The organism is Mariniflexile sp. TRM1-10, from assembly GCF_003425985.1.
In the GTDB taxonomy this organism is placed as follows: Bacteria; Bacteroidota; Bacteroidia; order Flavobacteriales; family Flavobacteriaceae; genus Mariniflexile.
The window spans coordinates 2,344,357-2,402,027 of record NZ_CP022985.1 but is presented as its reverse complement, the minus strand read 5'-3'; the positions used below and the strand labels follow the sequence as shown (position 1 = coordinate 2,402,027).

The following is a 57,671-nucleotide window of genomic DNA, read 5'->3' as shown; positions in this document are numbered from 1 at the left end:
ATTTATCAGCTATTCTTAAGATAAAGATAAGATCCATACAGAACTAGTTATATTTGGTGAACTAGTAATTGAAACACCAGCATTAATAACCCTAGTGATTGGACTGTTGGTCAATCTATATGGTTTAATAGGCAGAATTGATTTTGGTTCGTTGTGTTATTTTTTTTCTATTCTAGAAGTTACTGTTACTTCTTTAAAAGTAGCAACCCTTTGATTATGGGAACTTTGTATATTACAAAAACCCGATTTTTTTTAAATCTTATTTTTTTTGTAAAATGTTTTTTATAGCACAACCGATTGCGGAATTAAAAATTTATTCATATGTTTGTATTACTTCAGTAAAAATTTTGGAGTAAAATTGGTAAATTAATAAAATTACAATCAAAAAGTATTATATCCTTATTTAAGGATCAAGTAGGTCTAGCCTTATGTTTTTTGACTTTTTCATTAAGATGGAAATTTTAGCTGTTATGATTTGAAGAATATATCCTAAGTACCTAGAGTTATTTTGTTTTTTCTTTAAAATACATAAATCAATAATTTTTTTAAAGCAACTTATTTGCTTTACTATTAGATAAATTAAGCAAATAAAATACGTATTAAAGAAATGTTAAAACATTTTACGCAATCGGTTGTGTTATCTGGAATATTTTTTTACATTTGGTTAATATCTAACACTTATGAGTTAATATAAAAAACACATTTTTAATAATCAACAACAACTATATATTCATTAATAACCATTTACATTTAACTAAACTCAATTTTTATGACAAAGTTTTTATTATTTAAAAGCGAACACATTAAACAGATAGGATTTTTAATTCTGTTGTTTTTGTTTTGCACTGGGATGCATGCCCAAATAACGGTTTCTGGAAATGTCTCAGACGTTGATGGTCCTATTCCTGGAGCAAATTTAATTTTAAAAGGAACCAACAATGGTGCTGCTACAGATTTTGATGGGAACTTCATTATTAGTAACGTTCCATCAGATGGTGTATTAGTTTTTAGCTTTATTGGCTATAAAACCAAAGAAGTATTAATTAACAATCGGAAACAAATCAACGTCACCTTAGAACCTGACGCAGCCGCTTTAGATGAAGTTGTAATAATAGGTTATGGTACTTCGAAAAAAGGAAGTGTAACGGGAGCTATTACAACAGTAGATGCTCAAGAATTAGAGCGTATTACGGTTCCTAACGTAGCTGAATCTCTAAGAGGTCAGGCAGCTGGGGTTCAAATTACTAAAGGCAGTGGACAACCTGGATCCGGAGTTTCAATCAAAATTAGAGGTACACGCTCACTTGGCGCTGCAGGAACTGGTGTTGATGCCGCAAACCAAGCTACTATCGTAGTCGATGGTGTGCCACTACTTGGAGGTAATTTATCTGAAATAAACCCAGACGATATTGAATCTGTGACTGTTTTAAAAGATGCTGCCTCTGCTTCAATATATGGAGCAAGTGGGTCTAATGGTGTTTTATTAATTACAACTAAAAAAGGTAAGGTAGGCAAACCAGTATTTACGATTTCTACTTCTACAGGTTTTAATAACTTAGCAAATAGAATAGATTTCGCAAATGGTGATCAATATATTCAATATTTAAAAGATGTTGAAGTAGGTTCCGATATCGCAAATGGTGTCCCTGTCTCTGTACCTTCTTTAAATACATTATTATCCCCAGATCAATTAGCTAACTATATAGCCGGTAAAGATGTTGATTGGCAGGATGTCTTGCTAAGACAAGGTACAACTAATAGAGTAAGTCTCACTGCTTCAGGTGGTTCTGAAAATTTTCATTTCTATTTAAATGGAGATATGTATGATGAAAAAGGTATTGCTCTTAAATCCGACTATAAAAGGTATTCATACCGTTTAAATACTGACTATGCTCCTAATGATTGGTTAAAAATTGGGTCTAGAATTCAATATACAAGAAGTGAAGCGGATGAAACCAGTAATGTGATTGATGAATTTAATCAAAATGGAGGTTTTGCTCCTTTTATTCCTATTTCAAACAACACGCCTTTAGGTACCGTTTATAATCCTGATGGTAGTTTAACACAATTTATAACAGGCGATCAGTTTCAAATCAACCCTTTATACAGATATAATGAATCTATTATAGATAGAATAACTACCAGATCTATTGTAAACCCATATATTGAAATAAGTTTAGGAGGTGGATTTAAATATACCATTAACGCAAGTGCAGAAGATAGAAATGAATTTTACGGAAGTTTTTTATCTTCAAGGTATAAGGAAGGTGAGCCAAATGAAGCAAGAATTCAAAAAACAAACAATACAAGTTATTTGTTAGACAATATTATAAATTATACTGGAGTATTCGGAAAACATGATGTAACTGGAACTTTTGTTTATGGATTTCAACAGTTTGAATTTGATAGATTAAATGCTATAGCATTAAGATTACCAACCGATTTATTAGGTTATAACGGTATTGATGATAGTTTAGATGAAGATGATCGCTTTAGCTGGGATAAAAATAAATCTGGTAAAGTTTATTTAATTGGTCGTGTAACTTATGGGTTTGACGACAGGTATATTCTAAATTTATCGGTGAGACGTGATGGGTCTTCAAGATTTGGTGCAAATAATAAATATGGTGTTTTTCCTTCTGGTTCATTTGCATGGAATGCTCACAATGAAAGTTTCTTGAGAGACGTTGACGTTGTTAGCAATTTAAAACTAAGAGGTAGTTATGGTATAACTGGTAATGATAACTATTCAGATTTTCGCTACTTGGCATTAGCTAATAATATTCAATTACCTATTGGAGTTGATGCAGACGGTGAGCCTATTTTATTTAATGGTTATGGCCCTGGAACTACAGCTGGAAATCCAAATTTAAAGTGGGAAGAAAGCAAACAGTTTAACGTAGGATTAGATTTTGGTTTATTAAGTAATCGTATTACCGGTAGTTTCGAATATTATCAAACTAACAACATAGACTTACTATTACCAGAAACCATCATTGGAGTCGCTAATAATGGAGCAACAAGCTATGATTCAAATATTGGTGAAACTGAAACCAAAGGTTTAGAGTTAAGTTTAGCTGCTCGTATCATAGATACTGATGATTTTACCTGGAGTGTTAATATGAATTATACTCAGGACAGAAATAAATTAGTTAGATTGAGTAGAAATGATGAAGATGAGAATGGCAATCCTGTTGACAATCCTGCTAATGGTTGGTTTATTGGGCAAGATTTTAGAGAGATATATGATTATAAATATTTAGGTGTTTATCAAACAGCTGAGGTTGAAAACCTTAACACAACTGGCACCAATTTCCTAAATGTATTACCTGGTGACCCTAAAATTGCTGACTTAAGTGGTCCAGATGGTATTCCAGATGGCGTCATTGATGATGATGACCGTACTTTTTTAGGCAACCCTACACCAGATTGGTTTGGAGGTATCACGAATACATTTACATACAAAGGCTTTGAATTATCAGTGTTAGTAGAATCAGTTCAAGGCGTAACACGAGTTAATAGCTTTTATGGTGGTTACAATTCTAATAGATCGAATATTATTAATATAAATTATTGGACACCTGATAATCCATCAAATGAATTTCCTAGAATTGGAAATGGCGGCGGGCTTTCTAGTCGTTTTGCAAATTCTATAAGAATTCGGGATGCTTCATTTGTAGCATTAAGAAATGTGTCATTAACATACAATCTTCCTAAAAAGTTTCTAGATAAAACTTTTGTTAATGGTTTATCGCTATATGTAAGAGGTAATAACCTTAAGTATTTTACCGATTATAAAGATGCTTTTTCTCCTGAATCAGGGCCTGGGTCTTACCCTATAACAAAAACATGGGTTTTTGGGACTAAAATAACTTTCTAATAAATAAAAAAAAGTTTTATGAAAATATTTAAATCATTATTAAAAACGATGTCATTGCTCTTAATTATTACGAGTTGTGATAATCAAATAATTGATCTTCAGCCTCAAGATAGATTAACTGCAGATCAAGCATTAAATACAATTGATGGACTTGAGGCTACCATGTTTCAAGTTTTTGAAACCTTACGTAATTTACATGAGGGAACTGATACGTCTGTCTATAAACAAGCGGGCACAGATTTATCACTTGCAGGGACTAATATTAACGATGAACCATCGGCTGGTTTACCAGCAATGAATGCTTATAATGTAAATCTTTCTCCAAATAGTGGACCAGTAGCTCAAATTTGGGATAATCATTACAGAGCCATAGCAAATTGTAATAGTGTTATTGAAAATGCTATTGTGCCAGTAACTCCTCAAGAAGAAGCAACTGTTGCTAGACTTGAAGGGCAAGCAAGAACCATGAGGGCTTACTGCTATTTAGAATTGGTAAGACGTTTTGATAACATTCCCATTGCAAAAGTATTGCCCCCAGGATCAGAGCCTTCTTCTGAGGCGCCTTTAGAGGACAAATCTGTTATTTACGATTTGATTTTAAACGATCTTACAACTGCTATTCCAAATTTACCAAACAGAACAGGTACATCTGGTGTTGGAACACCTTCAAGTGGCTTGGCTAATTTCCTTTTATCTGAAGCGTATCTAGATTTAGGTATGTGGAAAGAAGCTGGTGATGCTGCTGCTGAGTGTATTAGTACAGGAGGGTTTTCATTGCAACCCCTAGATGGTATTTTTGGTCTTGAAGGTGGTAAACAAGGTACAGAAAACAATCTTGAAATTATGCTTTCTTGGGTTTTTGATCCAGCTATTTTAAACAGACGTAACCGTATGGTTATGATGTTGGTACCTTTATACGATAGGGTTAATGGTGTTGCGAGAACATTTGAACAGGGAGGAAGACCTTATGGACGTATGACACCCTCTACATATTATTTTTCTCTTTTTGATAATGAAGATGGTAGATTAAATGCATGGCATAAAACAACTTGGCAATTTGATGTGGATATTACAGGTGATAAAATTGTAGAAGGTTCTGGTTTTTCAATTGGTGATACGGTTACTCCCGAATATGTATTATCTCCAGGAGGATCTGTCTTTGCTAATGCGGCTATCATTAATCCAGCATGTACAAAAACATGGGAAGATGGTACGTATGGAAGATTGGTAGATGGTGCAGATGGTTACAGAAATGTAATTGTATATAGACTTTCTAATGCGTATTTAAATGCTGCAGAAGCTTATTGGAGAAATGGTGAAGAAGGTAAAGCTTTACCTTTTATAAACGCCATTAGAGAAAGGGCTTACGGCAACTCTAGCCACAATTTCACTTCCTTAACAGAGGAAGATATTATAGAAGAACATGCTAGAGAATTAGGTTTTGAAGGTGTAAGATGGAGTTTCTTAAAGAGAACTGGTAAATTAATAGAACGCGTTAAATTACATAATGCACTCGCTGCGCCTAACATTCAAGATAAACATCTTAGATGGCCTATTCCACAAACCTTTGTTGACTTAGCAAGAGTTGACCAAAATACAGGTTATTAACAATAAAAAAATAAATTATGAAATCGCCACGATTTGGAAACACAAACACCAATGAAAATAAAGCGATACCATATGACCATTAAAAAACAATAAATATTTACATATGAAAAACAATATGAAAAAACTATGCGGTTTGTTAACCCTGGTAACGTCTTTGTTCCTTGTAGGTTGTGACAGCAACGACGATACAGGTTCTGTTTCGGTTATGTCTGTGAGTCCTGCTGAGCAATATGTTCAAGATATCGCTACAATTGAAGGAACTGGTCTAGACCAAGTTCAATACGTTTTTGTTGGACAGATAGAAGCAACTTTTACTGTAGATGGTAATACGTTATCTTTTGAAGTTCCAACCGCAGCAAAACTAGGAGAGAATGTAGTCACCTTAGCAATGAAAAACAACTATCGTGTAACTACAGAAATAGGTGTTTTAAAAAAACCAATCCCTGCGATTTACACTGTTTCTACAAGTGCTGCTGGCCCAGGAAATAATGTAACTATTACTGGTGAATTTTTAGAATACAGCCCACAAGTTACTGTAGGTGGTGTTAATGCAACTGTAGTATCTTCTTCAACTTCTGAACTTGTATTTACTGTCCCTACCGTTCCTAATAAAACGCTTCCTGTTGATATAGAAATTACAACAACTTTTGGCACCATTACATCCACAACTATTTTTTATGCATCAGAAAACCTAATACAAAATGGTAATTTTGAACTAGGAACCGGTGATAATTTTGACAGTTGGGGTAAATGGAATGGAGGTGCTGGAATAACTTTAGCTTCAGCATCAGATTCTTATGCAGGTAGAACTGCAAAAATTGTAGGAGCCAACAACAATCCATGGAGTACACAATTTGTAAGTAATGCGGCAGCTACTACTCCTGGTGTCAAGTATCTTGTTGTAATGTCCTATAGAGCAGAGTCTACTAATGCTTTAATGCGTTTCTCTACTAATGCATCTGGAGGAGCTTCTTATGGACCCGATTTTAACTTTGGTCTTCAATGGCAACAAATCACTTGGGAATTCACAGCAAATTCCGATGCAACTAGAGTTGCTTTAGATATGGGTAAAACTGGAGAGACCATGTTTATAGACAACATTGCTTTAGTAGCTCAATAACATTATTTGTTTAGTTTAGTTAGTTTTTAAAAACAACCTCAAGTTTATTTAATTTGAGGTTGTTTTATTTACAAAAAAAAGAGAGACCATATTTTAGCCTCTCTTTTTTTAATTATTATAATTAAATTACATTGTCATTTATTAACAAGATTTCTTGTCATAAGGATTAAGTGCTATAATAGTACCATCATCGTTATATTTAATTTCGCTAACCTTAATAGACCTTAAATGCGTCACACCTTGAGATAAGCTAGAATCATGGTAAAATAAATACCACTTACCTTCTACCTCGCAAATTGAGTGATGGGACGTCCAACCTATTACAGGGTTTAAAATACGTCCTTTATACGTAAATGGTCCGTAAGGGCTATCGCCTATGGCATAACAGATAAAATGCGTATCTCCTGTCGAATATGAAAAATAATATTTACCCTTATATTTATGCACCCAAGACGCTTCAAAAAAACGTTTTTCGTTGTCTCCTTCCAGTAACAGTTCACCATACGCATCTAAAATCCGTACTTCCTTCGGTACTTCGGAAAATTGTAACATATCCTCTGTAAGTTTTGCTACAATAGGTAATAAAGCAGGCTCATTTGGCTTAGGAAGCTCATTATCTTCACGGTATATATTGTTCCGGTACTTTTGAAGTTGTCCGCCCCAAATTCCCCCAAAATATATGTAATAACTACCATCTTCATCTTCAAAAACGGCTGGATCTATACTATAACTGCCCACTATAGGATTTGGTTCTGCTTTAAATGGTCCCGTAGGGAAATCACTTATTGCAACGCCTATTTGAAAAATCCCTTCTTTATTCTTAGCAGGGAAAAACAAATAGTATTTCCCGTTTTTATGAGCGGCATCAGGTGCCCACATTTGTCTTTCTGCCCAAGGCACATCATCTACGTGTAGTGCAACACCATTATCAACTGCTTTGGCATTTATGTTGTCCATGGATATCACATGATAATCTTCCATTCCAAAATGGTCTCCATTATCATTAAAAGGAACACCTGCATCTATATCATGAGAAGGATATATATATATCTTATTATTAAAAACATGAGCAGATGGATCGGCAGTATATATATGGGATACCAAAGGCTGAGAGATGGCATTTTTACTTAAGCTTTCAAAATCAATATGTTCTGTACTTTTATCTGGCATTATAATATTTTTATATTTGTTATTTAACGACACTTAATCTTCTTTCCTTTAAATCACATTCTAATTCAACCTCCATTTTTTTATTAATTTCATAGAAAAACAATAACCCAACACCAATCAAAAATGGGATAGAAGGAAAAACACTAACCAGTAATTTAATGCCGTTAATGGCGGAATCAGGCTGTTCTAGTGCATTGGGCACATAATTAAAAAATCCTAAAAACCATGTAGTTAAAGCGCCCCCAATACTTAGACCCGCTTTTAAACCTACCATCATGGCAGAAAATATGATGGCTGTTGCTCGACGGTTATTTTTCCATTCCGAATAATCGGCTACATCAGCAATCATAGCCCAAAGAATTGGGATAGTGATTCCGTAGAAAAACCCATGAAGTATTTGAGATACGAATATGAGTATTATTGATGTTGATGGAAAGAAATAAAAGGCAAGAATAAACAAAGTTGAAATAAAAAGAAATGTTGCAAACACGTCTCTTTTACCATATGTATCAGCGAGTTTTTTAGACAACATAATGCCTACTATCATAAAAATGATACCACCAGCATTAAATAATCCAAATCCCGCAGAAATTGGGTCATCTCCAAAATGATCCATCCCTATTGATAATAGGAAATCTAAAATGGGATGAATAACCACAGCTAATTGTTCTCTGTCTACATAGTTTTCAAAATAATACACATAAGCACCCCCTTTCATGGCAAGTGTAACAAACACAAGCGTAGTAAGTGATAGCATAATTAGCCACGGTTTATTTTTGACTAAATCACCTAAATCTTCTTTAATACTTGATTTTTGTTCAGGTTTTGGAACGACACGTTCTTTTGTTGTTAAAAAGGTTATAATTAGCATAATAGTACCTACAATGGCCAATACAGTCATTACTTTTTCTATTCCTATGGCTTTATCACCACCTCCTGCACTTTTTATAATCCCAAGCATAAATACTTGCACAAAAAATTGAGCAAACATAACAGCTACAAATCTATAGGATGACAAACTGTTTCTTTCTGCCATGTTACCTGTAATAACACCACTAAGTGCCGAATAAGGGAGATTGTTTGCAGCATACAATATCAATAATAGTGTATAAGTTACTACGGCATATATGACTTTACCTTTATATGAAAAATCAGGTGTAGAAAATGCCAAAATAGCAATAATGCCAAGTGGCACTGCTGTCCACAAAATCCAAGGACGAAATTTCCCCCATCTTGTATTTGTTCTATCGGCAATGGCTCCAACGATTGGATTAAAAATGAAGGCCGCAACCAATCCAACGACTAACATAATTATGGATGAGTGTGTTGGAGATAATCCATATATGTCTGTATAAAAATAAGCCAGATAGGTTATCAACGTTTGAAACACCAAGTTTGCAGCAAGGTCACCTAAACTATATCCTATCTTTTCCTTGATGGATAATTTTTGCGAAGTGGAATTCATTAGTTATTCTTTGTGTTTTAGTTGGATTTGTATTTTAATTTTAAAGCAATAATACTATCATAAGCAGCCTTAGGCTTCAATTCCCTATCGAAAAGTAAAGGGTAATTGGTTCGTCCTTTTATAGGCCAATCGTTGAGCCAAGATTGACCATCGTTTACACCCCAAAAGGTAACCCTACTAATTTTATCTTGATGCTTTAAGAATAGTTTAAAAATATCTTGATATCGATTTGCGAATTTTGTTTGAATGGAATCTGGTAAATTTTTAGGATAAGGGTTCATTTTTTTGCTGCCTTCAAAATTTTGGTTCACATCGGCACCAACCAAATCCCATGGACTTGGCAACACATTTATATCCAGTTCTGTAATGGCCACTTTTACACCTAAAGACGCATAGTCCAAAATGCTTTTTTCAATATCTTCAATACTTGGTTTTTCTAAACCCCAGTGACCTTGCATACCTATGCCATCTACTTTTATTCCTTTTTCTTGTATACGCTTTATCATTCTAATGGCACCTTTTCTTTTTTCTTCATTAGTCATATTATAATCGTTATAATACAACTTTGTATTCGCATCTGCTTCAAACGCCCATTTGAATGCCAATGGTAAATAGTCTTCACCTAAAACATCCAAAAAAACGGTTTTTCTTAATGTGCCATCTTCATTTAAAGCTTCATTTACAACATCCCAAGAATTTATTTTCCCTTTGTATCTGCCAACAATAGTTTTTATATGATGTTCCATAGCATTGGCCATTTCTGTGCTATCTTTTATTTCTGTAAACCAAGGGGATAATTGGCTATGCCAGATTAAGGTATGGCCGTGAATGAACATGTTATTTTTTTCTCCTAAAGCAACAAACTTATCGGTTAATTTAAAATCAAAGCTGTCTTTTACTGGGTGGATGAACATTGATTTCATGATGTTTTCAGCAGTAATGCTATTAAACTCATTTTCTATTCGTGTAGCTTCTAATGAATCATTTTCTAATATTTGGTTTTCATTGACGGCTACACCTATATAAAAATTTTCTTTATAAACATCTTTTAGATTAATGGCTTTAGAAGCCCCAGACGTATTTACTTCTTTACAACTAAAAGTTGTAATTAATATCGTTGTTATAAATGCAATTTGTCTTAATGTATTCATTATTTTTATTTGTTATTTATTTAACCCTTCAAGAAAACCAGTAAAAGCTGGTTTGTATTTATAATTTGAATCAAATAATAATGGCCATTCATTTTGGTTGTTGTTAAAACTTAATAACCAACTATCATTATCTCTCATTCCCCAAAAAGTAATTCCATATTGTTGTGCAGCAGGAATGGTTTTGTATAATATCGCTATATCTTTATATCTATCTTTTTGAGCATTAGACCGCTCAGTTGTTAAAGAGGTTAATGCTTTGTTTTTATTTACAGTCATATCTACTTCAGAAAAGTGAATTAATAATCCTGTAGCTTTGAGCATGTTTAAATTATCTGTTAAGGTTGCCAAAGTTGGATTTTGATAATCTATATGCATTTGCATGCCAATACCATCTATGGGCGTTGCGGTCGTTTTAAATGTATTTACCATACTTACAACTTGAGAAGCTTTAGAGCCTTGACTACCTAAGCTATAATCATTATAGAATAATTTTACATTAGGATCGGCTTCACGAGCCCAGATAAAGCATTTCGACACATAATCACTTCCTATTCTGGTATTAAAAACAGCTGCAGCTGCATCACTTGTAAAATGCTCATTTACTACATCCCAACTTTCTACAATAGATTTTCCTTCCGAATTTTTAAAAGTTGCAAAGTGCGCCACTGTGGCTTTTATATAATCTTTAACTTGGGCTTCAAAATCGGCATCGGTTCCAGCATAGTTTTTTAACCAGTTCGGTATGGATGCATGCCAAACTAAGGCATGCCCATGAACTCTAAATCCATTTGCTTTTGCATATGCAACTATGGCGTCTCCTTTACTAAAATCATAAGTATTTGGACCCGTAAACATAGAAGCCATTTTCATGTCATTCTCTGCTGTAATACTATTAAACTCTTTATTTAATAATATTTTAAAATTATTGTCATTAGAAAGTCTACTCGCTGAAACTATATTCCCTATTGGAAAATTAGCTGCTTCCTTTAATGTAGTCGCTTTTGGCGTTGGCGTTGGAGACGTTACTTGAGGGCCATCTTCAGATGAGCTGCAACTCATGATTAGTGAAATAAAAATTAGCAATATAAATTTAATTGGTTTCATACTTCTTTAGTTTAATCTTAAACGTCGTGGTGTATTTAATCTTTTTTTTAGCTTTCAATAGGTCCGAGATATACTTCTCTTAATTTACTGTTTTCTGTTTCTATAATGATTTTTTGAAGTACCAAACCTTCATCAATTCTATAATAATTCAGAGTATGATTCCCTGCTTTATTTATATTAAATTCTGTGGTGATGATTTTAATATTATCTGCAACATTTCTATCCCAATTTTCAGGAACTTTACCATTATAATTAAAAATATAAGGATCTGAATCGTAATCTATTTGAATAGGTTTTTCTTTATCGAACGATAAACCAAAATACATACCTTCCCTTGTTGAATAATTAATAGTCGGAGAAAAATGCATGTGAACTTTTACTTTTCCTTTGTTTTGAAAATTTAAACTATAAGATAACTTCGGTGATTTTTTTGAAAGTTCTACCCTGCCCTTCTTTATTGGTAATGAAATGACAGCATCGCCTGTTTTACCTAAATTTTCCACTACTTTCCACTGAAAAGGTTTAGGTTCATATTTATTAGAATAATGCGCTGCTTCTATTGCCATAAAACCATTGTTTTCAACAAATCCTTTTATAGAACTCTTTTTTATATTGTTTACTTTTATATAAACTGGTATTTGTTTTCCTGCACCAATAATAGTTATATCTGAATTTTGAATGCCTTCAGGAACATTATCCCAATCAATACTTACTTTTATGCTTTTTTGGTTTTCAATAGTGTCGTTAGGTTCTGAAATTTTCACCCAAGCATCATGCGCTTTTATTTCATAATTAAAGCTTTTTTTACCTCTGTTAAAAATATCAATACTATATTTTTGATTATTAAAAGAATCAAAAACGGGAAGTATGGCATCATCATTAGTTCCAGACCACCATTCTTTAGAACCTTCAATAGAAACGCCCATTTCTGCACCATCAGCTTCATCTATTTTAAAGGTTTCTGGTATCTTGTTAAACTTAGGTTCCTGCCAAATTTCATAACCAATGTGGGTTTGGGACATCATATGGTTCCACTTCCCATTAGCCACCTCTTTATGGTAATAGTTTGTTAATTCTATGTCTTTATTAAATAACTCTTTTACTTTATCGGCATAAAAATTTGTTGATGCCCTACCTTGTTTTGCATACAGATTGTTTTTTGCGGCGCTTATATAAAGTTCATTAAGGTTGGCACTTGCTAATACTGGAAAAAGCACCAATTGATAATAGGCATCTTTATACATTTCAGGAAGTTCGTCGCTTATTGCTTGCGCCCTTTTCGCTAGTGCATTATATTGGTCAACAACCCTATTAGCTTCATTATAATGATGTAAACTGTAGGTTGAGGCATCTATTAACTCATGTTTTCTTCTGGCATTATACTTGGTATATTTTTTCATGACATCTGCAATAGCAGCTGTTTGAATGCCTCCAAAAACATCTTTTGCCCATAAAATGTAATAATCCTGTAAATTATCGGCATGCCATTTTTCAGGATTCCAAGCATAGTCAAAGAAAAATTGAATAGGAAATTCCATAGGTTTAATATCACCTACATTTACAATCCATAAGTTGTTCACACCATGTTCGTAAGCCAAATGCATTTGCTCCCAAACACGCTCTATTTGATTCGTATTTAACCATTTATAGTTTCTAGGACCTCCTACATAATCAAAATGATAGTAAATACCATAACCTCCTTTACGTGGTTTTGCATCGAGACTTGGTAACTTTCTTAGATTACCCCAATTGTCGTCGCAAAGCAACAATGTAACATCATCTGGTACTTGCATGCCTTTATCATAATAATCTTGAACCTCTTTATAAAGTGCCCATATTTGTGGTGTTTCTTCAGCAGATTTGCCCGTTACCTCTGCAATAATTTTACGTTGCTCTTTTACAATTATTTCAAGTAAACCTGTGGCAGTTTCTTCACTCATGGCTTCATCGCCATCACCACGCATTCCAATGGTTATCAGGTTTTCTTTAGTTCCCATTCGCTCCAAGCCACCTTTCCAAAAGGCTTTTAAACCATCTGCATTGGTATTAAAATCCCAGGCTCCGCTAACAGATTTATTCCATTCGGCATGAGCACGTGTTAGAGGTTCATGATGTGAGGTTCCCATGACGATGCCATATTCATCTGCAAGAATAGCATTTTGAGGATCATCTACATTAAACTTTCTTGGCGGCCACATGGCGGGCCATAAATAATTCCCTTTCATTCTAAGTATAAGTTCAAAAACTTTGTCATAGAACTGAGCGTTAAAATCGCCATACTTTTCATAAACCCAACCTGTTAAAGCAGGAGCTTCATCATTTATAAAAAATCCTCTGTACTTAACTTTAGGCTCTCCCAAAGTATGAATACCAGAAAGCACGTGTAATTCGGATTGTTTTTTTATAGGAACATCTGCCCAAAAATACCAAGGCGACACACCAATTTGACTTGAAAGATCATACATTCCGTAAATCGTGCCTCGCTTGTCTGAACCTGCAATAACCAAGGCTTTTTTTATTCCATGAAAAGGGTTTTCAATAATTTGAGTGGTGAATTTCTCCCATTTACCTTTCAATTGATTGGCATCAATTTTTCCTTCTTTAATTAATTTATCTATAATTTTACTTTTTCCTAAAGTGCCAATAATTACAAGAAAATCTTCGTTTTCAGGCAGGCTATTAAAAATATTTGGCGCAAAACCTGTAACATTTTGAATGTCATTTTGGAGATGCCCTACAACCCGTTTAACACCCGGAAAATCATTTTCACTTATTAAAAACGAAGCTACAAGCGAGTTACTTGCTAAGGGAAAGCTCCCATTTGAAGTTACAGATGAAACATATTTTTCAGGTTGTACCGCTTGAATACTATTTGATGTAAAAAATAGTAGGCTTAAAAATACTGCTTTGGTGATTAATTTTGGTATCGTTATAAACATCATTTTTTAATTAGTTTCCTGGTGCAAAGGGGAATTTTAATGATTGAAAATAGTCTAAAGTTTTCGTTGGTTTTTCAACACCTTGTGGTAATTCCTTACCCGAAAACTGCTGGAAATACAACAAACAAGCATCTCGCCACCATTTCGCTTCTTTATATTGAATATGTAACAGCATTTTAACTTCATTAAATCGTTCTTCATCAACATAGGGTTCCATATCTTCCCAAGTGTTTATCATGGCTGCTACTTCATTAACACCTTCTTGATATTTTAATGCCATACCATCCCAAAGTGTTTCTCCATTTTTTAATTTATAATCCCATGGCACATGATGGAACCATAGTAAATATTCTTCCGGACAGGTTTCAATATTATTGAATCTTGAAGCCACTTCAGGTGCATATTGTGCGGTTGCATGACTTCCTGTAGGTGTGCGATCAAAACCAATTCCTAAAGAATCCGCTTTATGATAATATACAGGATTCCATTCGGGGCGCGAAAGATTTGATACCCAAGGCCCAGGACCGTAATGATGTCCTGTATCCATAATATGGTGCAAGCCCAAAGGCGTCATGTAATTCACTACGGCTTCTCTAGAATTTAGCATCATATTTTTAACGGGCTTTACAAAATTATCGTTGTTAGAAAATGTTAATCGCAACCATTCCTCGGCTATCTCTTCTGAAGTTAAATAAGGATTCCAGGCAAGTCTTCCAAAGCCATACCAATTGGCCTGAAGCATGGTATTCCCTGTCCAATTAATAGCATTACCAATATTGCTAACCCCAGCAATGCCGGTTAGTTTTTTGTTATGAAGCGATCCATCAATATCCTTGGCAACTGTAGATCCTTTGCCTTCTCTATAGGTATCTGCTTTTAAAACTTCTTCAAATAATTTTGGTAGAAATATAGAATGGGTACTAAAGCCTAAATATTCTTGGGTAATCTGAAACTCCATCATTAATGGTGTTTTAGGCATGGCTCCAAACATAGGATGAAATGGTTCGCGAGGTTGAAAATCTATCGCGCCGTTTTTAACTTGAATAAGCACATTATCTTTAAATTGTCCATCATAAGGCACAAATTCAGAAAAAGCCTGTTTAGCCCTGTCTGTAGTATCATGTTCAGAATACACAAAGGCACGCCACATGACAATACCTCCAAATGGTTCCAACGCACCTGCTAGCATATTGGCACCATCAACATGGTTTCTATCGTAATTTTGTGGCCCTGGTTGCCCTTCGGAATTTGCTTTAACCAAAAAACCTCCAAAATCAGGAATTCGATTGTAAATTTCCTTGGTTTTATCGCTCCACCATTTAATGACTTCTGGGTCATAAGGATCGGCTGTTTCTAATCCACCAATTTCAATAGGTGCCGAAAAACGTGCTGTTAGATATACTTTTATTCCGTAAGGTCTAAAAACAGTCGCTAATGCTTCTACTTTTTCTAAATATTTTGGCGCTAAAATAAGGGCATTGGCGTTAACATTGTTTAAAACAGTCCCATTAATCCCTATGGATGCATTGGCTCGGGCATAATCTATATAACGTTGGTCTATATAATCCGGTAAACGATGCCAATCCCAAATGGAGGAACCTGCATAACCTCTTTCTACAGTTCTGTCCAAGTTATCCCAATGGTTTAGTACACGAATTTTTAGTTTTGGCGAATCGATAATGTTTAACTTTTCTATGGATTTATTGGTTTGCAGCAATTGTAAAAAATTATAAACACCATACAGTACACCAACATCCGTTTTTCCGGTAATAACAATATGGTTTTTACCTTTAATTAAAATGGTTTTAATTATGAAACCTTCATTATTTATTTCGTTAAAAGCATTTCCCAATTGGCGTATAATATCTTCATTTAAAGATGTTCTAGATCCAAACATCAAGGAATTAGCTACCATATTTTCTGTATCTGCTAAAAATCCAGAACCAAGCATGCCATTCAGTCCCAACTCAAGTTCTTTTAGCCCTACATTTATTGTTTCAGAATCTCCTAAAGGAATTATTCTTTTAATAGTTGATTGATAATTTGATCGTATTTGTTCATTTTCAATATAACTGTATTGCAACCATAACCTATATCCATTGTTCGAATAAGATTTAAAACAAACCAGAAATTGCAACACCAATATTAAACCATACTTCTTTAACATGGACTTTATTATGAAGCAAAAATTATTCATTCTAAACATATCATTGGTTTTAATTAACATAGAATTCGTTTAAACGAATTCATAATATTCACACTAATTTAGTGTAAAGATAAATTTTTTTTTTAATTTGCAATCGGTTGCGTAAATTAAATAAATAATCTTTTGAAAAATAATTTTAAGTATTTTTATTAGAAGTTCACAACTTAAACTTAATTAAATAGCCAACTATCATGATAAAGACAGCTTTCATTTTTATTAATAAGTCCGTTTTCATTTTACTAATTTTAGTATCATGTAAAAATGACAATTCTGAGACAATAAGCACTGTTGACAATAAAATTCCACCAACCAATTTTGAGTTTCCTTTTTATAACCCATCGCTTTCTATTGATGAACGTGTACAAGATTTAATATCTAGATTAACATTAGAAGAAAAGGCAAACCAAATGATGAATTCCACTTCTGGAATTGATCGCCTAAAAATCTCTCCTTATGATTATTGGAACGAAGCACTGCATGGGGTTGGCCGCTCTTGTGTTGCTACCGTTTTTCCTCAAGCAATAGGAATGGGTGCGACTTTTGATGATAATTTAATATACAGAGTGTCTTCGGCTATTTCAGATGAAGCAAGGGCGTTGTACAATGCCGCAAGCGAAAAAGGATATTATAAAAAATATGGCGGCTTAACATTTTGGACGCCTAACATTAACATTTTTAGAGACCCTCGTTGGGGACGCGGACAGGAAACTTATGGCGAAGACCCTTATTTAACAAGCATTATTGGAGTGTCTTTTGTTAAAGGTTTGCAAGGTGACCATCCAAATTATTTAAAAACGGCTGCTTGTGCCAAACACTATGCTGTCCATAGCGGCCCTGAAAAACTAAGACACGAATTTAATGCCGAGTCTAATCAAAAAGATTTATGGGAAACCTATTTACCCGCATTTGAGGCGTTAGTTGACGCCAAAGTTGAGTCTATTATGTGTGCCTACAATAGTACAAATGGCGAACCTTGTTGTGCTAACACATATTTAATTTCGGAAGTACTGCTAGATAAATGGCAGTTTAAAGGCCATGTTTTAACTGATTGTGGTGCCTTGGAAGACTTTTACAAACAGCCCAGCGAAGGCGGTCACGGTATTGTAAAAACTCCAGCCGAGGCCGCAGCCTTGGCGGTTAAAAGTGGCATAAGTTTAAATTGCGGAAGCATTTACAGCTACTTACCCGAAGCCGTTAAAACAGGTTTAATTACTGAAAAAGAGATAGACTCGCAACTAGCTAAATTATTACGCACACGCTTTAAATTAGGCCTTTTTGACCCCAAGGGCAGTAATCCTTATGATGGTATTTCAATAGATGTTGTAAATAGTGAAACCCATAGAGCCTTAGCAAAGGAAGTTGCTGTTAAAAGCATGGTTTTACTAAAAAATAATGGTGTTTTGCCTCTTAAAAACGACCTGTCAAAGTATTTCGTTACAGGTCCAAATGCAGCAAATATTGATATTCTTTTAGGAAATTATTATGGTGTTAATCCTAAACTTGTTACTATTTTAGAAGGCATTGCAAACGCCATAAATCCTGCCAGCCAAATACAATATAGATTGGGTTGTATGCTAAGCGAAATGCCTAAAAACCCTATAGATTGGGCTAGCGGAAACGCAGGTAATAGCGATGTTACACTGGCCGTGTTAGGAATTTCCAGTTTATTGGAAGGCGAAGAAGGCGAATCTCTGGCATCAGCAACTGCAGGTGATAGACTGGATTACAATTTACCCGAAAGTCAATTGGATTATTTAAGAAAATTACGAAAAGCCGCAGATAAAAATCCCGAAGACAAAAAACCAATTGTAGCTATTATTACGGGTGGGAGCCCTATGAATCTAGCTGAAGTACATGAACTTGCTGATGCTGTTTTACTTGTTTGGTACCCTGGCGAAGAAGGTGGTACAGCCGTCGCTGATATTCTTTTTGGCAATGTGTCACCTTCAGGTCGTTTGCCAATTACGTTCCCAAAATCGTTAGACCAATTACCCGATTACCATGATTATTCTATGAAAGGAAGAACCTATAAATACATGAATCTAGATCCTATGTACCCCTTTGGTTTTGGTTTAAGTTACACCACTTTCTCATATGGGAAAATTCAAACCACAACACCAACTATGTCAAAAAAAGACAACTTAAAACTAAAAGTTACCATTACCAATTCGGGAAAAACAACTTCAGATGAAGTGGTTCAAATGTATATTTCAGATTTAGAAGCATCTGTTACAGCACCTAATTTTCAGCTTATTAAAACAGAACGAATCAACTTAAAACCCAATGAATCTAGAACTTTGGAATTTGAATTAGCGCCCAAAGATTTCGAAATTGTAAAAAACGATGGCACAAGAACAATTGAAGCTGGTGAATTTAAAATTTACGTTGGTGGTTCTAGCCCCATGAAACGAAGCTTTGAACTGGGAGCACAAAAAATGTCTGAAACTATAATTACAGTTAAATAAAAATGAACAAACTAAAAATTTTAATTAACGTTTTCCTTATTATTCAATCCACAAATTTAATTGGGCAAATAAAGCTTCCTAAATTAATAAGTGATGGTGTTATTCTACAGAGAGACGAAAAAGTAAAGGTTTGGGGTTGGGCTGCTCCAAATGAAAAAATCAAGTTGGTTTTCAAAACCAAAACCTATAATACAGAAGCAGATAACAGCGGCAACTGGCAGATAATGCTCCCTGCCCAAAAAGCTGGCGGACCATTTGAAATGGTTTTTAAAGCAAGCAACGAAATAACAATTCAAGATATTTTATTTGGCGATGTTTGGGTGTGTTCCGGACAATCAAATATGGAGCTGCCCATGGAACGCTTAAAAGAAAAATATGGCGCTATAATAAAAAATGCTACCAATACCCATATTCGTCAATTTTTAGTTCCGGACACTTATAATTTTAAAGAACCTCAAAAAGATTTTAAAGACGGTAGCTGGATTGCAGCAACACCTAGTACAGTCCTTGAATTTTCTGGTGTTGCCTATTTTTTTGCTAAGGAAATTTATGAAAAGCACCAAATTCCTATTGGAATAATCAATGCTGCTTTAGGTGGTTCTCCAATTGAATCTTGGTTGAGCGATGATGCGCTTAAGGATTTCCCAGAGCCTTATGAAGAAGTACAAAAATATAAAAATGACACCTTAATAGAACGCATTGAAAATAGTGATAAAAAAAGAAGTGATGATTGGTATGCGCTTTTAAATTCAAAAGATAAAGGGATTTACAATCACTGGGATTTACCTTCAGGCATCGATTTTAGTGATTGGGATGACATGGAAATACCTGGTTATTGGGCAGATTCCGCTCTTGGAAACATAAATGGTGTTGTTTGGTTTAGCAAAGATATCATTGTACCAAAATCAATGCTTGGAAAACCTGCAAAACTATTTTTGGGTCGTATTGTTGACCAAGATTCTGTTTATATAAATGGTGAATTTGTAGGAACCACAGGCTACCAATATCCACCACGTAGATATGAGGTAAAATCAACTATTTTAAAAGAAGGGAAAAACACTATTTCAATTCGAGTTATTAACAACATTGGAAAGGGTGGATTTGTTTTGGACAAACCTTATTATTTAGCTGTAGATAATGATACCATCGATTTAAAAGGCACATGGAAATATAAATTAGGAACCACCATGCAACCATTAAAAGGGCCGACATTTATTCGTTGGAAACCAGAAGGTTTATACAACGCCATGATAGCGCCTCTAATTAACTTAAAAATAAAAGGAGTCCTATGGTATCAAGGCGAGTCAAATACCCATAATCCAAAACACTATGCAAAAACGCTCCCGGCACTTATAAACGATTGGAGAAATAAATGGCATCAAGGAAAATTCCCTTTTCTTTTTGTGCAACTAACAAACTTTATGGAAACTAGCCCAGAACCAACAGAAAGTAATTGGGCACAATTAAGACAATCGCAACTAGAATCATTGAAAGTTCCAAATACAGGTATGGCCGTCACGATAGACTTAGGCGAATGGAACGATATCCATCCTTTAAATAAAGAAGATGTTGGTAAGCGTTTAGCACTATTGGCACGAAAAATGGCTTATGGCGAAAAAACCATTCAGGCATCAAGTCCGTTACCATGTAAAGCGACATTTAATGGACACAAGGTGATTATTTCTTTTAAAAACAAAGGAAGTGACTTAATAATTAAAGGTGAGGATGATTTAAAGGGCTTTTCAATTTCAGATGATGGTGTCAACTTTGTTTGGGCAAAAGCTATTATTAAAAACAATAAGGTTGAAGTTTGGAACGAAAACATTAAAAACCCAACGGTTGTTAGATATGCTTGGGCGAACAATCCTGATAATGCAAATTTATATTCAAATGCAGGCTTGCCATCTACACCTTTTGAAATAAAAAAGACAACTAAGTAATCTAATTTCTTTTTGAAGATTCCCGAACCAACACTTCGGTATTTAAAAAGGTAATTTCTTTAACTTCGTCCCTTTTAGAAGACTTTAAATTTTTCAAAATAATTTCGGCAGATGCTTGCCCCATTTTTTCAGCAGGATGTGTAATGGTTGATAGATTAGGATCAATAATATGTGAAATAGGGTCGTTGTTAAAACCTATTACCGCCAATTCTTCGGGTACTTTAACACCTCTTTTTTTAGCACATTGAATAGCGCTTACTCCTAAAATATCACCTGGTGCAAAAATACCATCGGGCGGATTCTTTAAATCAAGAAGTTTATTGGTTGCTTTTTCTGCTTCTTCGTATGTTACTGCTTTAAGTTTAATAATAAGATCGTCTTCAATAGGAAGGTTGGCTTCCTTTAAAGCATCTAAATAGCCCTTTTTTCTTTCGTAATAAATACTAAATTCCGAACCAGCAGTAAGATGGGCTATCCGTTTACATCCCTGCGAAATAAGATGCTGTGTTGCTTTATAGCCTGCTGCATAATTATCAATAACCACACGAAACGTATTAAAGGTTTTTGGCACCCTATCCACAAAAACCAATGGCGTATTGCTATCCATAAATAACTGAAAATGCGAGGTGTCTTGGGTTTCCATAGCCAACGAGCAAATAATACCACTTACTCTGTTATTGTATAAAGATTGGGTCATGCTTACTTCTTGCTCGTAAGAATCGTGAGATTGCATAATAACCACATTGTAACCTGCTTTTTGAGCTGCTATTTCTATGCCACTAATTAAGGAAGACAAGAAGGGTTGCGTAATAGTTGGTAATAAAACACCTATGGTTTTTGTTTTTTTACTGCGTAAGCTAGCCGCTAAATTATTGGGACGATACCCCATTTCCTTTGCCGTTTTCTTAACCTTTTCAATCGTTTTTTTACTAATACTATGATGGTCTTTTAACGCTCTGGAAATAGTTGAAGTTGCTAAATTTAACTTGTCTGCTATATCGTAAATAGTAACTTCGGTATGCTCTTTCATCCTTTTATCAAAATAATTAAACCAAATATACATTTTTTAAACAAATTATATTTTATATTTAATGCATCAATTTAAACCGAAAAAGATGACTAAATTTTTTAATGCATTATTTTTATTATCATTAGTTCTTTTATCCTTTTCATGTAAAAAAATTTCCAATAAAAAGCAACCGATTGCGCAAAGTGAATACGCAGTGTTTGATTGGTTTAATTACGAAGGAAAGGATGAAGCTTTCAAAGAAGTATCAAAAACAGACAGTACTTATTTAAACCCAATTCTAGCTGGCTTTTATCCAGACCCCAGTATATGTTCAGCAAACGGGAAATTTTACTTAATCACATCTACATTTACCTACTTCCCTGGAATACCTATATTTGAAAGTACAGATCTAATAAGCTGGAAACAAATTGGGCATGTTATAACACGAAAAGAACAAGGAGATTTTTCTGGTCAGGGTGTTTCTAAAGGCATGTTTGCACCAACTATTCGATATCACAATGGTACATTCTATGTTATTTGTACCAATGTAAGTGGTATTGGAAATTTTATTGTTACAACTAAAGATCCTTCTGGACCATGGTCAGATCCTATAACCATTCCTGGTGTTGATGGGATAGATCCAGATATTTTCTTTGATGAGGATGGCAAAGTTTACATCACTCACAACGGACCACCACCAAATAATATTTCTGTTCACGACGGACATAGAGCTATTTATATATTTGAATACGATTTAGAAAATAAAAAAATAGCTAGTGAATCTAAACTTCTAATAAATGGTGGTACTGATATGGCAAAAAAAACCGTTTGGATTGAAGCACCTCACATATTTAAAAAAGATGGTTATTACTACTTAATTTGTGCTGAAGGTGGTACTCGCTACAATCATTCCGAAGTCGTTTTTAGAAGCAAAAATGTTGACGGACCTTACGATAGCTATAAAAACAACCCGATACTAACACAACGCCATTTAAATACGCCAAGACCCAATGAAATTTCAACAACTGGTCATGCCGATTTTGTAGAACTCTCTAATGGTGATTGGTGGGCTGTGTTTCTAGGCTGCAGACCATATGGCGACGATTTATACAACACCGGTAGGGAAACTTTTTTAATGCCTGTTGCATGGAAAGATGGTTGGCCAACCATTGTTGGAGGCAACAACCCAATACCAATAATTAATAAAAAACCAAACCTAATAGCTTCAAAAGAAAAAATAGCGCCAACAACTGGCAATTTTATATCACATGATGCCTTTAAAAATAGTGAACTAGATTTTAAATGGAATTTTATAAGAACACCTTTAGAGAAATGGCATGAATTAGATGGCAAATATTTATATATAAAACCTAGAAAAGAATCTATCCATACCGAAACAAACTTTTCGTTTATTGGTAGAAGACAACAGCATTTACAGTTTGACGCTTCAACCAAAGTAACATATAATTTAACAGACACATTACAAACTGTAGGTTTGGTAGCTTTTCAAAATGAAAACCATTACTTATTTATTGGAAAACGATTAAATAAAGATGGAAAAGAAGAGGTTTTTATTGAAAAAAATGCCACATCTCTAAACGAAAGTCAGCCGACTATTATAGCTAAACAGGTTATAAGTACAAAAGATTCTGATTTGTTTTTAAGAATAGAAGGCGACAAAGGTTTATATAATTTTTATTATAAAACTTCAGAAAAATCGGAGTGGATTCTTTTAGCAGACAAAGTTGATGCTTCTATTTTAAGCACCAAAGAAGCTAAAGGTTTTGTTGGTACTTATTTGGGCATGTATGCCTCACTAAATCATTTTTAAGTGAATTAGGTTTTATAAAAAATAGCCCTAGCAGGGTTTAAAACCCTGCTAGGGCTAATATGTTCTATGTGAAGTATGTTAGCACGCCAACAACTATAAGAACCAGTAGTATAGACAAAACAACATCAATAGTATCATAACTACCTTTATTAGCTGCTTTTTGTTCTTCAGAAAGCGTTCCAAATGCTAATCCTTTTATAGTTTCATAATTAGGTGCTTGCGACATCATACTAACTGAAATACAAATAAATACCGAAAAAATAAACATAAATATAGCCATGTGCGCAAAATTAATGGTTGCAAATGCATAGGCAATACCTTCTACCGATTCACCTGCTACAATTTGAGGTTGATAGTATATTTCACTTCCTAACCTTAAAATTAAAAGCACCAACCCTGTTAACAAAGTTGTAATTGCCGCTGTTGAATTAACGCGTTTCCAAATAATACCCAATAGAAAAACCGCCGTTACTGGGGGCGCAATGTACGATTGTACATTTTGAAGGTACTGGTACATAACACCACCACCAATTTTTTCCATAATTGGTATCCAAATAATACCTAAGACTACAATAAAACCAGTTGCTATTTTACCTGTTCTTACCAATACGTTTTCGGTTTTTTCTGGATACAGTTTTTTATAAATATCAATAGTAAAAATAGTTGAACAAGAGTTGAAAACCGAAGCCAAAGAGCTCATTAAAGCTGCCATTAATCCACCAGCTACCAAACCTTTTAAACCAACAGGCAATAGCGTTTTAACTAACATGGGGAAAGCCCTATCGGCTTTCTCTACCGAAAACACCTCTGGATTTTGTATAGTTAAAGCAAATGCAATAATACCGGGTACCAAGAAAATTAATATAGGAAGTAATTTTAAATAAGCGCCAAAAATCGCTCCACGCCTGCCTATTTTAATATTATTGGCTGCCAATGTACGCTGTACAATATATTGGTCGGTACACCAATACCAAATCCCTACAATCGTTCCGCCTATGAGCAAGCCTGTCCATGGAAATTGCGGATCGTTCATAGGACGCCACATATTAAAATGTTCCGGACTTACCGCAGTAACAGTTTCTCTTAATTGCGCCCAACCCCCTACTTCTTGCAATCCTAAGTAGGTGATAACGACCGAACCAAAAATTAAAATAATGGTTTGAAGTGTTTCGGTATAAATTACGGCTTTCATCCCTCCCACAACGGTATAAATACCCGTGAAAATTACTATCCCAATAGCACCATACCAAAATGGAATGCCTAAAAGCTCTGAAACCACAATACCACCTGCATAGATAGTTACCGATACTTTAGTAAGTACATAAGCCACTAATGAGAACAATGATAAGAACCATCGAGACCGACTATCAAATCGTTTTTCTAAAAACTCGGGCATGGTAAAAGCGCCACTTCTAATATAAAATGGCAAAAACAGCCATCCTAAAAGCAAAACTATCCAAGCGTGTAATTCGTAATGAGCCATGGGTGTACCCGATTCGAAACCAGTTCCAGCAAGTCCTACGACGTGTTCGGACCCGATATTGGAAGCGAAAATTGACGCTCCAATTACAAACCATCCTACATTTCTACCTGCCAAAAAATAATCTTCGGTGTCTTTGTTTTTTTGAAGAACAACCCAAACGGCCACCGCAATAAGCGCAAGGAAATAAATTCCTAAAACAACCCAATCCAGGTTTTCCAAAACCGATTGTTGCATAGCTAAAAAGTAATGTTTCATAAATATTCAGTTTAATTGGTAATAATCAAATATCGAAAAAATGTTGTGCATTTTGGTTTATGTGTGATCACGCAAATTCAAAATGCACAACAGGTTATTAAATATATTGGTTAATTATATTTTCAAATAACTCTTGTTTCCCACTTGTTAATGGTAACTCGCCATTTTCTTGCGCTATTTTATATAAATCCTGTAAGTTTAACTTACCATTTTCAAAGTCTTTTCCTTTACCAGAATCGAATGATGCATAACGTGCAGTTCTTAATTTTTCGTAAGGTGAAGATGTGATGATTTTATCTGCAATTAACAACGCTCTAGCAAATGTATCTGCACCGCCAATATGTGCTAAAAACACATCTTCTAAATCGGTAGAATTTCTTCTGATTTTAGCATCAAAATTAACACCGCCACCTTGCAAACCACCTGCTTTAAGAAACACCAACATCGCTTCGGTAGTTTCTTGAATGTTGTTAGGAAACTGGTCGGTATCCCATCCGTTTTGGTAATCGCCACGGTTGGCATCCAAACTTCCTAACATACCTGCTTTTGCTGCAGTTTCAATTTCATGCTGAAAAGTGTGTTGTGCTAATGTAGCGTGATTTACTTCAATATTTATTTTAAAATCTTTATCCAAACCATATTCTTTTAAGAAACCGATCGCTGTAGCTGTATCAAAATCATATTGGTGTTTTGATGGTTCCATGGGTTTTGGCTCGATAAAAAAGTTTCCTTTAAAACCATTTGCACGTGCATAATCTCTACACATAGCCAAAAACTGCCCCATATGGTCTAACTCACGACCCATATCGGTATTTAAAAGTGTCATATAACCTTCACGACCACCCCAGAACACATAGTTCTCTCCGTTTAATGCCATCGTAGCATCTAAGGCTAATTTTATTTGCCCTCCTGCTCTTGCAACCACATTAAAATCTGGATTGGTTGAAGCACCATTCATATAGCGTGGGTTTGAAAAACAATTTGCTGTTCCCCAAAGTAATTTTACGCCCGAGTCTGCTTGTTTTTGCTTTAAATAGTCTGTAATGGTTGCTAATCTAGATTCTGATTCAGCAAATGTGGTGCCTTCTCTTATCAAATCGAAATCGTGGAAGCAGTAGTATCCAAATCCCATTTTTGTAATGAATTCAAAAGCGGCATCGGCTTTGTCTTTTGCTGCTTGAACTGCGTCTGAAGATTTATCCCATTCAAAACTTTGAGTTCCTGGCCCAAATGGGTCGCTTCCTTGTCCGCAGAACGTATGCCAATACGCTACCGAAAACTTAAACCATTCGCTCATGGTTTTGCCTGCCACCACTTGGTCTGGGTTGTAGTATTTAAATGCTAATGGGTTGTCTGATTCTTTGCCTTCAAACTTGATCTCCCCAATACCTTTGTAGTATTCTTTGTTTCCTATTAATGCCATTGTTTTTATTTTTTGTTAATCTGTTTATTTGTTTATTTGGTGTTACTTTTTGCGTTAGGGATTACTCATTATCTATTGTCTATTGCCTATTGCCTATTAAATAGAATGATTTCTAATTCGGTTTTCCAGTTGTTATAGGCTTCTTGATACGCTGTTTTATCTTTAAAAGGCATAAAAGTCATCACATGATCGTTATCAATAATTGCCTTTCCAAAGCTTTCGAAATCGCCTTTGTGCAAATTGGCGGCACGTGCGGCACCAATAGCACCTGTGGTGTTGTAAATTTCAATTTCTTGTTCTATAAGGGTTGCCACGGTATTGGCGAATATTTCTGAACGGAACAAATTGTCGTTTCCTGCACGAATAACGGTAGGTTTGATGCCATCGGATTTTAAAATTTCCATACCATACACAAACGAAAAGGCAATACCCTCTAAAGCAGCTCGACACATGTGCCCTTTGTGGTGGTTGTTTAGGTTTAAGTTAACTATTCTAGTGCCAATTTCTTTGTTGTTAAGCATGCGTTCGGCGCCATTTCCAAATGGAATCAAACAAACACCATCTGATCCAATAGGAATTTCTGAAGCCAATGCATTCATTTCTTCATAAGAACTAACCGCTAAATTATTGAGCAACCAACGGTATTGGATACCTGCGCCGTTGATACATAACAGTTTTCCTATTCTTGCATCGGCTCCTTTGGTATAATTTACATGGGCAAAATTGTTTACACGCGCACTTTCTTTAGCCGATAAGCTATTGGTTACAGCATAAAACACGCCTGATGTACCACCTGTTGCGGCTACTTCACCTGGGTTAAACACGTTTAACGATAACGCATTGTTTGGCTGGTCACCTGCTCTATAATAAATAGGCGTTCCTGCTGCTACGCCACTTTCTTCTTCACCTTTTGCATCGACTACCGATTGTACGCCGAATGTATCTACAATATCGGGCACTAAGGCTTTATCGATACCGTAATGTTCTAAAAGGAAATCTGCAATGTTATCTTTTTTAAAATCCCAAAAAATGCCTTCTGACAGTCCTGAAATGGTAGTGTTTATTTTGTTTGAAAATTTATAAGCAATATAATCGCCGGGGAGCATGAACTTATAAATATTTTTATAAACCTCAGGTTCGTTATCTTTTACCCATTTTAATTTTGAAGCCGTGAAATTGGCGGGAGAATTTAATAGGTTTGAAGCACATGTGTCTTCTCCTATTTCTTGAAAAGCCTTATTTCCTGTCTCTACGGCTCTACTATCGCACCAAATAATACTTTTACGAAGTGGATTTCCATCTTTATCAACAATAACCAAACCATGCATTTGGTACGAAATACCTATGCCTTTTATTTGAGTTCTTGATATGTTATGCTGTTTTTTCAATTTGGCGATGGCTTTACAGGCATGTTGCCACCAATCGTTTGGCTTTTGTTCTGCCCATCCATTTTTTTGGGCGAACATGCTCATTTCTTGTTCGGGTTCTTGCACAACTCCCAAGCTTTTGCCTGATGCCACCTCAACAAGTGCTGCTTTTATAGAAGAACTTCCTATGTCTAATCCTAAATAGTACATGATTTATAATGATTCTCTTAATATTAATTTAGTTGGTATATATGTTTGTATTGACGTTTCTTGATTAATAAACTCTGCAGCTTTACCACCCAGTGCTTTAAAATCGGTTGAAACTACCGAAATGCCTTTATAAATGAATTTTTTCATCGGGGTTTCATTATAAGACAAGAAGCCTACATCGGTACCTGGTTCAAAATTGTTGGCTCTGCATTGTTCTAAAAAAGTTCCGAGTATTCTATCACTCACACTTATGTAGGCTTCTCCTTTTACAACGTTAAAATCAGCAGGATCTGTGACGATTTTATATTTAAACTTTTTGGTTTCACAAAATTGTTTAAAGTAAGCAACCGATTCTGTTGGATGCTTGGTGAATGTTGGATATACAAAAACCAGTTTTTTATATTTTTTAAAAGGTTCAATAGCTTCTTTTAAGGCGTCGTAAAATGCGCTTCCAAAATCTTGAAACACATAGTTGTTTGATGCTTTTGAATAGACGTTCCAATCGATTAACAACAGTTTGTCATTATCAAAATCAGACAAGACGCTTGGCACCTCTTTATGGTCGAAAGTCATCACGACATATTTAAAATACTTCCCTTTACTGTTATTTAAAATGGTTTTGAAATTGTTGATGTTATAATGATGGAATTGCACATCTACAATAACTTTTTTGGGTAAATTATTAACAAATGCATGGTATAAAACCTCTTTATAGGCTTTAAAGGTATCTAAAACCAAAAGCACCTTTCTGGTATCATTAGCCACAAAATATCCTTTATTAGGTACAGATTCCACAACCCCATTTTCTTTTAAAATAGAATAGGCTTTAAAAACGGTATCTCTAGATAATTTATAGTCGCTGCAAATAGCATTGACCGAAGGTAATGCATCACCACTAGACAGCGTATTATTAGCAAGTGCGTCATTAATGGCATTCACTAATTGCTGATACTTAGGTATCTCGCTATTGAAATTTAAATCAAAAAACATCAACTGTTCTGTTCTGTTCTGGTTTGCAAATATAATAATTCTTTTTAACTGCAAGAAGTTAGTCTTGTTTTTTTTATAAACATTTGTTTATTAAACTTATAGCATAAAAAGATGAACAGGAAGAAAAATGGTAGACTACCGAAATAAAAACTAAAGTTGCTTTACTTTTTAAAATATGTTATTCCACCTCATTGATTAACAGCACGACACTTGTTCGTTTAGTATCTATCTCAGTATTTATACCGACCGTCATTAAAAAATCACCTGAATAAACAGCCTATGCATAGATAGTTGATTTTGTGCCCCTACAATAAGGAAATTAAAAAAAACAAGGGCACAATCAGTAATCCCTTTAAAAAACCATTATCACTGTGTTTGCAGAGAATTGTAAAAGTTTTATCGGACAACCATGATAACTCATTCAAAAAAAACCTTTATTACTAATATGGGTTCATAAAAGCGTCTATTTCAGATGGTGTTATTTTTGGATTTGCACCTTCTCTCTGGGCAACCAAAGCACCTACAGCACATGCAAAATCAATAGCTTCCTGAGGTTCAACTTTATTGAGTAATTGACTAATTAAAGACCCCAAGAAAGAATCTCCAGCGCCTACGGTGTCTATCACTTTTATAAGAAAACCACTATTATAAAATAGTTCGCCATTATATAATAAAACGGCGCCATGTTCCCCTTTGGTGACACATATCTGTTTTGCCTTTGTTTTTTCTGCAACAAACATGAGGTTTTGCTCCAACGAATGGTATTTAGAGCCCATATATTTACTTACTTCATAAAGCTCATCATCATTAAATTTTATAAAATCTGCTTTATCCATTAAATAAAATAAAACGTCTTTAGTATAGTAAGGCGGTCTTAAATTGAGATCAAAAATCTTGTATTTGGCACGTTCAATGAGTTCGTACAAGGTCTTTCTAGAACTGTCATCTCTTGCCGCCAAACTCCCAAAAACAAAAGCATCTGAGCTTTCAACAGCCTTTTTATTTATTTCCGTCAACCTTATTTTGTCCCAAGCTCTAGGATATTTAATGTCGTAAGATGCAGATCCTTTGTCATTCAGCATGACTTTAACCTTTCCGGTTTTATACTCATTATGTACTTGAATACAACTTGTATCTATACCACAGTCTTTAAGATATTGCATAATTTTAGACCCACTTTCTCCTTGCCCAATAGCACTCACCATCGTTACATCATGGTTAAATGATTGCAACCTACTAGCAACATTTAAAGGGGCTCCACCAATTTTCTTATGGGTAGGAAACACATCCCATAAGACTTCTCCAAAACATGTTATTTTAGACATATTATTCGATTTAAAAGTTTAAAAGGGTGTTTAATTAAACATAAACACCCTCTTAATTTAAAAAAACCAACTCAAAAAACTAAACAATTTTATAATTAAAATTAATATCCAGGGTTTTGTTTATATAAACCTCCTGTAAAATCAATCTCTCTTTGTGGTATTGGATAATACTCATCGCGTCCTGCAGTAAACTGAGCATTAGCAAGAAAATCTTTTCTTGTTTTTTCAACCGCCAAATACGCATTAAGTACAGGTTCTGCCATGCCCCATCTTACCAAATCAAAGAATCTTGGTCCTTCCATACCAAACTCTAATCTTCTTTCAAACATTAACGCTTTAAACGCATCTGCCTTAGACATTCCCATGGGGTACATGCCAACATTATAAACATCTGAAGCTCCAGCGTCAATTTGTCTTTGAGTACTTGCTGCTGCACGTGTTCTAATTTGATTAATAATTGCGACACCTTCATCAACTTGATTTAATTGAATTAACGCTTCAGCTTTAAACAATAACACATCGGCATAACGTATAAAATCAACATTTTTAGAAGTACCTACAAAGGGTCCTTCTTTTACGTAACATGAACAATCTGGCGCTTGTTGCTCTTTCATGTTTCCAAAATAGCCATACACTCCTGGATCTCTTGCCCAACTAAAATTGTAAATCATGTCACCATCAGTTTTAACTGTATTGCGGTATTTAAACGGACGACCGGGAATACCAACCGTATGGTCAATTCTCGGATCTAAAGTAATGCCTGATGCCAATGGCGTTTCCCCATTGCCATCAACAACATTAAAAATATTACTATTATTAAACGTATCTAACAAAGGGAGTCCAGTAACCACATCGGTTTTAAATGCATTGACCATATTATGACTCGCTAAGTGGAAACCACAGCAGCCATAAAGCCCTGTTCCGTGAGGCGAATTTAATCCTGTAACAAAACTTACCCTACTCACTACAGTTCCGTCGTTTATTGAAAATTGAGCTGCCCAAATAGATTCTGAACCGTTATCAAATCCGTCTAAAAAGTTGTTTCCATAGTCTGCTTCCAAAGCTCCTGTAACATCATCGGCATAATCAATCACTTCTTGTAATCTTGTTGCATTGATATTGGTTACCTGATGCGTATCGTTTTGCTCATAAGCTTGATACAAACGCAACTTAGCTAAATAAGCTGCTGCCGCATTTTTATCGGCTCTACCAACTTGTTCTTGAGCTTGTGGTAAATTGTTATATGCAAATAAGAAATCATCAGCAATGGTATTCCATAAAGCATCATTATCAACATCATTCGAAATTTGTAAAAGTTCTTCTTGTGACAAACCTTCAGTGATATAAGGTATTTTTTTGAACAATAATTTAAGCATAAAATGAGAATGTGCTCTTAAAAAACGTAATTCAGCTTGTCTTAAAGTTTTGTTTGCATATTCTGCGTCAGGAATATCATTGATTACTGATAATGCAAAATTAGCTCTAGATATGGCTTTGTAATAATTTGTCCAAGTTCTTGGTCCCATCCAGTCTGATGGGTCGTCCGCAATAGTTAAGTTGTATTGTTCGTAGCGATCAATAATATCAACGTCTCCACGGCCACCACCGCCTTTATAAGCATCATCAGATCTCACACTACCATATACCCACATATGAGTTAGCGGCCCTACCATTTCGTCGTTAGCTATGCCAGCATACGCAGCGACTACTAAAGCTTCAGCATTTTCTGAAGTTGCTACGTTTTCATTAGATAATACCCCTTCTGGTTCGTATTCTAAAAAATCTTTGGAACAACTTACAACAACAAACGCCGCCATAATTCCAAATAAAAATGTTTTTATGTTTTTCATGTTATTCAATTTTTAAAAGTTTATGTTTAGCCCAAGTGAAAGTGTTGTTGGAACCGGAATGTTATCTACATTTGTTCGTTCTGGGTCTGCACCTATATAATCTTTTGGTGTAAACCAGAATAAGTTTTCACCTTGAAAATAAAGCCTCAATCCTGTCATTCCAGCCCATTTGCTTATCATTTCTTCTGGGAACGAATAACCTAATTGTAAGTTTCTAATTTTGAAATAAGAATTTTTTCTGAATAAATAGTCGGAAGTTCTTAAATCATTAAACGCTAACGACAAAGATGGAATTGAAGACCCAGTGTTATTAGGGGTCCATGCATCTAATACTCCAAGACCCGCATTTTCTCTACCTTGCACAAAATTATTCCAGAATATGTATGGATCTTGCCCTATTCTTCCAGCTACACCTGACCCAAATATAGAAAGATCAAAGTTCTTGTAGTTTAAATCGATACGAATACCATACTCTAAGTCTGGTAAAGTTGTACCTAAAAAATCTCTGTCTTCTGCACCAATACTTCCATTGCCATCTAAATCTTGGAATTTTAACCCTCCTGGTCTAGCAGCAAGTTGTGTCGGACTTGCATCGATATCTGCTTGACTTTGAAATAACCCAGCTGTTTTATAACCAAAAATAGAGAATTGGGAATGACCAATAATAGAATTATCTACAGTACCAGGGTAAGATGATACTACCTCCTCTGGCAATTGAGTAATTTTGTCTTTAAAAGCACCGAAATTAGTAGATACCGTCATGGAAAGACCATTATTAAACGTTTTGGAATACCCTAAAGATAATTCCCATCCATTAGTTTCCGTTGTAGCTCCATTTAATACTCTTTGTTGTCCTTCTCCAACTACGGATGCAATTGGTGGTGTTGTTAAGATATCGCTTGTTTCCCTTGTAAAATAATCAAAAGATCCTACCACATTATTGTTGAATAAAGTAAAATCAACACCAAGATTCAATTCTTTTGTGGTTTCCCATTTTAATGCTGGATTTGCTGCCTGTATAGAGACAAAACCAGAAGGTAAGTTACCTGTATTGATCCCAGACAAGTCATAAGCAGTTCCTACATTATAATAGATATTAAAAAAGTCTGGCACAAATTGATTTTGGTTAGGCCCATATCTAGATTCAAATAAACCAAAACGCGCTACATCACCAATTGATTGGTTACCTACTTCTCCATAACCTGCTCTTAATTTCAATGAGTTTACAATATCATTATCTTTCCAAAACTCTTCATTACTAAGTCTCCAACCAACTGTAGCCGCTGGGAAAATACCATATCTGTTATCCGCTCCAAATCTTGAAGATCCATCCCTGCGCAGTGTAAAAGATGCTAAATACCTGTCTTGAAATGCATAGTTTATTTTACCAAACTGTGATAACAATCTACTTCCGGTGGATGACCCACTATTTGTACGTGCCCCTGTTGCAGCATTTAATTGGAAAAAAGATTCTGTTTCAACTGCAAAAGTATTTGCCGAAGCATTAACACTTGCAAAATCATCTTTTATTGATTCTGCACCTAATAACACGCCTATTTTATGGTTTTCACCAAGTTCTAATTGATAATTCAATGTATTAGTAAATACAACACTTGTAAATTTATTAGTGTTCTCTATAAGTCTATTATCCCCTCGTGTAATAAACCCATTGCTAACTCTACGCTCAATATCTCTTTTTTTGTAATCGCCGAAATCAAGACCTAAACTTGTTCTAAACGTTAAGTTTTTCAGTATGTCAAATTCTGCATAAATATTGCCAAAGATGTTTGTTCTATCCGTATTATCCCACTTATTTAAATCCTGCATCAAAACTGGATTATTTCTATCAGAATAACCAGCTCCTAATGGCCCTGCATAATCTCCATTGGCATCATACACTGGTATAGTAGGTGCCAAAGTAATGCCTAGTCCTGGGGTAGGCGCACTACCAACATCTCGAGATGCTAACGTTTCATCGGAAGTTGAAAATTGTGTATTAATACCTATACGCAATTTATTATCGAACAAATTAAAATTAGAATTTAACTTTGCTGTAACCCTTTCATATCCTGTGAATTTTAAAATACCTGTATTTCTTAAATGCCCGATATTTAATAAGTGAAATGAATTATCTGTACCACCAGAAACTGAGATTTCATTATTATAAACATACCCCGTTTCATAAAGTTCATCTTGCCAATCGGTGTCTCCTGCTGGCACATTGGTATCGCCACCAACAAAAGGCTGAACAGTTACACTATTCAAAACTGGGTTATTAAAATCCCCATTCCAATCAAAATTATAAATCTCTCCATAACCTGCATTAGGATCCGCTCCATCGTTAACTGAAGCTTGCCATAATGCTTCACCTCTTTGTTGAGCATTTAGCATGTCATAGCGTTGTTTTTTTTCAGAAAGCACTGAAATATTAGAGTTTATGCTGACATTAAGCTTTTCACCACCAGCAGCCTTCGCACTATTTTTTGTTGTAACAATAATAACACCATTACCCGCACGTGCTCCATAAAGCGAAGAAGCAGAAGCATCTTTTAGTACTTGAACAGATTCTATGGTACTAGGGTTCATACTTGCGAGGATCTCTTGTCTAACCGTTGGCACACCATCTATAACATATAAAGGAGCATTATTACCTAAAGTAGTTGCCCCACGAATTAAAACGTTATTAGTTGTTCCTGTTGGGTCACCATTTTTCTCTATAAATAGCCCTGGTACACGCCCTTGTAATCCTTGAACCGCACTACCAGAGCTTAAACTAGTCCCTTCTGTAGGCCCTAATTCTACAACCGTAATCGCTCCAGTTACGTCCACTTTTCTTTCTCTGGAATATCCAGTAACTACAATCTCATCAAGTGCAGCGGCATCTACTACCAGAACGACATCTAATACTGAACGTCCATTAATTTGTGTTTGTTGGGTTTTGAAACCTATGTAGCTAAAAACCAATGTGGCGTTTTTATCAACATTTTCCAGTACATAGTTACCGTCAAAATCTGTTGCGGTACCCTGGGTTGTGCCCGATACAATTACAGATACACCGGGTAAAGGCATCCCATCTTCCTGGGAGGTAACCGTACCTCTTACCTGTGCTTGTGCCCAAACGCTTATAAAAGCAAATACGGGCAGAAATAAAAGTTGTTTTAATTTCATAATAAATTAATTTAGTTAAAATTTAGTTTGTGGATTTCAATGTTGCCAAGAACAAGTTCTTGGTCTTTAGGTTCAATACTTAGTTTATCGAATGGTGCATTCGGAAAAAATATTTCTGTCATAACGGTTTCGCCATTATCAAAAAACAGTTCTATGGATGTTTTATCGAGAATAATGGTACCTGTCAAATCTGGATTTAGCGATGTTCTTTTAGCCTTGGAAACATGACTGGCAAACTTTTCTGAAAAGGCTGTTTTACCGGATTTCCTTCTGTCTACAAAAAAGTTTTTATCGCTGCTATTATACCCAAAGGCCAAAGTGTCGCCTTGTTTATTGGTAAGTTTAAAAGTGAAGCCTTTATCTTTTAAATCTGAAATATTAAAGTTTACTTCAGCGCTAGCTAAATCAATAGCATCAGAATCTATAATTTTTGTATCTTCCTTAATTGCTATATTTTCCTTTTTATATTTTGTACTTCTATAACCAGTAAGTTCCTTTACGGGATTAATTAATAATCGATACCCATTTTCGTTTTTTTGTAGCTGTACTTTTCTAGCGATAGTCATTGAACTTCTCCAAGCTTCGGTTGGAACTTTTTGGGCATAGTCCCAATTGGACATCCATCCTAACATAAGGACACTTCCATCTTTTGTTCTAGCATTGTACCATGACACACCAGCATAATTATCTCTGCCAAAATCAATCCAGTAATTGTGCTCTTTATTGAGTGCTAATGAAAAGTCTTTATCCATTTTAAATGTCGTACCATCAAAATCCCCTATAAAATATTGGGTAGCACTTCCTCCATTTGGACCGCCTGGGTTGATACTTACAAAAAGCACCCACTTGGATTCGTCAGTCCCTAAAACGGGTAATTGAAATAAATCCGGACACTCCCAAACGCCACCATGACCACCAATACCTTGCCCGAAATCTGAAAGTAGATTCCATTTTTTCAAGTCTTTGGAATCATAGAACATGATTCTATCGCCTGCAGCAAGTACCATGACCCACTTATTTCTTTTTTCATCCCATGTTACTTTTGGGTCTCTAAAATCTTTTAGTTTATCATTATCTATAACTGGATTGTTCTCGTATTTAGTAAAGGTTTTCCCTTCGTCATTGCTATAAGCAATACTTTGTGTTTGCTTCCAGTTATCGCCACCTTCCAATTTTTTTGAATTGGTATATATGGCTACAATAGGCACCGCATTACTAACTTCACCAAAACCAGAACTATTAGTAATATCAACGACTGCGCTTCCAGAAAATATAGTACCTAATTCATCTGGGTAAATGGCTATGGGCTGCTCCTTCCAAGTAATCATGTCCGTGCTTATAGCATGCCCCCAATGCATGGGTCCCCAAACATTACTTTCTGGATGGTACTGAAAATATAAGTGGTAGTACCCATTGTAGTAAAACATACCGTTAGGATCGTTCATCCATGCCTTCTTAGGGGTAAAATGAAAGTTTGGACGGTACAGTTCTTCTTCCGTATAAGAATAAGATACGTTTACAGTGCTGTCTGTATTTTGATTGTTTTGGACTTTATCCTTACATCCGGTAAGTAAGAACAAAACCATAAGCATTAGAATGGGATTGGTTTTTCTTAAGGTTTTCATGTGTTTATATTTATTGTTTTTCAATGGTCACATGTAACATCCATAATAATTATTCCGCTGTGTGACGAAATTTTAACCACAGATGTTTCATTTATTTATCTTATTTAACTAGTTTTTTGCTTAATTCTTCTAGGGATATGCCCTTGGTTTCCGGCATCATAAAAATCACGAACAGCAATTGGAACGCCATCATTATGGTAAAGAACAGAAATACCATACCTGCCCCAATAGTTGAGAACAGGACAGGGACCAAAGAAGGGACGACGGCCGCCAGGACCCAGTGCACCGAGCTACCGAATGATTGCCCATAGCCCCGTAAGTGGTTTGGGAAGATCTCCGAAATGAATACCCATATAACGGTGCCCTGCCCAATGGCATGTGCGGCTATGAACATGAACAGGAATATGGGCATAAAGCTTCCTTCCCAATTGAAAAAGAACGCTGCCGAAACCAATGATAGGGATATGATGTAACCAAAGGAACAGATGTACATCAGTTGTTTTCTTCCCAACCTGTCGATCAGGAAAATGCCCAAAAGCGTAAAGAGCATGTTGGTCACCCCAACGCCTATACTGCTCAATAGTGCTGAGCTTTCCGCCAGGCCCGCTTCCGTTAAAATCCTGGGCGCGTAATAAAGCAGCGCGTTGATTCCCGACAATTGATTGAAAAATGCCATTAGGAATGCCAAGATCAGTGGGAATCTATACTTCTTCAGGAATATGTTTTCGTTGGGCACCATGTTGTCCATCTCATCCTTGATCTCCAGCATGAGCTTTTCAGGATCTTCATTTGGGTTTATAATTTGGAGCACCCCTTTGGCCTCACTGTTTCTAAATTTGGTGAGCAGCCATCTCGGGCTTTTTGGAATGGTCAATGCGAATACGGTGTAGGCAGCGGCAGGAAAGGCCTCCACGCCCACCATCCAGCGCCATGCATTCTCTCCGATGTCATTTAACAGGTAGTTTGATAAAAAGGCTATAAGGATTCCAAATACGATGTTGAACTGGTAAAGGCCAACTAGCTTACCTCTGTCTTTTGCGGGAGCGATTTCTGAAATATATGCAGGAGCCGCGATTGTTGATGCACCAACTCCCAGTCCCCCTATAAACCTAAAAAACGCAAACGTCCAAGGGTCATTGGCAAAAGCAGATCCTACTGCGGATATGGTATATAGTACACCTATCCATATCAGGGTGTTTTTCCGTCCGATCCTATTGGTGGGAATCCCTCCGAAAAAGGCACCAACAACAGTGCCCCAAAGCGCCATGCCTATGACGACAACGCCATGGAACATATCGGATGAGCCCCATAATAGTTGTAGTTTTTTTTCAGCACCCGAGATAACTACGGTGTCAAAGCCAAATAGGAAACCTGCAAGTGCTGCAGTAATGGACCAGATCAATATCTTTCTGTTCATTGCGTGGTGGTGTATTTAGTTTAGTCTTGCCAAGTTACCTTAAACATCCGCTGCGGTATTTTCGATTTGTATCAAATGACTACAAAATTGTTAAGCGTATGTTAATTAATATGCAATCATCTATTTATCAGTCTTTTAAAAAAATAATTCGTTTAATAAAAATAGAGCTGTTTCAAAATTGTAACATGGTTTGTTCAAAATTGTTACACAGAAGAAGCGCTCTATTTATTGAATTGACAAAAAGAAGGTTATTAAATTGCTCAACTAAGCAAAAATTAGGCATGAACCGAACTTATTAAGCAAAAAAGATAGCTAAAATTTAAGAAATGTTAATTGAAAAAGATACTTTTAGATGTAAATTCACTCCTCTCGAAACGCTTTGGGCGATTTATTAAATTTCCCTTTAAAACTGGTAGAAAAGTAATTTGGTGATGAAAAGCCCGTAGCATAAGCTATTTCAGAAATTGTTAATTGCGAATCCTGCAACAAAATTTTAGCTCTATCAAGGCGGGTATTTTGAATATAATCACTAACGTTTACATCCATAATAGCCTTCATTTTTCTATAAAGTTGAATTCTGGAGATATTAAGCTGACTGGCTAAATTTTCAACAGAAAATTTAGAGTTATCAAGATTATCATTAATTATTTTATTCACATTCGAAATAAACTCTTGCTCCAGAGATCCAAAATTGTTAGTAGCATCTATATTATGAACATTATTAATAAAATAATAGCGTAGTTTTTCTCTATTATAGATAAGGGTTTTTATTGATTGTGATAAAATAGCGAAACTAAATGGTTTCGTTAAGAATATATCTGCTCCAGATTCCAAGCCTTTAATATAAGTTTCTTTATTGTTTAAAGCAGTTAAAATAATAATGGGAATATGGGAGGTTCTTAAGTCCTTCTTTAAAGTGTTACATATTTCGAAGCCTGTTTTATTAGGGAGGCTTATATCACAAATAATAATATCCGGAATAAGTTCTAATGCCATTTCTATACCATCACTGCCGTCTGATACATGTACACTGTATTCTGAAGCTAATTTACCTTTTAAATATTTCACCAGATCGAGATTGTCTTCAATCATTAACACAGAATAATGCTCATCATCATTTATAACTAATGGTTTGTAAAACGTATCGTCTTCATACTCTAGACTAGTATGTAAAATGGTGCCATCAATAATATCTGGCTCATATATAATTTCATCTGAATTTAAATGAACCTTATCTTTGTACAGTGTAATTATAAATTCCGTACCATATTTTGAATAAACTTCAATGCTTCCTTTGTGCATTTCTACAAATTCCTTGGTGAGGTGCAACCCAATTCCTGAACTTGCTTTATTATTATTTGAGCCTTGAAAAAAAGCTTGAAAAACATTATCTATTTCTTTCTTCGGGATGCCGATTCCTGAATCTTTAAAATGTATTTTTACAAAATTGCTTTCTGCTTCATCTACAATATCTATTGAAATGGTACCATTGTTTGGAGTAAACTTAAAAGCATTGGATAATAAATTAAAATATACTTTATCCATTAAATTTCTATCTAAAAAAAGCGATAAATCTTCGTTATTGGTCGAAATGGTAAAATTGATATTCCTTTTTTGTGCTTCTCGTTCAAAATCTTTAAATATTAAAACAGAAAACTGGTATAAATTCGTTTTTGACGCTTTCAAGATAAACTTACGATCTTCAACTTTTCTAAAATCAAGTAGCTGATTAATTAATCGTAATAACCGTTTAGAGTTGTTATAAATCAACCCCACTTCATTCAATAATTTATTATCCCGTATGACTTTGTTTTCCGTTAACGATTCGGTTGATGATAAAATAAGCGTTATGGGTGTTTTAAACTCATGTGACAAGCCTGTAAAAAAATTAACCTTGGCTTCATTACTAGTTTTAACTTCTTCCGCTATTTTTTTAATTTGATTTCGCTGAATAGTAATTTTTTTATTTCGTAATTCAAGTTCACGCTTTTTCTTTCTAACTTTATTACTGGTATAAATACTATAGACTACTAAAACGACACTAATAATTAATAATGCCAAAAGTAATTGTAATGTGTGTTTTTGCGTCGTATATCTCTCTTCCTGTTTCTTTAGTTTGATTTGTTGAGAATCAATATCTTGTTGTTGTTGGTATATTTTATCAAATTGTTTACTCATAATATCGGCATTACGAGAATCTATAACCGTTGTGCTTAACGTATTGTTTTTAGCAACACGTTCGCCATTCAATATTTTTAATGCTAAACGAATAGCCTCATCACCTCCAGTTGGATATAATATGGTCGCCATTAATTTGCCTTCTTTAACCAATTGCACACCACCATTTGGTCCATTTAAACCATCCACGCCAATAATTTTAATTTGATTTTGAAGTCTTTTCTCTTTAACAATTTCCCAAGCGCCTAAAGCCATTCTATCATTATGAACAAATATGTAATCGACATTTTTTACACTATTCAATACGTCTCGCAAACTGTCTTTTATGGAATAACTTTCCCAATTTCCCTCAATAGCTTTTACAACTTCCAGATTTTTGGTTGAATTGATCACATCATTAAAACCTAAGCTACGTTCTAAAGCAGGTGAAGACCCTGACAGTCCTTTAATTTCAATTATTTTTTTAGGTTCAGTAGATAAAGAGGCTAAATAATTGGCCGCATTCGTACCAACTTCATAATTATCACCTCCTAAATAGGCTGTGTAATTTTCACCGTCCGTTTTTCTATCAACAATTAAAACAGGAATACCACTTTTGAATGCTTTTTCAACAATTGGTGTAATGGGTTTGGATTTTATTGGAGACACTATTAATAAATCAACCTTTTCAGAAATAAGTTGTTCTATATCTTCAATCTGGTTATCTATATCATCTTCACTATCAAGAATCTTAAGTTCAATTTCGGGATAAAATCCTGCTTGGATTTCCATGGCTTGGTTCATGGATTTCCGCCATTCATCATTAATTCCTGTTTGGGAAAATCCTATAGTGTATTTTTTTGTTTCAGAAACATTTGAGCATCCAAAAACAAAAAATAAGTTTATTATAACAATACACTTAAAGAGATCTAACATGTTAATCTTTATCATTTCATATATTATGAACTCATCTAAACTTTTTATAATTGGCTGAAAAGTTTAAGCGCGTTCTATTAGGCAATTTCCGAAGTTATAATTTTTTTAAATATATAGCGGATTTTGCCTAGAATATTTCTATCCAGATTTCGTTAAGGCAGATTTATAAGACGTTTTGGCAAAATGACCCTTGGAGTTTTTAAATATTAAATAATTGACTTTAAGGGCATAATTGGTTAAAAAAGCCTCTTAAAGCTAAAAAAGCAACATTTTAAGGGCATGTCCTGTCCTAAAAAATCGATACAGATTATTAATAAACATTTTATTGAATAACTTTATAACTAATATGGATTTATAAATGCATCAATATCTGACCTTAACAATACGGGATTGGCTCCTTCATTTTGAGCTACCATGGCCCCAACGGCACAGGCAAAATCTATGGCTTCTTGTGGACTGACTTTATGCAACAGGAGGCTTATTAACGAACCTAAAAACGAATCGCCAGCACCAACAGTATCAATCACTTTTATTATGAAGCCACTATTGTAATAAAGTTTATCATTGTATAATAATACAGCTCCGTGGTGCCCTTTAGTGACACAAATATGTTTCGTATTTGTTTTGTCTGCAATGTACATTAGGTTTTGCTCTAATGAATTATACTTAGAACCCATTGACTTGCTCACTTCATAAAGCTCATCATCATTGAATTTTATAAAGTCGGCTTTGTTCATTAAATGTACTAAAACCTCTTTGGTATAATATGGCAATCTTAAATTAAGGTCAAAAATTTTGTATTTAGCAAGTTCTATGAGTTTGTACAATGTGCTTCTAGAGCTTTCGTCTCTTGCTGCCAAACTGCCAAAAACAAACGCATCAGAATTCTTAACAGCGCCTTTGTTTATTTCTGTTAACCTTATTTTGTCCCAAGCCCTTGGGTATTTAATATCATAGGACGCCGATCCCTTATCATTTAGCATCACTTTTACCTTGCCGGTTTTGTACTCATTGTGCACTTGAATACAACTAGTATCAATACCTACGTCTTTAATGTATTTAAGCAATTCAGACCCACTTTTACCTTGACCAATAGCGCTAATCATGGTGACATTATTTCCCAATGCTTGCAATCTATTGGCAACATTTAAAGGCGCTCCCCCTATTTTTTTATGGGTTGGAAATACATCCCACAACACTTCTCCAAAACATACTACTTTTGACATATCATTTCTTTTTTCATTTTAAAATCTTGAAGTTCATTTTGAGGATTCCACATAACTCCAATCTATTGACTTCATTGGCCAAACATAAAATTTATTAAGTTTAAGGTCATTCTCAAACCCTATTAATTCCAGATATTTTGCGTCGGTATCTGTGAAATAAATGCGGTCTGTAATGGAAACCTCATCATTGATATAAATTTCAATCATCGATTTATCTAAGAAAATATGTAGCTTAATATCCTCTTGCTTTGAAATGGGTGCTTTAAGGGCTGTAAATTTTCGTTCTGGATTGTCCTGTATTTTATCAAAAACCACAGAATCTGTTGTAGGGTCATAATAAATCATCCCTTGAGGGTTTCCGTTTTTAGACTTTCTAACAATAATTCCCTGCTTATCCTTTCCTGCTTTAAACTCTAAAATGATTTCAAGTTGATCACCTGCTACATTTTTTAAATCATTTTTTAATTTTGAAATTTCGCAATTATCACAGTTAATTATAGGTTTTTCTCTTAGGGAATTAAGTTCCTTTATAGGTGCAAAATTGAGTTTATTGTTTTTACCAAGCCAGAGGTTTATTGGCAAACCTGCATTATGCGCCCAACCCATATCATACGTATCAACAGTCCCAAATTTCCCTTGAGCTATTGAAAATATTATAGACCTATTTGTCTTTGGATCCACCAAACCACTTTGTCCTGTAAATCCGAAATCCCCATAATCCAATAATGAAGGATCTTCTTGATCTGGGATAAACTTTTTATTCTTTTTATCAAATGATCCAATCCAATAGAATACTTCTACATCTGCGGCATCTCTTAGTGGCAATACCATAAAAACATATTTATTGGTGCTTTTTCCTTCTTTTGTTGGCAGAGGAAGAAAAACGGGCAACTCCCAAACGCCTCCCATATATGGATACTTTTTAATATCAGTTTGATAAAATGGATGAAGATAGTTCCAATTTTTAGCATTTTCAGATTCAAACAAGACAGCTGTTCCTCCTTTTTTGGCAATGCCGCTACCAACAATCATGTAATACATGGCATCTATTTTGAAAACAAAAGGATCTCGAAATTCGTTATGTAAATACTCTGACGGTTTATCTACTATAATTTCGGTTTTTTTCCAAGCAATTAAATTTTTATCACTTTTATCTTCTGGGATGGCTATTGCTGTATATTGGTTTTCTGCCTTTGCATCATTCCCAGCTGTGTAAAACAGCATGGGTGTATCGTTTGGACCTACATATGCAGAACCTGACCAGATTCCGTCTGGATCAAGCTCTCCTTTTTCAGGAGCCAAAGCAATATCTGCATGCTTCCAATTCACCATATCATCACTAACCCAATGCCCCCAATGAATTTGCCCCCAATAGGGACCGAAAGGATTGTGCTGATAAAAAAGATGGTATTTGCCATTATAATATAATGGTGCATGAGGCTCGTTCATCCAATGTGCTGGAGCAATGGCATGATATCTTGGTCTAAATTCATCATCGAATTTTGTATAATCCAACCTTAGATATTTAGTAATATCTTGTTCTATACGTGAATCGAGATCAATCTTTTTCTTACTGGAATCATTTAAAGGCCTTATTGAAATGTCATCAAGAATCCCATTAACCATATTGAATTTGAATTTGTCTCCAAAACCACTGGCATCGGAATTTCTTCCAATTGTCAAAACATAATCACTACCATCAAATTGCTTATTAATTATCAAACTATCTAATGGTTCGTTCAACAATTCTTTTCCATTTAATAAGACTCGTAAAGTTTGGGAATCTTGGATAACGTTAACAAAATTCCATACATTTTTTTGAACAAATAATTGATCATTCATAAAACGCTTCACATCATTTCCCATACCATATTGAACAACCAATTGGCCATGTTTTATCAAACCCACTTTAAATCCTATGGCATCCTTTTTAGAAGCATAATCTATAATAGCCGCTAATTTATTATCTATGGCATTATCAAAAGCTCTTGGTGCTATCCAGAAACTTATATCAAATGTATTAGGGATTTTAACATTTTCAATCTCCATATAAGTGGAGTATCCATCGAAAAGAAGCGACCCTCCTAAACCAATTGGTTTCCAAAGGAAATGAGGGGTTTCAGATTTTAAACTGTATGGCGCATTGTAAAGATGTGCTTTATATTTATTTTGAAATTCATGATACCAGTTTTCCCCATCAAAACTAATATCTATATTTTGAGCCTGTAACGAAACGCTTGTTATAATTAAAAACACCGCTATTTTATAAGAAATATTCATATTTTATTCATTTGATTAATTATTTTCATATTATTTGCATAAGATTTAATTGCCTATACTATGTCTATGTATTAGGGATTTACTTCTATATTTTTTGAATATTTTAGTGCTAACCCAATAAATTAATGAGGGTCTGCTTGTATTTATCGATTCACGCCTTGTAAATAGAAAGTATTTACCATCTGGGGTTAAAGCTGGAGCCATTTCTATTCCAGAAGTGTTTATTTCGGGACCCATGTTCATTGGTTTTGTCCATTTTCCATCCTTATTGAAGGATATATATAAGTCACAGTGAACAATGTCCATATCTTTATCCTTAATCCCAAATCCACCAGGTCGATTTGAATGAAAAATTAGAAAACTTTCATCAGGTGCAATTAATGGGTCACTTTCGTGATAATCTGTATTAATAATTTCTGGAAGCTTTTCAAGGTCTTCTACTTTACCTCCCATATATTTTGCCTTATAAATATCACCATTCCATGCATTTGTGCCCTTTGCTCGTTCTGAGGCAAAATATATAACATCATCTTTTGCACAAGAGATATTCCACTCACTTGATATGCTGTTTACTAGTGTATCTAACCGATAAGGGCTACTCCAACCATCATCTAATTTATACCTATAAAATATATCTGAATGCCACCAGTTATTGCTTGGAGGCACCACAGCTGTAAAAAAAAATGTTTTACCGTCTTTAGAAAAACACGGTTCACCTTCAAAATCACTTTCAATTAGATTAAGAGTATCTTTTTTTTGAAGATTATCAGAAGAAACTTTTAGAAGCTTGGTTGGAAACCATTTATCAGTAGTTATTGTATAATATAATTCTGAGCCATCGTTTGAAAGTTCACAATATCCGACATGTTCATTATTTACATTTATAATATTTTTTGCAAACACCTTAGGTATTAAACCTGGAACATCTGAATCAAATTTTAAATAATTTGAGTTTGTCTTACAAGAAAAAAAACAAAGAACAATTGAAAAAAGAATAATAGATCTATTCATGTTATCTTGATTTTAATGTTTGTCAACGAGCAGTAAGAAAATGCATTTGCATAATTAAAAAAAGAACAGGCTGTAACAGCCCGTTCTTCAAACTAAATTCAAACTACTTATTACTTAAATAATCAATTGAATTTTTATAAACCTTCTGTACATTACTTAAATAAGGGTTATCGCGAGCATCATTCATACTCCATTCCATGCCACCAATACCAATGGTGATCATGTACCCTTTAAACCTTTCCCAAGGATTCCATACAACAATACCCGCAAATCCTTGTCCTTCAACTGCCCAATCCCATGCAGCAATTGGCTCTGCATTATAAAGGGAATTAAAAGTTGCATAAGGCGCAGATGTAATAGAGCCCAAATTCCATAAAGCATTATGATCTTCTTTATAACCTGAGTTAATAACATATGCTTTATTTGCATCATAGAAATCCAAACCATTAGAGATAATATTAGAAACAGGCGAGCCGCTAAAACCAATTCCCCATGTATCTGGATTAACTCCACCAGCACCAGTGCCAATAATATTTCTTAAGCCAGAAGTGTCTCTCCCTAATTCTTCAACCAAACCAGTTCCAAGTAAACCTGCTACTATTTTACCTCCTTGTACAAAAAATTTAGAAAGCACATTTAAGTTAGCTAACAGGGCAGCTGGTTGTGCTGATGAACCAACATTATCGTATACATATACAATAACATTGACACCATCTAAAGCGTCATCGGTTAACCCTTCATAAGAGACATAAACAAAATCACTTCCGTAAGTGGCTTGTGTCCATTCTGCTGCTGCTTTCACATCATCATCTGCAATATCTGCAATGGTTGCGCCGTCCCCTAGAAATGCAATTTTAGAAGGCAATAAAGTGGCATGAATGGTATAAACCCTATTAGAAACACCATTGCTTACCATGACTTCTACTGGATTATTTAAATCAAGATTGGAACCACTGGAAGGTAATATTGTAACGCCTTCGGGTGCTGTGGCTTCAAATAAAACAGAACTTAAATCTGTGTTTCCAACTAAACTTATATTTATTTTTCCAGCTAAATGATCTACTTCGGCACTTTTGTTATTAATTATTACATTTTCAACAATATTGAGAACTTCGGGACCATCCATATAGTTTTCTCGCTCGTCACACGATTGTAGTCCTATAAACAGGACTACAATTGCGATTATTTTTTTTATGATTACTTTTTTCATGATTATTTAATTTTTAATTATTTAGATAATCAATGATGTTAGAGGTAAGTAACTCTATATTACCTTGATAATCATTTACCCGGCCTTCATTGGAATCAAATTCATAACCTATTATACTATTTTCAAGCGTAATGATACGTCCAGCAAAATCCGTTGAAATATTGGTGTCATAGTTTGCTTCAACCGAAGCATTTGTTGGTAAAAATTCCACAGCACCATAACCAAATCCATCTGCAATGTGACGTAAGGTTCCTAATTTTACAGCATTTACAGTTTGTTCAAACAATAAAGCAGCATCTTGACCACAACATCCTGGAGATAAAATACCATCCATATGTTGCCACCAAATTAATCGTGCTTCCCGTGTACCGGAATTGTTTAAATAAAGCTCTCCGTCTCCATTAAAAGTTAATCCATTAAAAATAGGATGTCCTCTTCTATTTCCAGAATTATTTGAATCCCTTACACCTAATCCCCAAATATCATTCGCTGGTTTATCATAATCAACACAACCGCCAGCTGGAGCACAACCAAACTCTGTATATCGATAATTTCCTAATGCTCTATCTGCACTATAATCAGCAGGCATACGACCTAACACATGAATAAAAGATGTAGGATCTCCTGCTAAAAATAAATTACCCCCGCCTTTAACCCAATTGGTTAAAGCTATCGCTTGAGAAGCACCAGATTGCAGTTCAGTAGGCAATAAAGTCATCACATTGGTATCAGTAGCAAAATATTGTGTCCCCTCAGTAAGTGGTGTTAAATAATATAACATCACAACATTGGTATTAGCCAAAGCAGCTTCAGTAACATTTGCTATTTTAATATATGCAAAATCATTAGGGTATTGCGCTTTTAAATATTCTGCAGCCGCTTTTGCATCATCATCTTCTAGTGTATTAATACAATCTGCTTCTCCCAAAAAGACCACTTTTTGTGTAGAATTTGCTGAAACTATTGTTACTTGATATGTTTTGGTTAAACCTTCTTGATTTGTAACCGTGTAATTCACACTTCCTTGACTGAAATCTTGTGCTACTCCTGATGCAGGGGATACCGTTAGTTCTTCATTAGCTGTGATAATTGGAGCAACAGACGTTAAATCCGATCCTGCTGGAAGTATAATTGAAATTGTAGATGATGTATTGTTTATTATACCTGTTGCAGCACAAACATCTTCTGAAGTTGCAAATACATCTATTACAGGTGCCGCTAACTGTTTTACCGTTACAAAATAGGACTTACCTGTAAAGCCATCATTTGATAGCACAGTGTATTTTACAGGATTTGTAAAATCTAGCGACACACCAGATTGTGGTGTAGAAGTAGTACCTCCCGGAATGGTGTATTGAGGCGCTAAAGCTTTAATATTTTCCTCACTCCCTACAGTTATATCAATAGTGCCATTTGCTTGATCAATGACACCCACATTTTCACCTATAGAAAAAGTCATAATCATTGGGTCTCCAAAGGCAGCAACAGTTGCTGTATATTCTCTTGAAACACCATTATTGGTAATAGTAAATATAACGGGCCCTGTTGAGAAATCAACAGCACTACCAGAGGCTGGGTCTACAGTTGCTCCTTCAGGTAAAACCATATCTACAGCAACGTTAGATAAGTTCGATCCTGCTGGCAGTGTTGCAGTAATAACGCCATTGGTATGATTTATTGTTGCAGCTTGTCCATTGACATCAAATGACCTTATAATTGAATAGGTATAGTCTGGCACTTGGTCTTCAAAAGTGATTTCATCATTACAGCTTAATGTAACTGCGAATAGCATCCCTACAAATAGGAAAAAGCTAATTTTTAATATGTTTTTCATCTTAAATAGTTTTTAGTTTAATTGTTGATTTTAATACCCTGAACGTTGCTTGTAAACACCTCCCGTAGCGTCAATTTCTATCTGAGGAATTGGAAGGTACTCATCTCTACCAGCAGTAAATGAAGCACCACTATAATAGCTCCTTTTACCACTTTCGGTTAGCATATAATCATTAATCCAATTAGCGGCTTCTCCCCATCTTACTAAATCATAAAAATGATGTCCCTCGTTATGAAGCTCTAGCCTTCTTTCCATTCTCAGTGCTTTTCGGGCATAACCTTGTGTTATTCCTGTTGTTGGGTACAACTCGATGTCATAATTGGCAGCATCGATGGATGGATTATTAAAATCATAAACACGTGGCGAGTTTTTTGCTCTGTTACGAATTTGGTTTATGATGTTCATTCCAGTTTCCGTATCATTTAACTCAATAGCGGCTTCGGCTTTCCAAAGCATCACATCGCTTATCTTGATTATTGGCCAATCTAAAGCGCCTTTTGCCCATGGAAATCCTCCCGATGCTCTTAAATCTGAGTAAGGGTCTATTTGATTTTTCTTTCTTACGTAATATCCATAACTTGCAATATCTCTATTCCAGTTATCCTGCATTGGCATCCCTTGCCACTTTTTCCAAGTAATTCCTGGACGCCCAATGGAATGGTCTAACCTTGGATCTACTGGAGTCGTAATATCTCTTGGGATTAAGTCTGAACTATTATAAGTATCTAATAGTGGCAACCCACTTCCATCAACCTTAAAGGCATTAACTATGTTTTGTGAAGGTTTATCAAAATCATCGCCGTTTAGATAAGGATGATTGGTATCATCTGAAGGCGAATCTGGAGAATTTATTAAATTTCCAAAGTCGAGATTTCCAAATTCTGAACCATCATTGATGGAGTATTGAATAGCAAACACGTTTTCTTCGTTACCATAACCAGGTGCTGAATACAGTTTTTCCATATCATCAACCAACCTATAAGGACCTGCAATTACAAAATTGGCATTGGTTATAACATCTTCCCATTTATTTTGGAACAGTTTAGCTTTAGCCAAAAACGCATAAGCAACTAATTTGTTCACCCTTCCCAATTCAGGCTGTGAATTTGGCAACACTGGAATAGCGGCATTTAAATCGCCCTCTATTTTGCTCCATAAAAAGTTCGTATCAAATGAATTCTCTAATTTTGGTACCTGATCAATAGGTGTGTTTTCGTCTATATAAACGAAAGAACCGAAATTCTTCATTGCTTCAAAATAGAAATGCGCTCTTAAAACTTTTAGTTCTGCAATTCTTATTTCGCTATTAGCAAAGTCTGGGTTATTGTTTATAGCGGTTATAGCGCTATTGATTCGAAAAACAGAAAAGTAAATGGCCCTCCATAAATTATAAACATTTTCAGAAGAAGGAAACACTTGATGAATCTCGAGGGCATGCATCCCACCACCGGGATTATCACCAACGCCACCGCCGCCTTTATAAGCGTCTCCGCTTCTTATATCAGAGAAACACCAATTGGAAGGTGCATGGTCAAAAGGCCAGTTATCCCTAAACTCACCTGTATTGTATCTGTAATCCAAAGTACTGTATGCGCTTACAACTAATTGCTCTAAGTCTAAATTGTCTTCAGATATGACATTTTCAGGACTTACCTCTAAAAAGTCCTCTGAACACGATGCCATGCTTAACATGACAATCGTTACAGTTGCTAGTAATTTAATTTTTCTTATCATCTTTTTAAAATTGTAAGTTAAACCCTAAACTGAATGTTTTTGTGTGTGGATACACGCCCAATCCAGCAATTCCTATACCCGTCCTGCTTAACCCAGGAACCTCATAATCAAACCCTGTAAAAGAGGTGATATTTATTAAATTCTCAGCTTGTAGATACACCTTAGCTCTTGCTAGACCTATTTTGCTGATTTTTTCAGAATCAAAAGTGTATGAAACGCTTACATTTTTAAGTCTAAAAAACGAACCGTCCTCTATAAAATAAGTGGATGCTCTCCTTTGATCATTTGTGTCAGCAGTACTCAATGCAGGAATGGTTGAATTGGCATTGCTTGGTGTCCAAGCATCCAAAGTGTTTAAACCATGATTAAACCCGAAGTATGGGAAATCCAACATTTCTCTTTGAGCATTGTACATGTCGTTTCCTTGGCGACCATCAAAGAACAAACCAAGTTCCCAATTTTTATAAGAAGCAGATAAATTTATACCGTAGGTGAAGTCAGGATGTGGATTTCCAATAATGGTTCTGTCATCTTGATTAACAACACCATCGCCATTTAAATCACGGTATCTTATATTACCAAGAGCTTTACCTGTTTGTTCTGCATGAACTGCAACTTCTTCAGGGGTTCTAAACAGTCCATCTGCCACATAACCGAAATAAGATCCAATAGGATGTCCTGCGCCAGTATATGAAACGCCTTGTAGAATAAAATTATCGGCATTACTTAAACTGGTAACTTCATTTTTATAAGCAGAAAATGTTAAATCCAATCCAAAGTTAAAATCATTTTTAGTTTTGGAAGAATAACCTAAAACCACATCAATCCCTTTATTCACCATATCACCAGCGTTAAAGAATAAGGTACTTCCAGATTCCCCAAGTACTGCAGGCTGTATGGTTTGAAGTAATAAATCGGATGTTGTTTTTTCATAAACGTCAACAACAAGGTTTACCCGATTATCAAATAAATTAGCATCGATACCAACGTTAGTTTGATAAGACTGTTCCCACTTTAAATCTGGGTTACCAACTTGATTTGGTGAGACTCCTATATCAATACCTCCATTGCCACCACCAGACATATCATAATTACTATTTTCTATGGCCAATTGGTAAATGGAATATTGTGCATATTCTAAAATATCAGCATTTCCGTTGCCTCCCCAAGATGCTCTTAGTTTTAAATTATTGAAGACTTTCGAGTCTTTCATAAAGTTTTCATTACTGATTGTCCATCCAGCTGAAGCCGTTGGAAAAATACCGTAACGATTATTTTTGCCAAACCGAGAGCTTCCATCGCGACGAACACTTCCTGACGCGTAGTATTTATCTGAAAAGTCATAAGAAACTTTGGCAAATACAGATTCTCTTCTGCTATCTGCACCAATTCCGTAGGCATCTAAAATAGAATTATCAGCTATAATTTCGTATTGGTCTATGTTATCAAAGTCTACATCAGTTCCTAAAGGCACTTGTATTCTGGCAAAATCATTTTTTTGGTCTTTTCTATAGGTTTCATGACCAGCAAATGCATTTATGGTATGATTACCAAAATCTTTGTTATAGGATAATAAATTGGTAAAGATAAACACGTCCGATTCATTTCTGTTTCTGCCAAATCGCTGATAATCTTGACCATCATTTATAAAAATATTTCCTAAAATACTGCCATTTTGATTAAATGATGCGGTGTGTTCATCAAACTTAAAACTATTGTGATCGAAGTTAAATTTGGTACTAAACTGTAAGCCATCCATAATATTAACATCGGCATACACATTACCAAAGGTTCTCCATGTTTTTTGTACATTATCTTTATTGATGTACAAGATGGCCAATGGATTCCATTTATCTTGTAACCCTGCACCTGTAGGGCCTCCATAAGAGCCATCTTCTCCATAAAGTGGAATTAAAGGATTTTGTAACAAAGCATCTTCCATAGAGTTGCCTTTTACTTCTTGAAAGTTTGCAACAGTTAAATTTTCACCAATAGTTACTCTATCCTTGAATAGTTTAACACTGGAATTTAATCTTAAATTCATTCTTTCATAAAACGTGTAAGCGATAATACCTTCATCTTTAGCATAACCTAAACCAGAGAACAGGTTCCATTTGTCTGTAGCATACGAATATCCGAAATCAGTAGTAGTTGAAATGGAGTTTTTTGTAATCACATCCACCCAGTTCGTATTGGATAATCTTAAATTATTATTTGCATCTAAAAATTCAGGTAATTGTGTTCCTGGAGTATAAACAATATTTCCAGCAACAACTGGAACACCGCCATTTGCTGCATACCTAACGTTTAACCAGTCTTGTCCGCTCAAAACACTAAAATCTTCTCTTATAGTGTTTAGTGTTATACGGGAATCAAGGGTGATTTTTCTTGTTCCGCTTTTAGCCTGCTTGGTTGTTACAATAATAACACCTCTTGCTGCTTCAGTTCCATAAATACCCGCAGAAGCCGCATCTTTTAGTACTTGAATACTTTCAATATCGTTTGGGTTTAAACCTGCAGGGGTACTGGTTTGAACCCCATCAATTACCCATAGCGGCCCTGTGCCTCCAAATACCGATGTAAGACCACGAATGGATATCTGTGTGTCGTTACCACCAGGAACACCCGATGATGTTAAACTTAACCCGGGTACTTTTGATTGTAATTTTGAAATCACATTCGGGGTAGCCACTGCATTTAGTTCATCAACATCGACAACGGTTATTGCTCCCGTGATATCTTTCTTCCTTTCTGTGCCATAACCTGTGATAACCACAGCTTCTAATTGTGCTATGTCTTCCTGAAGCACCACATTGTAATTTGCACCGTTAGCCACCGTAACTTTAACAGGCTTGTAACCAACATAGGAAATAATTAAAATATCTCCTTGATTTGTCTCTAACTGATAGTGTCCATCAAAATCAGTTACTGTTCCATTGCTTGTCCCTTGTACTAGTACGGATGTACCTGGTAGTGGAAACCCATCACTTTCTGAAGTGATTATCCCTTCTACCTTTACCTTTTGTGCAAACGAGATATTTACAAACAAAAGCAAGCATATAAAAATTAGTTTATTCATTTGAATTAAAATTTTAGTTTAAGATTAGTAAAGTTTAGAGACTGTTTAAGTTTTATCCTTTGGTTCTTTTATGTGTCTTTTTCCGCCATACTTCAGCTATTTTTCGATCCATAGCTATGGCTATGAATCTCAAAATACCTTAGTCTGACAAAAAAATACCCTATAAAATATTCCAAAAACAAAATTTAAACAGTCTCTTAGTTTCATAGTTTTTGTTGTTTCATAGATTACATGTTAATTAGTTAGTTATTTAGTTTTAGTTGTTAATATTATATATTGTCACATCGGCTGTTGCGGTACCTCCAACGGCATATAGATCCACTCCTGTGGCATTGGTAAATGTTGGAAAAAATCGTCCTGTAAAATGGGCTTTACCATCAATAAAAACTTCTAGAACCGAGCCATCTATAAATAGCCTTACATTTATGGTTGCCCCTGGGGTTATGGCGTAACTCCCTTTTCTAATATCACGCCTTACCCTCGTGTCCAAAGATGATTTTGAGGCATCTAATACCCATTCTTGGTTAGCCATATCGTAGTACACTTTATAGAGCTCTTCACTATTAGGTGTTTTCCCAAAAACAAACCCTATTTGATTGGCACTTCCCGTATTGATAGCAGCCTCCATTTCAAAATGACGGCCGTTATAATTATTCAAATAATTAGAACCCCCATTTTGCAGGGATAACGCATTAAATTGAGTGGCATCACCACGTAGATTGTTTAAATTAGGATGCGGACTTATCAGTATATTATTGTTGGCATCTAAGTTCCAAACTTGGGGTACACTAAATAAATTAGCCCATCCTTGTTCCATTTGAAATTGGGCATTCACTTCGTCGGGAATGATGCCTATGGCCGTAATATTGCCATTTGTATCCGTAGTTACTGTTGGTGATAAAAATCCATTAACAACTTCTAAATTTTTAGCCTGTTCAAAATCTGGTGTAAATACACCATTATTAAATTCGCCAATCCAATAGGTTGTAATAGCAGGTGTTGCATCTGGTGTCTTTTGTATAAGTAACATCTCTTTTCCATTTGGAAACTCATACACCACTGGCATTTCCCAAAACTGCCCTTCTCCATTATTCTTTTGACCTTGGTATGCGATACCTCCATAAGTCCAATTATTAAAATCGGTACTACTATAATAAACCACATTACCTCCAATGGACGAAATACCACTACCAATTACCATGTGGTATCTACCATCTTTTTTCCAAACATACGGATCACGAAAATCCATATTAACATCATTTGGTGCTTTCGCTATAACAGGATTACTAGTGTCTTTGATTAATGTTTGATAATTATCAGTAGATGTTGCGATTCCCATACCTGCTTTTACACCATCAACTCCGGTGTAAACAACTGCTGGCGTCCCATCATTTAGGATTAAAGCACATCCAGACCAAATGCCGAAATGATCCCAACCTTCCGTTGGCCATAAAACGGCGTTTTGTTCATCCCAATGTATCAAATCCGTACTGGTGAAATGCCCCCAATTTTGTTGGGCTATCCCTAAAAACACATCGTTTTTCTGATAAAACATGTGGTATTTATTTCCTTGATAAATTAATCCGTATGATTCATTTGCCCAACCATAATCTGGTATAGGATGAAAAGTTGGTCTGTTGGTATCTGTAGAATAATCAATATTAAAAGCATAACTTACATGACTCGGAGCATTGTAATTACTTTTTATTTTGTTTACGTTATCTTGAGTCGCTTCTCCTGCATAAATTTTAATTTCATCTATAGCTCCAGAAAAATAATCAACATCATAGATTCCTAATTTTTCTCCCATGGTATTTTTACCGATACTTACAGGAATATTGTTTGTGGGCCATGTGATATTACCGGATGAAACAATAACTGTTTTAAGGGGGACATTGTTTAAATAGATGATGATGTATTTTTTTTCGGGACTCAATCCCACCACTATATGATTCCATTGGTTTCTTTCAATACTTTCTGAAGTAACCTGCTCTGAAACAGCACCATTAATATTATATTTGACTACAATTTGCCCAAACTTATTAATACCTATCATAACACCATTGAGAGCGCCTTGGGATGTTAATGCTAACATCGCTGCAGTTCCAATAGGGTAAGATTTTGGTGAAGCCCAAATAGACACTGTTAAATTTCTATTGGGCATCAAGTTGTTTGGCAAGACCCCTTCTACTTCATTGGAAAGTCCATCAAAAAACAAACTGTTCCCTTGAACACCTGGCATTCTATTTACTGCCGACCCTTTAATTTCAAAAGCATTACTTGTTTTGGTTTCTGTTGTGACATCTCCAGAGGTTTCATTAAATTTAAACTCGAAAACCTCTCTTAATTCATTGATAGGTGTCGGGCCTTGATCTGGTGGATTTAGATTATCATCGCTTTTACTACACGATAAGGCAGCAAAAAATATGAATACCAGTTTGCTAATTTTAAAGCTTGATTTGATAAATAGTTTACTAAATCGCATTTTTAATTTCTTTTAGGTTAAAATTTTCAATTTTTAAATCGGCACTTTGAAGCATCTCAAAATGCGTGTACTTCTCATTTGGAAATATTTGATTGGTCATCACATACTCACCATCATTAATAAATATTTCTATTGAAGACGCATCTAAAACTATTTTTATTGAAATCGTAACTTTTACCCCAATATTCATAGTCTGGAACGAACTCTTTAAAAAGTTCTCATTAAAATTCACCTGCCCAGAACCGGATCTATCCGTCGTGAATAATCCACTTGCTTTATCATAAGCAATCATGTATTTTTCTCCTTTGCTATTAGACAATGCTATTTTTAGGGACTCCTTTATTTCAGCATTAAATGAGATTTCACTTTGTTGGAGATTTTCATAACTAAATTTATATGGAAGCTCACCTGATATCTTATTTTTTTGGACCTCGGTTGTCAATTCATCAAAACCATCTATCAATTTGCTCCTTAAGTAATATTGACCGTTTTGTTTGTATATGGATAACTCTCTTGGAAGCGTCATCGTTCCACGCCAGAAATCAGTTGGTATTGTCATTGCATAGCTCCAATTATTCATCCAGCCCATAAAAATTCGTTTATTATTAGGGGAATTATTATAAGTTACGCCAGCATAATTATCGGTTCCATAATCTAACCATAAACTTGTTTTTTGATTGGTAGTAAATGTTGTACCATCAAAATCCCCAATAAAATA

At 35.1% G+C, this 57,671-nt stretch carries 32 protein-coding genes (1 of these 32 running past the window's edge); 6 read left to right on the top strand and 26 right to left on the bottom strand.

What is annotated here, in order from left to right:
* Positions 1–769: 769 nt before the first annotated feature.
* The 3 genes from CJ739_RS10155 (at position 770) to CJ739_RS10145 (ending at position 6,608) form a co-directional block, all read left to right on the top strand.
* The gene (locus CJ739_RS10155; protein WP_117174941.1) at positions 770–3,880 is read left to right on the top strand and encodes a SusC/RagA family TonB-linked outer membrane protein; all 3,111 of its coding nucleotides are present in this window, start codon (positions 770–772) and stop codon (positions 3,878–3,880) included.
* Between the two features lie 18 nt (positions 3,881–3,898).
* Complete coding sequence (locus tag CJ739_RS10150) at positions 3,899–5,488, top strand: RagB/SusD family nutrient uptake outer membrane protein (protein ID WP_117174939.1); 1,590 nt, start codon at positions 3,899–3,901, stop codon at positions 5,486–5,488.
* A gap of 115 nt (positions 5,489–5,603) precedes the next feature.
* Positions 5,604–6,608: an IPT/TIG domain-containing protein gene (locus tag CJ739_RS10145; RefSeq protein WP_162880186.1), complete on the top strand. Its 1,005-nt coding sequence runs from the start codon at positions 5,604–5,606 to the stop codon at positions 6,606–6,608.
* 141 nt (positions 6,609–6,749) lie between these two features.
* Here the strand turns inward: CJ739_RS10145 and CJ739_RS10140 are convergent, their stop codons facing one another.
* The 6 genes from CJ739_RS10140 to CJ739_RS10115 are packed head-to-tail and all read right to left on the bottom strand — an operon-like array spanning position 6,750 to position 16,604.
* Positions 6,750–7,778, bottom strand: a complete 1,029-nt coding sequence (locus tag CJ739_RS10140; protein WP_117178905.1) for a glycoside hydrolase family 43 protein — start codon at positions 7,776–7,778, stop codon at positions 6,750–6,752.
* 19 nt (positions 7,779–7,797) lie between these two features.
* Positions 7,798–9,243: an MFS transporter gene (locus CJ739_RS10135; protein WP_117174935.1), complete on the bottom strand. Its 1,446-nt coding sequence runs from the start codon at positions 9,241–9,243 to the stop codon at positions 7,798–7,800.
* A 17-nt stretch (positions 9,244–9,260) separates the two neighbouring features.
* Entirely contained in the window at positions 9,261–10,394 is a 1,134-nt protein-coding gene (locus CJ739_RS10130) for an endo-1,4-beta-xylanase (protein ID WP_117174933.1), read from the bottom strand.
* A 12-nt stretch (positions 10,395–10,406) separates the two neighbouring features.
* Positions 10,407–11,498, bottom strand: a complete 1,092-nt coding sequence (locus CJ739_RS10125) for an endo-1,4-beta-xylanase (RefSeq protein ID WP_117174931.1) — start codon at positions 11,496–11,498, stop codon at positions 10,407–10,409.
* A gap of 47 nt (positions 11,499–11,545) precedes the next feature.
* Positions 11,546–14,440, bottom strand: coding sequence for a glycosyl hydrolase 115 family protein (locus CJ739_RS10120; RefSeq protein ID WP_117174929.1), 2,895 nt, complete (start codon positions 14,438–14,440; stop codon positions 11,546–11,548).
* Positions 14,441–14,447: 7 nt separating this feature from the next.
* Positions 14,448–16,604, bottom strand: coding sequence for an alpha-glucuronidase family glycosyl hydrolase (locus CJ739_RS10115; RefSeq protein WP_205419398.1), 2,157 nt, complete (start codon positions 16,602–16,604; stop codon positions 14,448–14,450).
* A 230-nt stretch (positions 16,605–16,834) separates the two neighbouring features.
* Between CJ739_RS10115 and CJ739_RS10110 the strand changes: the two genes are divergently transcribed.
* Positions 16,835–19,108: a glycoside hydrolase family 3 C-terminal domain-containing protein gene (locus CJ739_RS10110; protein ID WP_117174927.1), complete on the top strand. Its 2,274-nt coding sequence runs from the start codon at positions 16,835–16,837 to the stop codon at positions 19,106–19,108.
* Positions 19,109–19,110: 2 nt separating this feature from the next.
* Complete coding sequence (locus tag CJ739_RS10105; RefSeq protein WP_117174925.1) at positions 19,111–21,048, top strand: sialate O-acetylesterase; 1,938 nt, start codon at positions 19,111–19,113, stop codon at positions 21,046–21,048.
* A gap of 1 nt (position 21,049) precedes the next feature.
* Here the strand turns inward: CJ739_RS10105 and CJ739_RS10100 are convergent, their stop codons facing one another.
* Positions 21,050–22,111: a LacI family DNA-binding transcriptional regulator gene (locus CJ739_RS10100; RefSeq protein ID WP_409446051.1), complete on the bottom strand. Its 1,062-nt coding sequence runs from the start codon at positions 22,109–22,111 to the stop codon at positions 21,050–21,052.
* A 52-nt stretch (positions 22,112–22,163) separates the two neighbouring features.
* Here CJ739_RS10100 and CJ739_RS10095 point away from each other — a divergent pair, with 52 nt between their 5' ends.
* Entirely contained in the window at positions 22,164–23,888 is a 1,725-nt protein-coding gene (locus tag CJ739_RS10095; RefSeq protein WP_162880185.1) for a glycoside hydrolase family 43 protein, read from the top strand.
* A 64-nt stretch (positions 23,889–23,952) separates the two neighbouring features.
* On the opposite strand, the gene CJ739_RS10090 is transcribed toward CJ739_RS10095, so the two are convergent.
* From CJ739_RS10090 to CJ739_RS10000, 19 genes are all read right to left on the bottom strand, one after another.
* Complete coding sequence (locus CJ739_RS10090; protein ID WP_236951646.1) at positions 23,953–25,626, bottom strand: sodium:solute symporter; 1,674 nt, start codon at positions 25,624–25,626, stop codon at positions 23,953–23,955.
* 97 nt (positions 25,627–25,723) lie between these two features.
* Positions 25,724–27,049 (bottom strand): xylose isomerase, encoded by a 1,326-nt coding sequence (gene xylA, locus CJ739_RS10085; RefSeq protein ID WP_117174920.1) that lies wholly within the window; start codon positions 27,047–27,049, stop codon positions 25,724–25,726.
* A gap of 86 nt (positions 27,050–27,135) precedes the next feature.
* Positions 27,136–28,626: a xylulokinase gene (locus CJ739_RS10080; RefSeq protein WP_117174918.1), complete on the bottom strand. Its 1,491-nt coding sequence runs from the start codon at positions 28,624–28,626 to the stop codon at positions 27,136–27,138.
* Positions 28,627–28,629: 3 nt separating this feature from the next.
* Entirely contained in the window at positions 28,630–29,670 is a 1,041-nt protein-coding gene (locus CJ739_RS10075) for a GntR family transcriptional regulator (protein WP_335645422.1), read from the bottom strand.
* A gap of 386 nt (positions 29,671–30,056) precedes the next feature.
* Positions 30,057–30,941: a carbohydrate kinase family protein gene (locus tag CJ739_RS10070; RefSeq protein WP_117174914.1), complete on the bottom strand. Its 885-nt coding sequence runs from the start codon at positions 30,939–30,941 to the stop codon at positions 30,057–30,059.
* A gap of 101 nt (positions 30,942–31,042) precedes the next feature.
* Positions 31,043–32,791, bottom strand: coding sequence for a RagB/SusD family nutrient uptake outer membrane protein (locus CJ739_RS10065; protein WP_117174912.1), 1,749 nt, complete (start codon positions 32,789–32,791; stop codon positions 31,043–31,045).
* Between the two features lie 12 nt (positions 32,792–32,803).
* A complete protein-coding gene (locus CJ739_RS10060) occupies positions 32,804–35,959 on the bottom strand; it encodes a SusC/RagA family TonB-linked outer membrane protein (protein WP_117174910.1) in 3,156 nt (1,051 codons plus the stop codon).
* Between the two features lie 11 nt (positions 35,960–35,970).
* Positions 35,971–37,584, bottom strand: coding sequence for a glycoside hydrolase family 32 protein (locus tag CJ739_RS10055; RefSeq protein ID WP_117174908.1), 1,614 nt, complete (start codon positions 37,582–37,584; stop codon positions 35,971–35,973).
* Positions 37,585–37,684: 100 nt separating this feature from the next.
* Positions 37,685–39,001 (bottom strand): sugar porter family MFS transporter, encoded by a 1,317-nt coding sequence (locus CJ739_RS10050; RefSeq protein ID WP_117174906.1) that lies wholly within the window; start codon positions 38,999–39,001, stop codon positions 37,685–37,687.
* 360 nt (positions 39,002–39,361) lie between these two features.
* Positions 39,362–42,109, bottom strand: a complete 2,748-nt coding sequence (locus CJ739_RS10045) for a hybrid sensor histidine kinase/response regulator transcription factor (RefSeq protein ID WP_236951645.1) — start codon at positions 42,107–42,109, stop codon at positions 39,362–39,364.
* Positions 42,110–42,435: 326 nt separating this feature from the next.
* A complete protein-coding gene (locus CJ739_RS10040; RefSeq protein ID WP_117174902.1) occupies positions 42,436–43,320 on the bottom strand; it encodes a carbohydrate kinase family protein in 885 nt (294 codons plus the stop codon).
* A 33-nt stretch (positions 43,321–43,353) separates the two neighbouring features.
* Complete coding sequence (locus CJ739_RS10035; RefSeq protein WP_117174900.1) at positions 43,354–45,600, bottom strand: glycoside hydrolase family 32 protein; 2,247 nt, start codon at positions 45,598–45,600, stop codon at positions 43,354–43,356.
* 45 nt (positions 45,601–45,645) lie between these two features.
* Positions 45,646–46,611: a TolB family protein gene (locus CJ739_RS10030; protein ID WP_117174898.1), complete on the bottom strand. Its 966-nt coding sequence runs from the start codon at positions 46,609–46,611 to the stop codon at positions 45,646–45,648.
* 103 nt (positions 46,612–46,714) lie between these two features.
* The gene (locus CJ739_RS10025; RefSeq protein ID WP_117174896.1) at positions 46,715–47,821 is read right to left on the bottom strand and encodes a DUF4960 domain-containing protein; all 1,107 of its coding nucleotides are present in this window, start codon (positions 47,819–47,821) and stop codon (positions 46,715–46,717) included.
* A gap of 13 nt (positions 47,822–47,834) precedes the next feature.
* Positions 47,835–49,655, bottom strand: coding sequence for an SGBP N-terminal domain-containing protein (locus CJ739_RS10020; protein WP_117174894.1), 1,821 nt, complete (start codon positions 49,653–49,655; stop codon positions 47,835–47,837).
* Between the two features lie 30 nt (positions 49,656–49,685).
* The gene (locus CJ739_RS10015; RefSeq protein WP_117174892.1) at positions 49,686–51,389 is read right to left on the bottom strand and encodes a RagB/SusD family nutrient uptake outer membrane protein; all 1,704 of its coding nucleotides are present in this window, start codon (positions 51,387–51,389) and stop codon (positions 49,686–49,688) included.
* A gap of 4 nt (positions 51,390–51,393) precedes the next feature.
* Positions 51,394–54,468: a SusC/RagA family TonB-linked outer membrane protein gene (locus CJ739_RS10010; RefSeq protein WP_117174890.1), complete on the bottom strand. Its 3,075-nt coding sequence runs from the start codon at positions 54,466–54,468 to the stop codon at positions 51,394–51,396.
* Between the two features lie 256 nt (positions 54,469–54,724).
* Positions 54,725–56,953: a glycoside hydrolase family 32 protein gene (locus tag CJ739_RS10005; protein WP_117174888.1), complete on the bottom strand. Its 2,229-nt coding sequence runs from the start codon at positions 56,951–56,953 to the stop codon at positions 54,725–54,727.
* Positions 56,943–57,671: the end of a glycoside hydrolase family 32 protein gene (locus CJ739_RS10000; RefSeq protein WP_117174886.1), read on the bottom strand. It continues 831 nt past the right edge of the window; only the last 729 of its 1,560 coding nucleotides appear in the window; its start codon lies off the right edge, out of view; its stop codon occupies positions 56,943–56,945. The genes CJ739_RS10005 and CJ739_RS10000 overlap by 11 nt, the downstream gene beginning before the upstream one ends.

What these genes read in the sequence shown, in the direction of transcription:
- CJ739_RS10065 (WP_117174912.1), bottom strand. Translation starts at nt 32,791, where the DNA reads ATGAAAAACATAAAAACATTTTTATTTGGAATTATGGCGGCGTTTGTT.
- CJ739_RS10105 (WP_117174925.1), top strand. Translation starts at nt 19,111, where the DNA reads ATGAACAAACTAAAAATTTTAATTAACGTTTTCCTTATTATTCAATCC.
- CJ739_RS10080 (WP_117174918.1), bottom strand. Translation starts at nt 28,626, where the DNA reads ATGTACTATTTAGGATTAGACATAGGAAGTTCTTCTATAAAAGCAGCA.
- CJ739_RS10020 (WP_117174894.1), bottom strand. Translation starts at nt 49,655, where the DNA reads ATGAAAAACATATTAAAAATTAGCTTTTTCCTATTTGTAGGGATGCTA.
- CJ739_RS10120 (WP_117174929.1), bottom strand. Translation starts at nt 14,440, where the DNA reads ATGATGTTTATAACGATACCAAAATTAATCACCAAAGCAGTATTTTTA.
- CJ739_RS10030 (WP_117174898.1), bottom strand. Translation starts at nt 46,611, where the DNA reads ATGAATAGATCTATTATTCTTTTTTCAATTGTTCTTTGTTTTTTTTCT.
- CJ739_RS10005 (WP_117174888.1), bottom strand. Translation starts at nt 56,953, where the DNA reads ATGCGATTTAGTAAACTATTTATCAAATCAAGCTTTAAAATTAGCAAA.
- CJ739_RS10110 (WP_117174927.1), top strand. Translation starts at nt 16,835, where the DNA reads ATGATAAAGACAGCTTTCATTTTTATTAATAAGTCCGTTTTCATTTTA.
- CJ739_RS10140 (WP_117178905.1), bottom strand. Translation starts at nt 7,778, where the DNA reads ATGCCAGATAAAAGTACAGAACATATTGATTTTGAAAGCTTAAGTAAA.
- CJ739_RS10145 (WP_162880186.1), top strand. Translation starts at nt 5,604, where the DNA reads ATGAAAAAACTATGCGGTTTGTTAACCCTGGTAACGTCTTTGTTCCTT.
- CJ739_RS10050 (WP_117174906.1), bottom strand. Translation starts at nt 39,001, where the DNA reads ATGAACAGAAAGATATTGATCTGGTCCATTACTGCAGCACTTGCAGGT.
- CJ739_RS10010 (WP_117174890.1), bottom strand. Translation starts at nt 54,468, where the DNA reads ATGAATAAACTAATTTTTATATGCTTGCTTTTGTTTGTAAATATCTCG.
- CJ739_RS10125 (WP_117174931.1), bottom strand. Translation starts at nt 11,498, where the DNA reads ATGAAACCAATTAAATTTATATTGCTAATTTTTATTTCACTAATCATG.
- CJ739_RS10040 (WP_117174902.1), bottom strand. Translation starts at nt 43,320, where the DNA reads ATGTCAAAAGTAGTATGTTTTGGAGAAGTGTTGTGGGATGTATTTCCA.
- CJ739_RS10100 (WP_409446051.1), bottom strand. Translation starts at nt 22,111, where the DNA reads ATGTATATTTGGTTTAATTATTTTGATAAAAGGATGAAAGAGCATACC.
- CJ739_RS10055 (WP_117174908.1), bottom strand. Translation starts at nt 37,584, where the DNA reads ATGAAAACCTTAAGAAAAACCAATCCCATTCTAATGCTTATGGTTTTG.
- CJ739_RS10035 (WP_117174900.1), bottom strand. Translation starts at nt 45,600, where the DNA reads ATGAATATTTCTTATAAAATAGCGGTGTTTTTAATTATAACAAGCGTT.
- CJ739_RS10130 (WP_117174933.1), bottom strand. Translation starts at nt 10,394, where the DNA reads ATGAATACATTAAGACAAATTGCATTTATAACAACGATATTAATTACA.
- CJ739_RS10070 (WP_117174914.1), bottom strand. Translation starts at nt 30,941, where the DNA reads ATGTCTAAAATAACATGTTTTGGAGAAGTCTTATGGGATGTGTTTCCT.
- CJ739_RS10115 (WP_205419398.1), bottom strand. Translation starts at nt 16,604, where the DNA reads ATGTTAAAGAAGTATGGTTTAATATTGGTGTTGCAATTTCTGGTTTGT.
- CJ739_RS10090 (WP_236951646.1), bottom strand. Translation starts at nt 25,626, where the DNA reads ATGAAACATTACTTTTTAGCTATGCAACAATCGGTTTTGGAAAACCTG.
- CJ739_RS10025 (WP_117174896.1), bottom strand. Translation starts at nt 47,821, where the DNA reads ATGAAAAAAGTAATCATAAAAAAAATAATCGCAATTGTAGTCCTGTTT.
- CJ739_RS10150 (WP_117174939.1), top strand. Translation starts at nt 3,899, where the DNA reads ATGAAAATATTTAAATCATTATTAAAAACGATGTCATTGCTCTTAATT.
- CJ739_RS10060 (WP_117174910.1), bottom strand. Translation starts at nt 35,959, where the DNA reads ATGAAATTAAAACAACTTTTATTTCTGCCCGTATTTGCTTTTATAAGC.
- CJ739_RS10135 (WP_117174935.1), bottom strand. Translation starts at nt 9,243, where the DNA reads ATGAATTCCACTTCGCAAAAATTATCCATCAAGGAAAAGATAGGATAT.
- CJ739_RS10155 (WP_117174941.1), top strand. Translation starts at nt 770, where the DNA reads ATGACAAAGTTTTTATTATTTAAAAGCGAACACATTAAACAGATAGGA.
- CJ739_RS10045 (WP_236951645.1), bottom strand. Translation starts at nt 42,109, where the DNA reads ATGATAAAGATTAACATGTTAGATCTCTTTAAGTGTATTGTTATAATA.
- xylA (WP_117174920.1), bottom strand. Translation starts at nt 27,049, where the DNA reads ATGGCATTAATAGGAAACAAAGAATACTACAAAGGTATTGGGGAGATC.
- CJ739_RS10095 (WP_162880185.1), top strand. Translation starts at nt 22,164, where the DNA reads ATGACTAAATTTTTTAATGCATTATTTTTATTATCATTAGTTCTTTTA.
- CJ739_RS10015 (WP_117174892.1), bottom strand. Translation starts at nt 51,389, where the DNA reads ATGATAAGAAAAATTAAATTACTAGCAACTGTAACGATTGTCATGTTA.